This is a genomic window from Salinispora vitiensis (assembly GCF_000378825.1).
In the GTDB taxonomy this organism is placed as follows: Bacteria; Actinomycetota; Actinomycetes; order Mycobacteriales; family Micromonosporaceae; genus Micromonospora; species Micromonospora vitiensis.
This window is the reverse complement of the sequence record NZ_KB900388.1, coordinates 1,202,090-1,258,132: the sequence shown is the minus strand read 5'-3', so window position 1 is coordinate 1,258,132 and position 56,043 is coordinate 1,202,090. Positions and strand designations below refer to the sequence as shown.

At 72.0% G+C, this 56,043-nt stretch carries 53 protein-coding genes, 1 pseudogene and 1 riboswitch (2 of these 55 only partly in view); of the genes and pseudogenes, 42 read left to right on the top strand and 12 right to left on the bottom strand.

Annotation, left to right across the window (positions count from 1 at the left end; genetic code table 11):
• The 4 genes and pseudogenes from SALPAC2_RS0105850 to SALPAC2_RS0105840 all read left to right on the top strand — a co-directional run.
• Positions 1-696, top strand: the 3' portion of a protein-coding gene (locus SALPAC2_RS0105850) for a PucR family transcriptional regulator (protein ID WP_018215710.1). It extends 513 nt beyond the left edge of the window; 696 of the gene's 1,209 nt are visible here — the last part of the coding sequence; its start codon lies off the left edge, out of view; it ends in the stop codon at positions 694-696.
• 145 nt (positions 697-841) lie between these two features.
• Positions 842-1,186 carry a hypothetical protein gene (locus tag SALPAC2_RS0105845; protein ID WP_018215709.1) on the top strand — a complete coding sequence of 115 codons (345 nt, stop codon included), beginning with the start codon at positions 842-844 and terminating at the stop codon, positions 1,184-1,186.
• A 75-nt stretch (positions 1,187-1,261) separates the two neighbouring features.
• Positions 1,262-1,417 (top strand): annotated as a pseudogene (locus SALPAC2_RS26825) (IS110 family transposase); the annotation flags it as partial.
• Positions 1,418-1,439: 22 nt separating this feature from the next.
• On the top strand, positions 1,440-1,919 hold the full coding sequence (locus SALPAC2_RS0105840; RefSeq protein WP_018215708.1) for an HAD domain-containing protein: 480 nt from the start codon (positions 1,440-1,442) through the stop codon (positions 1,917-1,919).
• Positions 1,920-1,987: 68 nt separating this feature from the next.
• Here the strand turns inward: SALPAC2_RS0105840 and SALPAC2_RS0105835 are convergent, their stop codons facing one another.
• Positions 1,988-3,250, bottom strand: coding sequence for an IS256 family transposase (locus SALPAC2_RS0105835; protein WP_018215093.1), 1,263 nt, complete (start codon positions 3,248-3,250; stop codon positions 1,988-1,990).
• A 188-nt stretch (positions 3,251-3,438) separates the two neighbouring features.
• Positions 3,439-3,569: riboswitch (cobalamin riboswitch) on the top strand.
• Positions 3,570-3,912: 343 nt separating this feature from the next.
• On the opposite strand from SALPAC2_RS0105835, the gene cobN reads away from it, so the two are divergent.
• From cobN to cobA, 12 genes are read left to right on the top strand one after another with little or no spacing between them, the layout of a single operon-like run.
• On the top strand, positions 3,913-7,581 hold the full coding sequence (cobN, locus tag SALPAC2_RS0105825) for a cobaltochelatase subunit CobN (protein WP_018215707.1): 3,669 nt from the start codon (positions 3,913-3,915) through the stop codon (positions 7,579-7,581).
• A complete protein-coding gene (locus SALPAC2_RS0105820) occupies positions 7,578-9,830 on the top strand; it encodes a VWA domain-containing protein (protein WP_018215706.1) in 2,253 nt (750 codons plus the stop codon). The genes cobN and SALPAC2_RS0105820 overlap by 4 nt, the downstream gene beginning before the upstream one ends.
• Positions 9,830-10,441 (top strand): cob(I)yrinic acid a,c-diamide adenosyltransferase, encoded by a 612-nt coding sequence (cobO, locus tag SALPAC2_RS0105815; protein WP_026184466.1) that lies wholly within the window; start codon positions 9,830-9,832, stop codon positions 10,439-10,441. Before SALPAC2_RS0105820 ends, cobO begins: the two co-directional genes overlap by 1 nt.
• Positions 10,435-11,793, top strand: a complete 1,359-nt coding sequence (locus tag SALPAC2_RS0105810; protein WP_018215704.1) for a cobyrinate a,c-diamide synthase — start codon at positions 10,435-10,437, stop codon at positions 11,791-11,793. The genes cobO and SALPAC2_RS0105810 overlap by 7 nt, the downstream gene beginning before the upstream one ends.
• The gene (gene cobI, locus SALPAC2_RS0105805) at positions 11,790-12,533 is read left to right on the top strand and encodes a precorrin-2 C(20)-methyltransferase (protein ID WP_018215703.1); all 744 of its coding nucleotides are present in this window, start codon (positions 11,790-11,792) and stop codon (positions 12,531-12,533) included. The genes SALPAC2_RS0105810 and cobI overlap by 4 nt, the downstream gene beginning before the upstream one ends.
• Complete coding sequence (cobM, locus tag SALPAC2_RS0105800) at positions 12,530-13,351, top strand: precorrin-4 C(11)-methyltransferase (protein WP_018215702.1); 822 nt, start codon at positions 12,530-12,532, stop codon at positions 13,349-13,351. Before cobI ends, cobM begins: the two co-directional genes overlap by 4 nt.
• The gene (locus tag SALPAC2_RS0105795) at positions 13,351-14,493 is read left to right on the top strand and encodes a cobalt-precorrin-5B (C(1))-methyltransferase (protein WP_018215701.1); all 1,143 of its coding nucleotides are present in this window, start codon (positions 13,351-13,353) and stop codon (positions 14,491-14,493) included. Before cobM ends, SALPAC2_RS0105795 begins: the two co-directional genes overlap by 1 nt.
• Positions 14,460-15,800: a bifunctional cobalt-precorrin-7 (C(5))-methyltransferase/cobalt-precorrin-6B (C(15))-methyltransferase gene (locus SALPAC2_RS0105790; protein WP_018215700.1), complete on the top strand. Its 1,341-nt coding sequence runs from the start codon at positions 14,460-14,462 to the stop codon at positions 15,798-15,800. The genes SALPAC2_RS0105795 and SALPAC2_RS0105790 overlap by 34 nt, the downstream gene beginning before the upstream one ends.
• Entirely contained in the window at positions 15,797-17,530 is a 1,734-nt protein-coding gene (gene cobJ / locus SALPAC2_RS0105785; protein WP_018215699.1) for a precorrin-3B C(17)-methyltransferase, read from the top strand. The genes SALPAC2_RS0105790 and cobJ overlap by 4 nt, the downstream gene beginning before the upstream one ends.
• Complete coding sequence (locus SALPAC2_RS0105780; protein WP_018215698.1) at positions 17,518-17,772, top strand: DUF362 domain-containing protein; 255 nt, start codon at positions 17,518-17,520, stop codon at positions 17,770-17,772. Before cobJ ends, SALPAC2_RS0105780 begins: the two co-directional genes overlap by 13 nt.
• Positions 17,769-18,359 (top strand): precorrin-8X methylmutase, encoded by a 591-nt coding sequence (locus SALPAC2_RS0105775; RefSeq protein ID WP_018215697.1) that lies wholly within the window; start codon positions 17,769-17,771, stop codon positions 18,357-18,359. Before SALPAC2_RS0105780 ends, SALPAC2_RS0105775 begins: the two co-directional genes overlap by 4 nt.
• Positions 18,356-20,011: a uroporphyrinogen-III C-methyltransferase gene (gene cobA, locus SALPAC2_RS0105770; RefSeq protein ID WP_018215696.1), complete on the top strand. Its 1,656-nt coding sequence runs from the start codon at positions 18,356-18,358 to the stop codon at positions 20,009-20,011. The genes SALPAC2_RS0105775 and cobA overlap by 4 nt, the downstream gene beginning before the upstream one ends.
• A 69-nt stretch (positions 20,012-20,080) precedes the next feature.
• Here the strand turns inward: cobA and crcB are convergent, their stop codons facing one another.
• On the bottom strand, positions 20,081-20,446 hold the full coding sequence (crcB, locus tag SALPAC2_RS0105765; protein ID WP_018215695.1) for a fluoride efflux transporter CrcB: 366 nt from the start codon (positions 20,444-20,446) through the stop codon (positions 20,081-20,083).
• A complete protein-coding gene (locus SALPAC2_RS0105760) occupies positions 20,443-20,946 on the bottom strand; it encodes a fluoride efflux transporter FluC (protein WP_018215694.1) in 504 nt (167 codons plus the stop codon). Before SALPAC2_RS0105760 ends, crcB begins: the two co-directional genes overlap by 4 nt.
• Before the next feature lie 169 nt (positions 20,947-21,115).
• Here SALPAC2_RS0105760 and paaI point away from each other — a divergent pair, with 169 nt between their 5' ends.
• Positions 21,116-21,559, top strand: a complete 444-nt coding sequence (paaI, locus tag SALPAC2_RS0105755) for a hydroxyphenylacetyl-CoA thioesterase PaaI (RefSeq protein ID WP_018215693.1) — start codon at positions 21,116-21,118, stop codon at positions 21,557-21,559.
• Positions 21,560-21,651: 92 nt separating this feature from the next.
• On the opposite strand, the gene SALPAC2_RS0105750 is transcribed toward paaI, so the two are convergent.
• Positions 21,652-23,001, bottom strand: a complete 1,350-nt coding sequence (locus SALPAC2_RS0105750) for a right-handed parallel beta-helix repeat-containing protein (RefSeq protein ID WP_018215692.1) — start codon at positions 22,999-23,001, stop codon at positions 21,652-21,654.
• A gap of 401 nt (positions 23,002-23,402) precedes the next feature.
• Here SALPAC2_RS0105750 and SALPAC2_RS0105745 point away from each other — a divergent pair, with 401 nt between their 5' ends.
• Positions 23,403-24,842, top strand: coding sequence for a right-handed parallel beta-helix repeat-containing protein (locus tag SALPAC2_RS0105745; protein WP_018215691.1), 1,440 nt, complete (start codon positions 23,403-23,405; stop codon positions 24,840-24,842).
• 93 nt (positions 24,843-24,935) lie between these two features.
• On the opposite strand, the gene SALPAC2_RS0105740 is transcribed toward SALPAC2_RS0105745, so the two are convergent.
• The 4 genes from SALPAC2_RS0105740 to SALPAC2_RS0105725 form a co-directional block, all read right to left on the bottom strand.
• Complete coding sequence (locus tag SALPAC2_RS0105740; protein WP_026184464.1) at positions 24,936-25,676, bottom strand: helix-hairpin-helix domain-containing protein; 741 nt, start codon at positions 25,674-25,676, stop codon at positions 24,936-24,938.
• A 209-nt stretch (positions 25,677-25,885) separates the two neighbouring features.
• A complete protein-coding gene (locus SALPAC2_RS0105735; RefSeq protein WP_018215689.1) occupies positions 25,886-27,238 on the bottom strand; it encodes an FAD-dependent oxidoreductase in 1,353 nt (450 codons plus the stop codon).
• Positions 27,239-27,245: 7 nt separating this feature from the next.
• Positions 27,246-27,593: a TcmI family type II polyketide cyclase gene (locus SALPAC2_RS0105730; RefSeq protein WP_018215688.1), complete on the bottom strand. Its 348-nt coding sequence runs from the start codon at positions 27,591-27,593 to the stop codon at positions 27,246-27,248.
• A gap of 78 nt (positions 27,594-27,671) precedes the next feature.
• On the bottom strand, positions 27,672-28,496 hold the full coding sequence (locus SALPAC2_RS0105725; protein WP_018215687.1) for an AfsR/SARP family transcriptional regulator: 825 nt from the start codon (positions 28,494-28,496) through the stop codon (positions 27,672-27,674).
• Between the two features lie 393 nt (positions 28,497-28,889).
• Between SALPAC2_RS0105725 and SALPAC2_RS0105715 the strand changes: the two genes are divergently transcribed.
• Genes SALPAC2_RS0105715 through SALPAC2_RS0105675 form a run of 9 tightly spaced genes read left to right on the top strand, consistent with a single transcriptional unit; the run spans position 28,890 to position 36,903 of the window.
• Positions 28,890-29,222: a TcmI family type II polyketide cyclase gene (locus tag SALPAC2_RS0105715; RefSeq protein ID WP_018215686.1), complete on the top strand. Its 333-nt coding sequence runs from the start codon at positions 28,890-28,892 to the stop codon at positions 29,220-29,222.
• On the top strand, positions 29,219-30,913 hold the full coding sequence (locus SALPAC2_RS0105710; RefSeq protein WP_018215685.1) for an acetyl-CoA carboxylase carboxyltransferase subunit alpha: 1,695 nt from the start codon (positions 29,219-29,221) through the stop codon (positions 30,911-30,913). The genes SALPAC2_RS0105715 and SALPAC2_RS0105710 overlap by 4 nt, the downstream gene beginning before the upstream one ends.
• A complete protein-coding gene (accB, locus tag SALPAC2_RS0105705) occupies positions 30,910-31,485 on the top strand; it encodes an acetyl-CoA carboxylase biotin carboxyl carrier protein (RefSeq protein WP_018215684.1) in 576 nt (191 codons plus the stop codon). Before SALPAC2_RS0105710 ends, accB begins: the two co-directional genes overlap by 4 nt.
• Before the next feature lie 13 nt (positions 31,486-31,498).
• Positions 31,499-32,875: an acetyl-CoA carboxylase biotin carboxylase subunit gene (locus tag SALPAC2_RS0105700; RefSeq protein WP_018215683.1), complete on the top strand. Its 1,377-nt coding sequence runs from the start codon at positions 31,499-31,501 to the stop codon at positions 32,873-32,875.
• Positions 32,872-33,591, top strand: a complete 720-nt coding sequence (locus SALPAC2_RS0105695; RefSeq protein WP_018215682.1) for an SRPBCC family protein — start codon at positions 32,872-32,874, stop codon at positions 33,589-33,591. Before SALPAC2_RS0105700 ends, SALPAC2_RS0105695 begins: the two co-directional genes overlap by 4 nt.
• A 13-nt stretch (positions 33,592-33,604) precedes the next feature.
• Complete coding sequence (locus tag SALPAC2_RS0105690) at positions 33,605-34,009, top strand: cupin domain-containing protein (RefSeq protein ID WP_018215681.1); 405 nt, start codon at positions 33,605-33,607, stop codon at positions 34,007-34,009.
• Positions 34,010-34,031: 22 nt separating this feature from the next.
• Positions 34,032-35,303, top strand: a complete 1,272-nt coding sequence (locus SALPAC2_RS0105685) for a beta-ketoacyl-[acyl-carrier-protein] synthase family protein (protein ID WP_018215680.1) — start codon at positions 34,032-34,034, stop codon at positions 35,301-35,303.
• Positions 35,300-36,547, top strand: a complete 1,248-nt coding sequence (locus tag SALPAC2_RS0105680) for a beta-ketoacyl synthase N-terminal-like domain-containing protein (RefSeq protein ID WP_018215679.1) — start codon at positions 35,300-35,302, stop codon at positions 36,545-36,547. The genes SALPAC2_RS0105685 and SALPAC2_RS0105680 overlap by 4 nt, the downstream gene beginning before the upstream one ends.
• Complete coding sequence (locus SALPAC2_RS0105675) at positions 36,544-36,903, top strand: antibiotic biosynthesis monooxygenase family protein (RefSeq protein ID WP_018215678.1); 360 nt, start codon at positions 36,544-36,546, stop codon at positions 36,901-36,903. Before SALPAC2_RS0105680 ends, SALPAC2_RS0105675 begins: the two co-directional genes overlap by 4 nt.
• A 137-nt stretch (positions 36,904-37,040) precedes the next feature.
• On the opposite strand, the gene SALPAC2_RS0105670 is transcribed toward SALPAC2_RS0105675, so the two are convergent.
• Positions 37,041-37,421, bottom strand: coding sequence for a hypothetical protein (locus SALPAC2_RS0105670; RefSeq protein WP_018215677.1), 381 nt, complete (start codon positions 37,419-37,421; stop codon positions 37,041-37,043).
• Between the two features lie 492 nt (positions 37,422-37,913).
• On the opposite strand from SALPAC2_RS0105670, the gene SALPAC2_RS0105665 reads away from it, so the two are divergent.
• A complete protein-coding gene (locus SALPAC2_RS0105665; protein WP_018215676.1) occupies positions 37,914-39,314 on the top strand; it encodes a class I adenylate-forming enzyme family protein in 1,401 nt (466 codons plus the stop codon).
• Positions 39,315-39,345: 31 nt separating this feature from the next.
• Here SALPAC2_RS0105665 and SALPAC2_RS0105660 read toward each other — a convergent pair whose 3' ends face one another.
• A complete protein-coding gene (locus tag SALPAC2_RS0105660; RefSeq protein ID WP_018215675.1) occupies positions 39,346-39,972 on the bottom strand; it encodes a 4'-phosphopantetheinyl transferase family protein in 627 nt (208 codons plus the stop codon).
• Between the two features lie 15 nt (positions 39,973-39,987).
• Between SALPAC2_RS0105660 and SALPAC2_RS0105655 the strand changes: the two genes are divergently transcribed.
• The 12 genes from SALPAC2_RS0105655 to SALPAC2_RS0105600 all read left to right on the top strand — a co-directional run bounded on the left by SALPAC2_RS0105655 (position 39,988) and on the right by SALPAC2_RS0105600 (position 51,145).
• Entirely contained in the window at positions 39,988-40,254 is a 267-nt protein-coding gene (locus tag SALPAC2_RS0105655) for an acyl carrier protein (RefSeq protein WP_018215674.1), read from the top strand.
• Positions 40,254-40,493, top strand: a complete 240-nt coding sequence (locus SALPAC2_RS0105650) for a hypothetical protein (protein ID WP_018215673.1) — start codon at positions 40,254-40,256, stop codon at positions 40,491-40,493. The genes SALPAC2_RS0105655 and SALPAC2_RS0105650 overlap by 1 nt, the downstream gene beginning before the upstream one ends.
• On the top strand, positions 40,486-41,565 hold the full coding sequence (locus tag SALPAC2_RS0105645; protein WP_018215672.1) for a beta-ketoacyl-[acyl-carrier-protein] synthase family protein: 1,080 nt from the start codon (positions 40,486-40,488) through the stop codon (positions 41,563-41,565). Before SALPAC2_RS0105650 ends, SALPAC2_RS0105645 begins: the two co-directional genes overlap by 8 nt.
• Positions 41,562-42,077, top strand: coding sequence for a beta-ketoacyl synthase chain length factor (locus SALPAC2_RS0105640; RefSeq protein WP_018215671.1), 516 nt, complete (start codon positions 41,562-41,564; stop codon positions 42,075-42,077). The genes SALPAC2_RS0105645 and SALPAC2_RS0105640 overlap by 4 nt, the downstream gene beginning before the upstream one ends.
• Positions 42,074-43,690, top strand: a complete 1,617-nt coding sequence (locus tag SALPAC2_RS0105635) for a class I adenylate-forming enzyme family protein (protein ID WP_018215670.1) — start codon at positions 42,074-42,076, stop codon at positions 43,688-43,690. Before SALPAC2_RS0105640 ends, SALPAC2_RS0105635 begins: the two co-directional genes overlap by 4 nt.
• A complete protein-coding gene (locus SALPAC2_RS0105630; protein WP_018215669.1) occupies positions 43,687-44,925 on the top strand; it encodes a beta-ketoacyl-[acyl-carrier-protein] synthase family protein in 1,239 nt (412 codons plus the stop codon). Before SALPAC2_RS0105635 ends, SALPAC2_RS0105630 begins: the two co-directional genes overlap by 4 nt.
• 66 nt (positions 44,926-44,991) lie before the next feature.
• Positions 44,992-46,095 (top strand): 4-hydroxyphenylpyruvate dioxygenase, encoded by a 1,104-nt coding sequence (gene hppD, locus SALPAC2_RS0105625; RefSeq protein ID WP_018215668.1) that lies wholly within the window; start codon positions 44,992-44,994, stop codon positions 46,093-46,095.
• On the top strand, positions 46,092-47,021 hold the full coding sequence (locus tag SALPAC2_RS0105620) for a phytanoyl-CoA dioxygenase family protein (RefSeq protein ID WP_018215667.1): 930 nt from the start codon (positions 46,092-46,094) through the stop codon (positions 47,019-47,021). Before hppD ends, SALPAC2_RS0105620 begins: the two co-directional genes overlap by 4 nt.
• A 3-nt stretch (positions 47,022-47,024) precedes the next feature.
• On the top strand, positions 47,025-47,837 hold the full coding sequence (locus SALPAC2_RS0105615) for a DUF3050 domain-containing protein (protein ID WP_018215666.1): 813 nt from the start codon (positions 47,025-47,027) through the stop codon (positions 47,835-47,837).
• Positions 47,834-48,805: a thiamine pyrophosphate-dependent dehydrogenase E1 component subunit alpha gene (locus SALPAC2_RS0105610; protein ID WP_018215665.1), complete on the top strand. Its 972-nt coding sequence runs from the start codon at positions 47,834-47,836 to the stop codon at positions 48,803-48,805. The genes SALPAC2_RS0105615 and SALPAC2_RS0105610 overlap by 4 nt, the downstream gene beginning before the upstream one ends.
• Positions 48,806-49,771 (top strand): alpha-ketoacid dehydrogenase subunit beta, encoded by a 966-nt coding sequence (locus SALPAC2_RS0105605; protein WP_018215664.1) that lies wholly within the window; start codon positions 48,806-48,808, stop codon positions 49,769-49,771.
• 3 nt (positions 49,772-49,774) lie between these two features.
• Positions 49,775-51,145, top strand: coding sequence for an ATP-grasp domain-containing protein (locus tag SALPAC2_RS0105600; RefSeq protein ID WP_018215663.1), 1,371 nt, complete (start codon positions 49,775-49,777; stop codon positions 51,143-51,145).
• Here the strand turns inward: SALPAC2_RS0105600 and SALPAC2_RS0105595 are convergent.
• Together SALPAC2_RS0105595 and SALPAC2_RS0105590 are read right to left on the bottom strand one after the other, a co-directional pair.
• A complete protein-coding gene (locus tag SALPAC2_RS0105595; RefSeq protein WP_018215662.1) occupies positions 51,084-52,355 on the bottom strand; it encodes an MFS transporter in 1,272 nt (423 codons plus the stop codon). The genes SALPAC2_RS0105600 and SALPAC2_RS0105595 overlap by 62 nt on opposite strands.
• Positions 52,352-53,917 carry a class I adenylate-forming enzyme family protein gene (locus SALPAC2_RS0105590; protein ID WP_018215661.1) on the bottom strand — a complete coding sequence of 522 codons (1,566 nt, stop codon included), beginning with the start codon at positions 53,915-53,917 and terminating at the stop codon, positions 52,352-52,354. The genes SALPAC2_RS0105595 and SALPAC2_RS0105590 overlap by 4 nt, the downstream gene beginning before the upstream one ends.
• A 304-nt stretch (positions 53,918-54,221) precedes the next feature.
• Between SALPAC2_RS0105590 and SALPAC2_RS0105585 the strand changes: the two genes are divergently transcribed.
• Both SALPAC2_RS0105585 and SALPAC2_RS0105580 read left to right on the top strand, forming a co-directional pair.
• Positions 54,222-55,493 carry an SGNH/GDSL hydrolase family protein gene (locus tag SALPAC2_RS0105585; RefSeq protein ID WP_018215660.1) on the top strand — a complete coding sequence of 424 codons (1,272 nt, stop codon included), beginning with the start codon at positions 54,222-54,224 and terminating at the stop codon, positions 55,491-55,493.
• A gap of 59 nt (positions 55,494-55,552) precedes the next feature.
• A protein-coding gene (locus SALPAC2_RS0105580; protein ID WP_018215659.1) for a cytochrome P450 crosses the window boundary here: on the top strand, positions 55,553-56,043 show its start. It continues 739 nt past the right edge of the window; the window shows 491 of its 1,230 coding nt (coding positions 1-491); it begins with the start codon at positions 55,553-55,555; the stop codon falls past the right edge of the window.

The window sequence follows — 56,043 nt, the reverse complement described above, 5'->3', positions numbered from 1 at the left end:
CCCGGCGCCCTCGCCGACCGTACCGAGCAGCTCAACGTCCGCGTTCCCGCCAGCTTCGGCCTCCTCCTCGCCGTCGGCGACCCGACGAGTCCGGAGACCCACCCGGCCCGGGTGGCCGCCCTCGCCGCGTCGCCGGCCGTCGGCGCGGACCGCGGCCCGGCGGACCTGAGCACCGGTGCGCTGTTGAGCACGGTGCGGGCCGGTGCGGGTGTCCTGCTGCTCCCGGACGGGCCCGAGCAGTCCGAGGTCGTGGCGGCGGTGGCCGCGGGCGGTTGGCGGGCCTGTCTGATCAGCGGCGCCTCCCCGGCGACCCTGCCCCAGGACTACCGGGCTGCGGTAGCCGCGCTCGAGCACGCACCCGTGGCGGCGTTCGCCCGCCGGACCGTGCTCGACCGCGGCGACGCGCTCACCGTCGCGGTACTGCACGGCACGCCTCCCGTTGACCGTGCCGCACTGCACGCCGCGGTTCTCGGGCCGGTGCTCACCCCTGCCAACGCCCACCTGCTCGAAGGGCTCGACGCGTACCTCACCCACGGGTCGGCGATCGAGGCCGCGACCGCGGTCGGACTGCACCCGCAGACCATGCGCCACCGGCTCCGCCGGCTCACCGAGCTCACCGGTCGCAGCCTGACCCACTCCTGGGACCGGCTCGTGCTCGCGGTGACGCACGCCTCACTCCCGCCCCCGGGACGGTGAGCCGAACGATGCCTCCCCCGCGGGCTTGGCGCCCACCCGTCGGCGGGTGGGCGCCTCAGCGCGTCATCAGGGGGCGTACAGGCGGCGCTCAGCCAAGGGTGGTGCACTGGAGGCCGGCGGCACCGAAGATGCGAGGAGGAGCGGCATGGGCTGGTTCAGTCGGAAGCGGTCGCGTACCTGGGAGTCTGACGGGGTGCCGACGAAGCTCGACCGGGAGGGCACCCGCGCGGACCTGGTGGCGCTGGAGCAGTTCGTCGCCAGCCGGACCGGGGTCGAGTTCTACCTGGAGCCGGAGACGACGGCGACGGACACGACGGTGGTGGCGATCGCGCACGACGGTGAGTGGATCCGCCGCCGTACCGGGTCGCCGCGGGTTGCCGCGTCACTCGCCCGCCGGCTGGCCCTGCCGCTGTACGAGGCAGCCAAGATGGGCTATCCGGAGCGGATGCGCGCCTGGAACCGGGCCCACCCGGAGCGGCGCCTCCGGTAGCCGCCGTGACCGTTACCTTTTTGATCGTCCCCACCCGGGGACCCTCGGTCACCCGGCCCGGTATGACGATCCGTCAGCCGCGCCTACTACGACCGCAAACGCGCCGAAGGCAAACGCCACGACGCCGCCCTCATCTGCCTCGCCCGACGCCGCTGCGACGTCCTGTTCGCCATGCTCCGCGACAAGATCCCCTACCAGCCAAGACCAATCGTCGCGGTCACCCCCGGCTGACCACATCAGGCAAAATCCGCAGATGACCCGACCCCTGCTCCTGCTCGACGTCGACGGTGTCCTCAATCCCTACGGAACTGTTCGACCACCGGCCGGCTACACCGAGCACCACCTGTTCCACGGCGAGGAACCCGTCCGTGTCAACTCCGCACATGGCGCCTGGATCACCGAAGCGAGCACCGTCCTGGACGTCGCCTGGGCCACGGCCTGGAACGACGAAGCCAACCAGCTCCTCGCACCGCTACTGCACATCACCTCCCTGCCCGTGATCACCATGCCAGCCGCACCGTTCCACCCCAGCGACAAAATCCCGCTCATCGCCGCCTACGCCCAGCAACGGCCCGCGGCATGGATCGACGACCTCCACACCCCCCAAGCCCACGCCTGGGCCGCGACCCGCACCAGCCCCACCCTGCTGATCACCCCCGACCCAACGATTGGCCTGACCCGTGACGCCATCGACCACATCATCGTCTGGGCCAAAGCCCTCGATGCGCGTTGACAAACCCATTAGGGACACCCGGGAGTGTGGCGTTTTCCGTGTTTGGCCGTTGGGTGTGATCGAGGTTGTTAGATGGTGATCCGGTCGCCGTAGGCGAGGATCAGGGCGTTGAGGGCCTTGGCCCAACCGTAGACCCGGCCGGTGATACTGCCGCCGCCCTTACGTTTCTGCTGGACGACGAGATAGAGCACCTTCATCGCGGCCTGCTCGGTCGGGAAGTGCCCCCGCCGGCGGGCGGCCTGCCGGAACCGGGCGTTCAGGCTCTCGATGATGTTGGTGGTGTAGAGGACCTTGCGGACCTCGTGGTCGTAGTCCAAGAACGGCACGAACTGCGGCCAGGAGGTGCGCCAGAGCCGGATCACGGCCGGGTAGCGGTCGCCGAACTCGACGGCGAACGCCTCGAACCGGGCCTCAGCGGCCGCGACGGTCGGGGCGGTGTAGATCTCCCGCAACGCCGGGGTGATCTTCTGCCAGTCCTTTCGATTCGTGTACCGCAGTGACGCCCGTACGAGGTGCACGACGCATTGCTGGTGCACCGCCTGCGGCCAGACCTGCTCAATGGCGTCGGTCATGCCCTTGAGGCCGTCGGAGCAGACCATGAACACGTCGGCGACACCCCGGTTACGTAGCTCGGTGAGGTAGCCGGCCCACTGCTTGGCGCCCTCACCGCCGGTGCCGGCCCACATACCCAGAACGTCGCGTTCCCCGTCGAGGCTGATTCCGACCACGACGTAGACGGGCCGGTTCGCGACCTGCCCCTGGCGAATCTTCATCACGAGGGCGTCGATGAACACCACCGGATAGACCCGGTCCAGGGGCCGTTGCCGCCACGCTTCCATCTCCTCCAGCACGCTGTCGGTGACCCGGCTGATCAACTCCCGGGACACGTCGGCGTCATACACATCCGCCAGATGCGCGGAGATCTCCCCGGTCGTCAGGCCTTTGGCATACAGCGACAGGATCGCCTCGTTGAACCCGTCCAACCTGCGGACGTGCTTCGGGACGATCCGCGGGGCGAACGACCCCGCCCGGTCCCGAGGGACCTGGATCCGTACCGGCCCGACCTCGGTCCGCACCGTCTTCGCCCCATGCCCGTTACGCACGTTGGCCCGCCGGCCCGACGCCTCGTCGACGCCGACCTCGTCGAGGTGGGCATCCAGTTCGGCGTCGAGCGCTGATTCAAGGACGGTGCGGGTGATCCCCGCGAGGAGCCCACCCGGACCGACCAACGACACTCCATCGGCCTTGGCCCGCTCAACCAGCTGCTGCGCGAACTCCACCTCCGCCGCCGACGGCTGCGGAAGCTGAACAACGCTCTTCTTGTCTGCCATGACGTGGTCCTTCCTGGACAGGATCAACGTCCTGTCCAACGGACCACACCCAGGTCAAACACGGAAATCTACGCAGTCCCGGACACCCCCCCGGGGCGATGGCTCCGGGACTGGTCGACCGCTGGTCTGCCATCGTTTCGTTGACCGGGACGTATTGGTGTGGCAGAGTTCGCGGCCGGACGGCAGTGAAGGAAGCCGGTGTGAATCCGGCGCGGTCCCGCCACTGTCACCGGGGAGTGATCCCCCTTGTGGAGCCACGACCGTGCGTCGCGCGGTTGGAAGGCCGGGGGTGAGCGTCGATCCGGGAGCCAGGATACTTCGGCCGTCGGTGCACCCCAGGGCGTGGATACCCGAGGAGGACCCGATGATGTGTAGCGTCCTATCCATCGACAGTTGTCGCATCAGCCTGGCGGGTGGCGGTATGCCCGCCACCGGTCAGCGGCCCGGCGACGCCGCGATTGGTCCCGCCACCGCGATTGGTTTCGCGGCCGCGACGGGTCCCGCCGTTCTCGGCCCTGCTGCCCGCGGTTGATCGCCGCCTGACGCGCACCCGGTCGGCCCGCCCGCTCGGGTGGCCCGAGACGGCGCCCGCGAAGCCGAATCACTCCCCGTTTCACTGATCGCCCGCCCCGCCGCGCGGGCGTCACTCTCCGGAGCTTGCTGTGCGCATCCTGCTGCTCTCCACCGCCGACACCGACCTGCTCGCCGCGCGGGCCAGCGGGGCCGACTACCGCCTGGCCAACCCGAACCGGGTGGCCGTCGACGAGGTCCCGGCCCTGCTCGACGACGTGGACCTAGCCGTCGTACGCCTGCTCGGCGGTCGAGCCGCCTGGCCCGACGGACTGGCCGCGGTCCTCGCCTCGGACGTGCCGACGGTGGTGCTGGGCGGGGAGAGCGTCCCCGACGCCGAGCTGACCGCCACCTCCACCGTGTCCGCCGGTGTCACCACCCAGGCCCTGTCCTACCTGGTCGAAGGGGGACCGGAGAACCTGGCACAGCTGGCCCGGTTCCTCTCCGACACGGTGCTGCTCACCGGGGAGGGGTTCGCGCCCCCCGCACCGACCCCGGCGTACGGGATGCACGGAGCACGGTCGACCAGCCCGGGCCGGCCGACCGTCGGAATCGTCTTCTACCGGGCGCACGCGCTCGCCGGCAACACCGCCTTCGTGGACACGCTCGCCGACGCCGTGGAGGCCGCGGGAGGCAACGCGGCGCCGATCTTCTGCGGCTCGCTGCGCGGGCTGACCGCTGGCGCGGGCCCGCTGGAACTCTTCGCCCGCTGCGACGCGCTGCTGGTCACCGTACTCGCCGCCGGGGGCACCGTGGCCGCCGACGCGGCCGGCGGTGGCGACGAGGACGCCTGGGACGTGGGCGCGCTCGCCGCCCTCGACGTGCCGGTCATCCAGGCGCTCTGCCTCACCAGCACGCGGGAGCAGTGGGCCGGCAGCGACGCCGGATTGTCCCCGTTGGACGCGGCGATGCAGGTGGCGATCCCGGAGTTCGACGGGCGGATCGTCACCGTGCCGTTCTCGTTCAAACAGCTCGACGCGGACGGGCTGTCGGTCTACGCGCCGGACCCGGAGCGCGCCGCCCGGGTAGCCGGAATCGCCGTCCGGCACGCCCGGCTGTGGCAACTGCCGAACGCCGACAAACGGGTGGCGGTGGTGCTCAGCTCGTACCCGACGAAGCACGCCCGGGTCGGCAACGCCGTCGGCCTGGACACCCCAGCCAGCGCGGTGCGGCTGCTCGCCGCGCTCGCCGCCGCCGGCTACGACCTCGGCGCGGCGCCCCTGCCGGATGACGGGGACGCCCTCATCCACGCGCTCATCGCCGCCGGCGGCCACGACGTCGAGTGGCTCACCCCCGAGCAGCTCGCCACCGCCAGCGCGCGGATACCGCAGGAGACGTACCGGCGGTGGTTCGACCAGGTGCCGGCGCAACTGCGCGCCGACATGGTCCGTCACTGGGGGGAGCCGCCGGGCGAGCTGTACACCGACGGCGGTGACCTCGTCCTGGCCGGCCTGCGGTTCGGCAACGTGGTCCTGCTGATCCAGCCGCCCCGCGGCTTCGGGGAGAACCCGATCGCCATCTACCACGACCCGGACCTGCCCCCGAGTCACCACTACCTGGCCGCGTACCGGTGGCTGGCCGCCCCCGACACGGCGGGCGGCTTCGGCGCGGACGCCGTGGTGCACCTGGGCAAGCACGGCACTCTGGAGTGGCTACCGGGCAAGGGCCTCGGGCTGGCCGCCGACTGCGCCCCGGACGCGGTCCTCGGCGACCTGCCGCTGGTGTACCCGTTCATCGTCAACGATCCGGGGGAGGGGACGCAGGCCAAGCGCCGCGCGCACGCGGTCGTCGTCGACCACCTGGTGCCGCCGATGGCCCGCGCCGAGACCTACGGGGACCTGGCGAAGCTGGAGCAGCTACTCGACGAGTACGCCACCGTGCAGGCGCTCGACCCGGCGAAGGTGCCCGTCGTACGGGGACAGATCTGGGAGCTGGTACGCGCCGCGGAGCTGCACCACGACCTGCACCAGTCGGAGATGCCGACCGCCGACGACTTCGACGACTTCGTGCTGCACCTCGACGGCTACCTCTGCGAGGTCAAGGACGTGCAGATCCGCGACGGCCTGCACGTGCTGGCCGAAGCACCCGCCGGCGAGGCACGGGTCAACCTGGTGCTCGCCGTGCTGCGTGCCCCACAGGTGTGGGGCGGGACCCGGGCCCTGCCCGGCCTGCGGCAGGCCATCGCCGCCAGCTACGGCCTGGACGAGTCCGTACTCCTCGCCGCGCCCGGAGCCCGGGTGCGGGTGCCGGCCGCGTTGACCGACGCGGCCGGTGGGCCGGCCGGCACCGCAGCCGACGCCGTCGACCTGATCGAGGGCCTGGCCCGGCGCCTCGCCCTCGGGATGGAGACGCTCGGCTGGCCCCCCGACCGGGTGGAGGAGGTCGTCGTCGAGGTCACCGGCCGGGCGATTCCGGAGGCCGCCGCGGTGCTGCGCTTCGGCGCCACCGAACTGGTGCCGAGATTGGAGCGCACCACCGACGAGCTGGCGCACACGCTCGCCGCCCTCAACGGGCGGTTCGTGCCGCCCGGCCCGTCCGGATCACCCACCCGGGGCCTGGTCAACGTGCTGCCCACCGGCCGTAACTTCTACTCGGTCGACCCGAAGGCGATCCCCAGCCGCAACGCGTGGGACGTCGGCGTGGCCCTGGCCGACTCGCTGCTGGCCCGGCACCTCGCCGACACCGGGGCGTACCCGCGCTCGGTTGGGCTCACCGTCTGGGGCACCAGCGCCATGCGCACGCAGGGCGACGACATCGCCGAGGTGCTCGCACTACTCGGCTGTCGACCCACCTGGGACGACCGGTCCCGACGGGTGACCGGGGTCGAGGTGGTGCCCCTGGCCGAGTTGGGCCGCCCCCGCATCGATGTGACCGTCCGCATCTCCGGCTTCTTCCGGGACGCCTTTCCGCACGTCGTGGCGCTCATGGACGACGCGGTACGACAGGTGGCCGCGCTGGACGAGTCGACCTCGGACAACCACCTCCGCGCGCACGTGGCCGAGGACCTGGCCGGGCACGGCGACGAGCGCCGGGCCACCGCGCGGATCTTCGGATCGAAGCCGGGCGCCTACGGGGCCGGGCTGCTACCGCTGATCGACGCCCGGAACTGGCGCAGCGACGCCGACCTAGCCGAGGTGTACGCGGTGTGGGGCGGCTACGCGTACGGGCGGGGGCTGGACGGCCGGGAGGCCCGCACCGACATGGAACGCGCCTTCGCGCGGATCGCCGTGGCGGTGAAGAACCAGGACACCCGGGAGCACGACATCGTCGACTCCGACGACTACTTCCAGTACCACGGCGGGATGGTGGCGATGGTCCGGCACCTCACCGGTGCCGCACCGGCCGCGTACGTCGGCGACTCGGCGATGCCGCACGACGTGCGGACCCGCACCCTCAGCGAGGAGACCCGCCGGGTGTTCCGAGCCCGGGTGGTCAACCCGAGGTGGATCGCGGCGATGCGCCGGCACGGCTACAAGGGCGCCTTCGAGCTGGCGGCCACCGTCGACTACCTGTTCGGCTACGACGCCACCGCGGGCGTGGTCGACGACTGGATGTACGAGCGGCTCGCCGAGGCGTACCTGTTTGACGAAGAGACCCGGGAGTTCCTGGAGCGGTCCAACCCGTGGGCGCTGCGCGGCATGACCGAACGGCTGCTGGAGGCCGCCGACCGAGGGCTGTGGGCAAAGCCGGAGCCGAGCACCCTGGACCGGCTCCGGGAGACGTATCTGGCCAGCGAGGGCGATCTGGAGGACCGCGGATGAGCACGACGAGTGAACCGGGCCTGCGGGTTCCACGGCCGCCGCGCCCGGAGGCGCCCGGGGCGAACTACCCGTTCTCGGCCGTACTCGGCATGGCCGACATGCGCCTGGCGCTGCTGCTGAACGCGGTCAACCCGACGATCGGTGGGGTGCTGGTACGGGGCGAGAAGGGTACCGCCAAGTCGACCGCGGTGCGCGCCCTCGCCGCTCTGCTGCCGCCGGTGGTCCGGGTCGCCGGCTGCCGGTTCGCCTGTGATCCGCAGATGCCCGACCCCGGCTGCCCGGACGGGCCCCACCCGGTGGCGCCGGCGACCGAACATCGCCCGGCCGCGTTGGTCGAACTGCCGGTCGGCGCCGCCGAGGACCGGGTGGTCGGCTCGCTCGACCTGGAGCGGGTGCTCGCCGAGGGGGTCCGCGCCTACGAGCCGGGCCTGCTCGCCGCCGCCCACCGGGGTCTGCTCTATGTCGACGAGGTGAACCTGCTCCACGACCATCTGGTCGACCTGCTGTTGGACGCCGCCGCGATGGGGCGCTGCCACGTCGAGCGGGAGGGCGTGTCGGTCCGCCACGCGGCCCGGTTCCTGCTGGTCGGCACGATGAACCCGGAGGAGGGGGAGCTACGTCCACAGTTCCTCGACCGGTTCGGGCTGACCGTGGAGGTGACGGCCAGCCGCGACCCGGCCGTCCGGGTGGAGGTGGTGCGGCGCCGGCTCGACGCCGACGCGGACCCGGCCGGCTTCGCCGCCCGCTGGGCGGGGGAGGACGCGGCGGTCGCCGGGCGGGTGGCCGAGGCCCGCGCCCGGCTGGACCGGGTGGTGTTGACCGACGCGGCCCTGCGGCAGATCGCCGAGGTCTGCGCGGCGTTCGACGTGGACGGAATGCGGGCCGACATCGTCACCGCCCGGACGGCCGTGGCGCACGCCGCCTGGCAGCGCCGGGACCGGGTGAGCGCGGAAGACGTTCGGGTGGCCGCCCGACTCGCCCTGCCGCACCGTCGCCGCCGGGACCCGTTCGACCCGCCGGGACTGGACGAACAACGCCTGGACGAGGCGCTGAACCGGGCACAGGAGTCGCATCCCGACGACCCGGACGACGGTGCCGGTCCCGGCCGCGGTCCGGGGGATGACGCCGGTCCCGACGGCGGCCCCGGGGGTGGCACCACACCCGACGGCGGTCCCCGGGGCGGCACCACACCCGACGGCGGTCCGGGCGGGGAAACCGGTCCCGGTGGTACGGGCGGCCCGGCCGGCGACACCGGGCCCGAGCCGGACCCCGGCTCCACGGCGGACATCCGCCCCGATGGCAGTACCGGCTCCGCGGCTGATCCGTCCGGTCCGGACCGACCGGCGGTCTCCGAGGACGGTTCCCCCCGGTCCGCGCACCCGGGCCGGGACGGGCACCCGAGTGGGGTCCCGCACCCGGTGGCCGCGCCGCAGCTCGGGCTCCGGGCGCGGTTGTTCACCGCGCCGGGCGTCGGCGAGGGGGTGCCGGGCCGGCGGTCGCGGGCACGGACCGGGCGCGGTCGTACCACCGGGGCCCGGGTACCGGCCGGGCGACCCGGCGCGCTGCACCTGCCGGCGACGATCCGGACCGCCGCCGGGCACCAGGTCGCCCGGGGACGGGCCGGTGGACCGCTGCGGATCCGCCCGGCCGACGTACGGGAGGCCGTTCGGGAGGGGCGGGCGGGCAACCTGGTGCTCTTCGTGGTGGACGCCAGCGGCTCGATGGGTGCCCGGCAGCGGATGAGTGCCGTCAAGGGTGCGGTGCTCGCCCTGCTCACCGACGCCTACCAGCGCCGGGACAAGGTGGCGGTGGTCGCCTTCCGCGGTGCTGGCGCGCAGGTCCTGCTGCCCGCCACCGCCTCGGTGCTCGCCGCCTCCACCCGGCTGGCCGAGCTGCCCACCGGTGGGCGTACCCCGCTCGCGGAGGGCCTGCTCGCCGCCGCCGAGCTGCTGCGGGTGGAGCGGCTGCGGGATCCCCGCCGGCAACCGTTGACCCTGGTCCTGACGGACGGTCGGGCCACCGCCGGCGCCGACCCGTTGCCCCGCGCGGCGCGGGCGGCGGCGGTGCTGCGCGCGACCGGCGCCCCCTGCGTCGTCGTGGACTGCGAGTCCGGCCCTGTCCGCCTCGCCCTGGCCCGCCGCCTGGCCACCCAGCTGGCCGCCGCCCACCACCCCCTGCCCACCGTGACGACTGCCCCGTTGGCGGCCCTGGCGACCGCCGGTGTCGCCGCGGAGCGGAGCGTGCGCTGATGCCCCAGGGTAAACCGACTCACGTGCCGGCCGACGGGCTCACGACCCGGCAGCGGCGGAACCGCCCGCTGCTGATCGTCCACACCGGATCGATGAAGGGGAAGTCCACCGCCGCCTTCGGTCTCGCGCTGCGGGCCTGGACCGCGGGGCTGCCGATCGGGGTGTTCCAGTTCGTCAAGAGCGCCAAGTGGCGGGTGGGCGAGGAGAGCGCATTCCGGGCCCTCGGTGAGGTACACGAGCAGACCGGTCAGGGCGCTCCGGTGAGCTGGCACAAGATGGGTGAGGGCTGGTCCTGGATCCAGCGCGACGGTACGGCCGACCACGCCGCCGACGCCCGCGAGGGGTGGCGGCAGATCCAGCGGGACCTGACCGCCCAGCGGTACGGCCTCTACGTGCTCGACGAGTTCACCTACCCGATGAAGTGGGGCTGGGTGGACGTCGCCGAGGTGGTCGACACCCTCACCACCCGACCCGGCTTTCAACACGTCGTCATCACCGGCCGGGACGCCGACCCGCGCCTGGTGGCCGCCGCCGACCTGGTTGCCGAGCTGACCAAGGTGAAGCATCCGATGGACGCCGGCCAAAAGGGCCAGAAGGGCATCGAATGGTGAGCGCCCCCTGGTCCCTGCCGCGGGTCGTGGTCGCCGCACCGGCCAGCGGCCACGGCAAGACCACGATCGCCACCGGGCTGCTCGCCGCGCTGCGCCGCCAGGGCCACCTGGTCAGTCCACACAAGGTCGGCCCGGACTACATCGACCCCGGCTACCACGCCCTCGCCGCCGGCCGGCCCGGCCGAAACCTCGACCCGTGGCTGGTGGGGGAGGAGCGGATCGCCGGTCTGCTGCGGCACGGCGCGGCCGTGCCCCGCCCCGCCGACATCGCGGTGATCGAGGGGGTGATGGGGCTGCACGACGGTGCCGTCGGTCACCGCGGGTACGCCTCCACCGCCCACGTCGCCCGGCTCGTCGCCGCGCCCGTGCTGCTGGTGCTCGACACCACCGCCCAGGGGCGCAGCGCCGCCGCCCTGGCCCTCGGAATGGGCGCCTTCGACCCGGCGGTGCGAATCGGCGGGGTGGTGCTCAACCGGGTCGGCTCGCCCCGGCACGAGTCGTTGCTGCGCGAGGCCCTGGCCGAGGTCGGCGTACCGGTGCTGGGCGCGGTCACCCGGGCCGCCGAGGTCGCCGCCCCCGCCCGCCACCTCGGCCTGGTGCCGGTCGCGGAGCGGGCCGCCGAGTCGACCGCCGTGGTTGACGCGCTGGCCGACCTAGTGGCAGCCACCGTGGACCTCGACGCGGTGTTGGAGTTGGCCCGAAGCGCGCCGCCACTGACCGCGCCGCCCTGGGACCCGGTCGCCGCCGTCGGTGCACCGGCCGGAACCGACCGGCCGGTCGTCGCCGTCGCCGGTGGCCCGGCCTTCACCTTCGGCTACGCCGAGACGACCGAGCTGCTCACCGCCGCCGGTGCGACCGTGGTGCCGTTCGATCCGCTGCGCGATGAGGCGCTGCCCGCCGGTACCCGGGCCGTGGTTCTCGGCGGCGGCTTTCCCGAGGTGTACGTGGAGGCGCTCGCCGCCAACACCGGGCTGCGCGCCGATCTGGCCGCCTTCGACGGACCGGTGATGGCCGAGTGCGCGGGTCTGCTCTACCTGGGACGCGAATTGGACGGGGTACCGATGTGCGGCCGACTCGACCTGACCGCCCGAATGACCGGACGGCTCACCCTCGGCTACCGGGCGGCGGTCGCCGCCGTCGACTCGGTGCCGCACGCCGCCGGTGAGCTGGTCCGCGGGCACGAGTTCCACCGCACCGGCACCGATCCCGGTCACGGTGAGCGGGCGGCGTGGTGCTGGGACGGTGCCGCGCACGGCTTCGTCACCGGCCGGATCCACGCCTCCTACTTGCACACCCACTGGGCGGGCCAGCCCCGAGCAGCGCAGCGGCTGGTAACGGCGGCGAGCCGATGACCGTGACGCTGACCGGGGTCGGGGTGGGCCCCGGCGACCCCGAGCTACTCACCGTCCGCGCGGTACGGGTGCTGCGCGCGGCTGACGTGGTCTTCGTACCCGTGCTGGACCGACCGGCGGGTGCCGCGGCCCCCGGCCGGGCCGAGACCACGATCGCCCCGTACCTCCCGCCGGAGCGGCTGCGCCGGCTGCCGTTCGCCCTGGACGACCGGGGCGGGGTGACCCGACGGCGGGAGAGCGCGTGGAACGCCGCCGCGGAGGCGGTCGCCACCGCGGTTGACGACGGGGCTCGGGATCTGGCCTTCGCCACCATCGGCGACCCCAACGTCTACTCCACCTTCGGCTACCTGGCGCAGACCCTCCGCGAGTTGCGGCCGGCGGTCGCCGTGTACACCGTCCCCGGCATCACGGCTATGCAGGAACTCGCCGCCAGAAGCGGAGTTCCGCTCTGCGAGGGGCGAGAGCCGCTGACCCTGCTGCCGGCAACCGCCGGGCTGGCGCTCTTCGCCGACGCGCTCGCCGGGCCGGGCACGGTCGTCGCCTACAAGGGGTGGCGGCGGCACCCGGAGTTGCTGGCCGAGCTCCGCCGGCAGGGTCGGCTCACCGACGCGGTGCTGGGCAGCGGGTTGGGCCTGGCCGGCGACCACGTCGGTCCGGCTGCCGAGGCCGGCGACGCCCCGCCGTACCTGTCGACACTGCTGGTCCCGGCCCGCCGGGAGCGCCGAGGGGGGAAACTGTGAGCGGCACCGTCTGGTTCGTAGGTGCGGGACCCGGCGCGGCGGATCTGCTGACCCTGCGCGCGGCCCGGGTGATCGCCGCCGCCGACGTGGTGGTCTGGGCGGCCAGTCTGGTCCACGCCGACGTGCTGGCACACGCCCGACCGGACGCCGAGATCGTCGACTCGTCGCGGTTGCCGATGGAGGGGGTGCTGCCCCTGTATCGGCGGGCCGCCGCCGACGGGTTGACCGTGGCCCGGATCCACTCGGGCGATCCGGCGTTGTGGGGCGCGGTGCAGGAGCAGCTCGACCTGTGTCGGGCGCTCGGGCTGACTGTGGAGATCGTGCCGGGGGTCTCCTCGTTTTCCGCGGTCGCCGCCCGGATCGGTCGGGAGCTGACCGTTCCCGAGGTCGCGCAGTCGGTGATCCTCACCCGCCTGGAGGGTGGGAAGACGCCGATGCCGCCGGGGGAGCGGGTCCGCGAGTTCGCCCGGCACGGCACCACCATGGCGTTGTTCCTCTCCGCGGCCCGCTCCGGTCAGGTGCAGACCGAGCTACTCGCCGGGGGTTACCCGGCCGACACCCCGGCGGTCGTGGCGTATCAGGTGACCTGGCCGGACGAACTGGTTGCGCACTGTACCGTCGGCACCCTCGCGGCGACGGTCAAGGAACACCGGCTCTGGAAGCACACCCTCATCCTGGTCGGGCCGGCGCTGGCGGCCGCCGGTACCCGGTCGCATCTTTACCATCCGGGGCACTTCCACGGTCACCGGCGGGCGGAGCCGGCCGCGCGGGCCGCCCTTCGCCGGGAGGTCACCACCCGGGCGGATCGGCCGACCTGATGGCCTACGACCCGCCGCCGTTGCGCGAGCCGGACCTGCCGCGTACCGCGAAGGTCCGGCCCGTGGCGCTGCGCACCGGCTGGACCACCGGCGCCTGCGCGACGGCCGCGACGAAGGCCGCGCTGACCGCCCTGGTCACCGGGACGTCACCGGAGCAGGTCGAGATTGGACTGCCGGCCGGGCGGCGGGTGCGATTCCCGGTGGCTCGCTGCGACCGTACGGCCGGCGGCGCCGAGGCGGTGGTGGTCAAGGACGCCGGCGACGACCCGGACGTCACCCACGGCGCCGAGCTGACCGCCACGGTCGGCTGGCGGCAGATCCCCGGACTGGCCCTAGCGGGTGGGTCCGGGGTGGGCACGGTGACCAAGCCGGGGTTGGGACTGCCGGTCGGCGGGCCGGCGATCAACGACACCCCACGTCAGATGATCGGTGCGGCGGTCGCCGAGCTGGTCGATCTGGCTGTCCTCGGCGTCCGGGTGGTGATCAGCGTCCCACGGGGCGAGATCATGGCCCGGAAGACCACGAACCGCCGGCTCGGCATCCTCGGCGGCATCTCGATCCTCGGTACGACCGGCGTGGTCAGACCCTTCTCCACCGCGTCCTGGCGGGCCAGCGTCGTGCAGGCCGTACAGGTGGCGGCCGCGCAGGGAGAGTCGACGGTGGTGCTGTGTACGGGTGGGCGGACCGAGCGGGCCGCCCGGGAGCTGCTGCCGGAGCTGCCCGAGGTCTGCTTCGTGGAGGTGGGTGACTTCACCGGCGCGGCGGTCACCGCCGCCGTCACCCACGGTCTGTCCGGGGTGGCCTTCGTCGGCATGGCCGGGAAGCTGGCCAAGCTCGCCGCCGGGGTGCTGATGACCCACTACACCCGCTCCAAGGTGGATCTGTCGCTCCTCGGCGCGGTGACCGTCGAGGCGGGCGGCACCGCCGAGCTGGCCGCCGCCGTCACCGCCGCCAACACCGGTCGGCACGCGTACGAGTTGTGGGAGGCCGCCGGCCTGCTCGGTCCCGCCGGTGACCTGCTCTGCGGTCGGGTCCGCGCGGTGCTGCGCCGCTTCGCCGGGGACGCCGTCGCCGTCGACGTGGCGATGGTGGACTTCACCGGCCGGCGATGCGTGGCCGCCAGTGGGCGGTGGGCCCGGTGACCGGTACGCCGGGGGTGGATCGGCGGGTCGCCGGTGACTCCGTCATCAATGGAGCCGGAGCCGGAGCCGGAGCCGGAGCCGGAGTTGGAGCCGGAGCCGGAGCGACCGTGGTGACGGTGGCCGGTGTGGATGCCGCCGGCAACCCGGCGCACCCCGCCCTCGCCGCCGAGCTGGTGCGGGCGGGGCTCGTGGTCGGTGCGGCCCGGCACTTGGCGGCCGCGGCGGTGCCGGCCGGCGTGGAGACGGTCGTGCTCGGTCCGTTGCCGCCGGCCCTGGAACGGCTCACCGCCGCGGTTGCCACGGGCACCCCGGCCGTCGTCCTCGCCAGCGGTGATCCGGGTTGCTTCGGGATCGTGCGGCGGCTGCGGGCTGCCGGGCTGCCGGTGCGGGTGTTACCGGCGGTGTCCAGCGTCGCCGCCGCGTTCGCCCGGGCCGGGCTCTCCTGGGACGGCGCGGCCGTGGTCAGCGCCCACGGCCGGGACGCCCGGGAGGCGCTCAACGCCTGCCGGGCGCTGCCCCGGGTCGCGGTGCTCACCGCGCCGGGTGCGGGGGCCGCGGAGCTCGGCGCCGGCTTGGCGGGTTGGTCCCGTCGGCTGGTGGTGGCCGAGCACCTCGGTACCGACGCCGAACGGATCACCTGGACGACCCCGGCGGAGGCGGCGGCTGGTAGCTGGACCGATCCGCATGTGCTGCTGAGCCTCGGTCCTGGCCCGGGCGGGGCGGCCCGGGTGGACAACCAACCGGCCGCCGCCCCGGCCGCCGGGTGGGCGCTGCCCGAGGGGGCGTACCGGCACCGCGATTCGATGATCACCAAGGCGGAGGTACGGGCGCTGGTCGTGGCCGGGCTGCGGCCCCGGCTCGGCCGGCTGGTGTGGGACGTGGGTGCCGGCAGCGGTTCGGTGGGCATCGAGTGTGCCCTGCTCGGCGCGGCGGTCGTCGCGGTGGAGCGGGACCCGGCCGCCGTGGGCCTGGTGCACGACAACGCCGCTCGGCACGGCGTGGACGTACGGGTGGTTCCCGGTGCCGCCCCGGCCGCCCTGGCCGGGCTCCCCGACGCCGACGCGGTCTTCGTCGGCGGGGGCGGCACCGGGGTGCTCGCCGCGGTGGCGGCCCGCCGACCGGCGCGGGTACTCGTCGCGCTCGCCGCGCTGGACCGGGTCGCCCCGGCCCGGGACGTGCTGCGCGCCGCCGGCTACACCGTCAACGGTGTCCAACTCTCCGCCGCCCGCCTCGCCGACCTGCCCGGCGGGTCGATCCGTCTCGCGGCCACCAATCCGGTGGTCGTCCTCACCGGGGAGCTCCTGTGAAGCACGTCGAATGCACCGAGGCGCGGTCGGGCCGGATCGGGCTGGTCGCGGTCACCGCGGCGGGACGCCGGCACGCCCGGGTCCTCGCCGAGGCCTGGCCGCAGGCCCGGCTGCTGGAGGCGGAGAGCGCCGCCGCCGGACTCCGTGCCGCCTGGTCGGAATGCGACCAGATCGTGGCGTTCCTGGCCACCGGCGCGGTGGTCCGCCTCCTGGCGCCGCTGCTCGACGACAAGCGCAGCGATCCGGCGGTGGTGACAGTGGACGAGGCGGCCCGGCACGCGGTGGCCCTGCTCGGTGGGCACGTCGGCGGTGCCAACGCCCTCGCGGCCGAGGTCGGGGCGCTACTCGACGCCGCACCGGTGGTCACCACCGCCACCGACGCGGTCGACCTGCCCGGCCTGGATACCCTGGGCTGGCCGGTCGAGGGGGCGGTCGCCGCGGTGAGCCGGGCGATCCTGGACGGCGAGCCGGTCACGGTGGTCGCCGACGCGCCCTGGCCACTGCCGGCACTGCCAACCAACGTCCAGTTCGCCCCGGCCGGTCCCGCCGGTGCTCCCGGGGTGGGCTTTCGGGTGCTGGTCACCGACCGGATCGTGCCCGTGGACGGGCGGACCGCCGTGCTCCGGCCCCCCTCCCTGGTCGCCGGGGTCGGGGCGAGCCGCGGCGTGCCGGCCGCGGAGGTACGTGCCCTGCTGTACCGGGTGCTCGCCACCGCGGGCCTCAGCGCGGCGAGCCTGCGCTGTCTGGCCAGCGCCGACATCAAGGCCGATGAGGACGGTATCCGCAGCACCGCCGAGGCGCTGCGGATACCCCTGACAACGTGGTCCGCCGCGGAGTTGGCGGCGGTTGCGGTGCCCAACCCCAGCGAGGTGGTTCGCGCCGCGGTCGGCACGCCGAGCGTCGCGGAGGCCGCGGCGCTGCTCGGCGGGGACGCCGAACTGCTGGTGCCCAAGACCGCGACCGCGATGGCGACCGTCGCGGTCGCCCGGCATGCGCCGCGCGGCCGGCTCGCCCTGGTCGGCCTCGGTCCCGGTGCGGCCGAACTGCGTACCCCGCGGGCGGTGACCGAGTTACGGCGGGCCGCCGTCGTGGTCGGTTTGGACCAGTACCTGGACCAGGTCCGTGACCTGTTGCGCCCGGGGACCCGGGTGCTCGCCAGCGGGCTCGGCGCCGAGGAGGAGCGGGCCCGCTCCGCCGTCGCCGCGGCCACCGCCGGCCAGGCCGTCGCCCTGGTCGGATCCGGCGACGCCGGGGTGTACGCGATGGCGAGCCCTGCCCTGGAGTACGCCGACGAGCGGGTCGATGTGGTCGGCGTGCCCGGGGTGACCGCCGCCCTCGCGGCGGCGGCCCTGCTCGGGGCGCCGCTGGGGCACGACCACGCCTACCTGAGCCTCTCCGACCTGCACACCCCGTGGGAGGTCATCGCCCGTCGGGTTACCGCCGCGGCGCAGGGGGACTTCGTCACGGTGCTCTACAACCCGCGTAGCCGGAACCGGGACTGGCAGTTGCCGGCGGCGCTGCGGCTCCTCGCGGCGCACCGACCGCCGGATACACCCGCCGGTGTGGTCCGCAACGCCAGCCGAGCCGGGCAGCGGGTGCACCTGGCCACCCTGGCGACGCTCGACCCGGCGATTGTCGACATGTACAGCGTCGTGGTCGTGGGCAGTAGCCAGACGCGCCGGGTCGCGGGCCGGATGGTCACCCCGCGTGGCTACCGGTGGCGGACGTGACCGGCCCCGCTCCGGTGCGGGTTGACGCCTGCCAGGGCTGCGGGGCCTGCCTGCTGACCTGCCCCACGCACGCCATCCGGCCGGTGCCCGGCGGCCTCGTCATCCGGGCCGACCGCTGCACCGGTTGCCTGGAGTGTCTGGAGATCTGCCCGGTCGGTGCCATCCGCACCACCGGCCTGCGACAGGAGGAGCCGATGTTCATCACCCCGGACGACGCCGCAGCGGTGCGGGAGGACGGGTGAGCCGGCCGGTGCATCCGATCGAGGTCGAGTCGTACCGGATTCTGCGGGAGCGGGTGGACCTTCGGCACCTGTCGCCGCTGACCCGCGCGGTTACCGAGCGGGTGGTACACGCGAGCGCGGACCTGAGCTACGCGACGGATCTGGTCTGTGCCGAGACCGCGCTGGCCGGTGGGCTGGCCGCGCTCCGGTCCGGTGCGCCGGTCGTGGCCGATGTGGCGATGGTCGCCGCCGGGATCACCGGCCGGGAAACGGTCTGCCCGGTCGCCGAGGCGGGCACCGCCGCGCTGGCCCGACAGGCCGGAATCACCCGCTCGGCCGCCGCGGTGCGGATCGCCCTGGACCGGGTGGGGCCCGGTGCGGTGTGGGTGGTCGGCTGCGCGCCCACCGCGCTGACCGAACTGCTCGCCCTGGACGCCCGGCCGGCCCTGGTAGTCGGCCTGCCGGTGGGCTTCGTCGGCGCCGCGGAGTCGAAGGCCGCGCTCCGGGTCAGCGGTCTGCCGGGAATCTCGAACCGGGGCGAGAAGGGCGGGTCGGCGGTGGCCGCCGCCGCCCTCAACGCCCTGCTCTATGTGGAGGGGGAAGAGTGACCGCATTGGTCATCGTCGGGCACGGTACCCGCAGCGCAGAGGGGGTGGCGCAGTTCGCAGCGCTGGTCGAGCGGGTCCGTACCCGGGCCGGCGGTACGGTCGGCGACGTCGAGGGCGGCTTCATCGAGTTGTCCCGTCCGCCCCTGGCCGATGCGGTCGGCGCGCTCGCCGGCCGGGGGCACCGGGCGCTGGTGGCGCTGCCGCTGGTGTTGACCGCGGCCGGGCACGGCAAGGGCGACATCCCGGCGGCGCTGGCCCGGGAACAACAGCGCCACCCCGGCCTGTCCTACGCCTACGGCCGACCGCTTGGCCCGCACCCGTTGCTGCACACGGCTCTCCAGGAGCGGATTGACGCCGCGCTGGCCGGCGCCGAGCGGGCCGACACGTGGGTGGCGTTGATCGGGCGTGGCTCCACCGACCCGGACGCGAACGCCGAGGTTGCCAAGGTGGCCCGGTTGTTGTGGGAGGGCCGGGGCTACGCGGGTGTTGAGCCGGGCTTCATCTCGCTCGCCGAGCCGTCCGTGCCGGCGGTCCTGGACCGGCTGCGCCGGTTGGGGGCGCGGCGGATCGTCGTCGCCCCGTACTTCCTGTTCGCCGGGGTGCTACCGGATCGCATTCGGGCCCAGACCCAGGAGTACGCCGCCGCGCATCCCGGGCTGGACCTGCGGGTGGCGGACCTGATCGGTGACTGCGACGCCCTCGCCGACCTGGTGCTGGAACGCCACGCCGAGGCGTTGCGGGGCGACATCCGGATGAACTGCGACACCTGTGCGTACCGGGTGTCGATGCCGGGCTTCGTCGACAAGGTGGGTCGGCCGCAGACCCCGCACGACCACCCGGACGACCCGGTGGGCGGGCACGGTCACCAGCACCAGCACCAGCACCCCGAGCCCGTGCTGCGGCCGGGTGCGGTGGCGATCGTCGGCGGCGGACCGGGCCCGGCAGACCTGATCACAGTCCGGGGTCGGGCGTTGCTGGCAGTCGCCGACGTGGTGGTGGTGGACCGGCTCGCCCCGCAGGAACTGCTCGCCGGACTCCGCCCGGGGGTGCAGGTGGTGGACGCGGCGAAGTCACCCCGAGGGCCGTCCGTCGGGCAGGACGCCATCAACACCGCACTGGTCCGGCACGCCCGCGCCGGGCGGCGGGTGGTCCGGCTCAAGGGCGGTGACCCGTACGTCTTCGGACGCGGGCACGAGGAGGTGTTGGCCTGCGCGGCGGCCGGAGTCCCGGTGACCGTGGTGCCGGGGGTGACCAGCGCGGTGGCCGCGGCGGCCCTGGCCGGGGTGCCGGTCACCCACCGCGGGGCGGCGCACGAGTTCACCGTCGTCTCCGGGCACCTGCCGCCGGGGCATCCGGACTCGCTGGTCGACTGGGTGGCGCTGGGCCGGACCCGGGGCACCCTGGTGGTGTTGATGGGGGTCGAGACGATCGGTGCTGTCGCCGCGAAGCTGATCGCGCACGGGCGTGCCCCGGACACCCCCGCCCTCGTGGTACAGGACGCCGGCCACCCGGGGCAGCGTTCGTTGCCGGCGCGCCTGGACGAGATCGCTGCGGTGGCGGCTCGGGCGGGCGTGTGTCCCCCGGCGGTCTTCGTGGTCGGCCCGGTCGCGGCGTTCGCCGCGGAGCCCGCTCTCGCCACGTCGGGCCAGTGAGCTGACTCCCGGATGTCGTCCGCCGCGCAGGTGATCCACTCCGGTGGTGGGGAGCGCGGCGGGCCCGGCTCACGGCCAGGGTAGGGCGGTCGCCGCGAGGTGGCCGAGCGCCGCCGCGGCCACCGCGGCGGCGACGCTGAGTACCGCGTTGGCCACCGCCGGACGAAACCGACCGGCGGTGGCCAGGCGCAGGGTCTCGTAGCTGGCCGTCGAGTATGTGGTGAGGGCGCCGCAGAGCCCGGTGCCGAGCAACACGCCGGCCGCCGGCGGGAGCGGGAGTCCCAGCAGGAACCCGAGCAGCAGCGAGCCGGCCACGTTGACGGTCATCGTGCCCCAGGGGAAGCGGGCACCGAAGCGGTCCTGTACCGCGCGGTCGGCGAGGTAGCGCAGCGGCGCCCCGACGGCCGCGCCGAGCGCGACGAGCAGCGCGGTCATCCGCGTACCGCCCGCTGTCCCGCCCCGGTCCCGCCGGCCGACGGTGTGAGCCGGTCGGTGGCCGCGTAGCCGACCCAGACGGCGAGCAGTGCGCCAACCAGGGTCGCCACGAGGTAGGTCAGGGCGGTGGCCGCCGCGCCGTCGGCGGCCAGCTGCCGTGCCTCCACGGCGTGGGTGGCGAAGGTGGTGTAGCCACCGAGCACCCCGACCCCGAGAAACGGCCGGGCCAGCACCGGTGGGTTGGCCCGCTTGGCGAGCACCGCCATCAGCACGCCGATCAGCAGACAGCCGCTCAGGTTGACCGCGAACGTCGGCCACGGGAAGCCCGCGGGATCGTGCGGCAGTGCGGCCGAGAGGCCGGCGCGGGCCAGCGCGCCCAGCGCACCGCCGGCGGAGACGGCGGCGAGCACCGCGGCCGGATGGGCGGGCAGCTCGGCTCGATCGGCGGGCACGGCAAGATCGACGTCGGGGTCAACGCGTCGCTGCTCCGCTCCGGACACCCGTCCCCCCCATCCATCCCGCCGTTGACCGAGCCCACCCTAACGGCGGGGCAGCATGGCCACGCGGTAGCGGGGTGTGCTCGGGTGGCGGGTGGAGCCGGACCCGCGGCGGTGGCGTACGGTGGCAAGATCGACGAACTGTCCGTCCGGCGCAGTGAGGAGAGCGGCGATGTCGGATCGTCCGCCCGACCCGGATCATCCGGACCCGGACCTGCAGCAGCGCAACGCCGCGTACGACATGTTCGCTGCCGACGTCGCCTCGCGTGCGCTCGGTATCGAGCTGGTGGAGGCGGCGGCGGGGGCGGCGGTGGCCCGGATGCGGGTGACCGGGGCGATGGTCAACGGTCACGGCATCGCCCACGGCGGCTATCTGTTCCTGCTCGCCGACACCGCGTTCGCGTTGGCCGGTAACAGCCACGGACCGGTGACGGTGGCGGCCGGCGGTGACATCATCTTCGTCCGGCCGGCGCGCGAGGGGGATCTGCTGCTCGCCCACGCCGCCGAACGCCTCCGCTACGGCCGCAGCGGGATTTACGACGTCACGGTCACCCGAGCCGACGGTGTGGTGATCGCCGAGTTCCGTGGTCGTAGCCGAGTCCTGAACGGGGACTGAGCGGCACGGGGCGGCGGCGCGGCTGAGGGGTTCCGCTCCCACCGACAGCCGGCGGGAACGAAACCCCTCGAGTCCGAGGTGTTCGGATGCTGTTAGCCGGCGCAGTCAGGCACGTCGCCGGAGCAGTTGTTCGGCCGGTTCTTGGCCACCACCGTGCCGGTGGCGGTGTTGAGGTTCACCGTGCCGCCGGCTTCGTTGAAGATCCCGCCACCGTCCTCGGCGGAGATGTTCTTGATGACCTTGGTGGTGAACAGGCTGATGGTGCCGTCGCTGTCGTTGAAGATTCCGCCCCCCGCCTCGTCCGCAAGATTGCTGACGATTTCGTTCTTGCGCAGCACGACCTGGCCGTCGTTGTAAATTCCGCCACCCTCCCCAAGGGAGATGTTGTTCTTGATCAGAGTCTTTTCGGCCACCAGCGTGGAATCGGAGAAGATGGCTACTCCCGCGCCCTCGAAGGAGGTGTTCTTCACGATCTTCACCTGCTGGAGCGTGGCTTGCGCCTCGCCGAGGACGATTCCGCCACCGTCATCGGCGCCGGAGTTGCCGACGACCTCCGAGTGGGTGAGCTGGAGGATCCCGGAATCGATGTTCAGCCCGCCGGCCACTTCCGCCGTGTTGTCGTTCACCATGCTCTTGTGTATCAGTACGGTGCCATCCTCGCCTACGTCAATGCCGCCACCGATATCACCGGCAGCGTTGAGGTTGATCTCTGTTTCGATCACACTGAGGTGGCCGTTGCTCTGGATGCCACCACCCACCTGGGCTCGATTGAGGGTGAGAGTGGAGCTCTTGACCCTGGTGGTGCCGTTGTTGGCGATGCCGCCGCCGTTGTCCTCGGCGATGTTGCGGGTGATGGTGCTGTGTTTGACGGTCAACTCTCCGCCCTGGTTGACGAGGATGCCCCCGCCGTCCTCCTCGGCGACACCGCCAGTGATCTTCAGTTTGTTGAGGGTGAGGTTGCCGCCGGTGTCGACGCTGAGGATTCTGAATGGATCGGCGGCGGTGGAGCGTTCGATGGTGGTGTGCTTGCTGCCGTTGAGGGTGATTGGGGTGGTGATCGCGGGAAGGCCGCTGCCTTCGATGTCGGTGGTGAGCAGGTAGGTGCAGTCCTTGGCGAGGTCGAGGATGCCGCCGCCGCGGGCGTTGGCGAGGGTGATCGCGGCGATGAGTTTGTCCGCGCTGCAGGGCACGGGGGTGCCCTTGGCTTTGTCCTCCTTGCCTGTCTTGCCGTCGCCCTTACCCGCCTCGCGATGCCCGTCGGCGGAGGACCGGTCGTCGGCGGTGAGAGGGCGCCCGACGGCGTCGGCGGCCGGGGTGGTGGCGGCGGCGGTCAGGGCCAGGCCCGCTACCCCGGCGAGCCCGAGGGTCCACCATCGTCCCCTCGTCCGGCCTCCACCTGGCTGGTTCGGTTCGTGGTCGTGGTCGTGGTGCGAATCGTTCATCGTGGTCTCGGTGTCCTTCCCGTCGCGGACGAGCGGCAGGTCACCCGGGTGGTAGGGCCGGGTGCTGTTCCTCGACTACCAGGTAGGCGGTAGCAATCCCCTCGAGCTAAACCGACATAATTCTCAAACGGGTATGAATACGAGAAGATCTCCCTAAACGGGGTAGCAGTGCCTGCCGTCCTAGCTGCCGTTGAGTCATTGGGGCGGCGAGGTGCGAACGCCCGGCAGCGTCATCGGCGCTGTTTTCCAGAATGTGAGGTAAAGAGGTGATTTATTCACGTTGACGCGCCTGCCCTCTCTTGGGTCCGTAGCGTGACGTTCGGTGACGGCCACGTGGTCGGTGCCCTACCGTCCGGAATCGTCCGGTCGGCTCAGGTGTGAGGGGAAGGCAGGAGAGCACGATGTCCACGTATCACGACAGCCAGCGACCGCCGCGGGGCCGGCGCCGGCCCCGACGGCTGCTCGCCGGCGGGCTGGTGGCCAGCGGCCTGGTCGTCGGAGCGGCGGGGTTGGCCGGCACGGCCGCGGCTCATGAGCGACCGCACGGCAGCGAGAACGCCTCCGTGACCCAAGGTGACTCCGCCGGTGAGGTCGGCGGAGAGTTCCTCGGGACGCCGGTGCCCTGTGACAGCGCCCAGCTGGTCGCCGCGTTGGTCCGGGTCAACGCCGAGGGCGGCGGGGTGCTGCGGCTCGCCCCGAGATGCACCTACACGCTCACCGACGCCTTCCAGCAGCCCGACCTGTACGACGGCGGGATCCGGGACGCGCGGGAGGCGGCGGACGCGGCCGAGAACCCCGGTGCGGCCGAGAAGCCGCCGCGTGACCCGGCCGATGACAAGGCGGGACTGCCGGTCATCTACCACCCGGTCACCATCGAAGGTGAGCAGGCCACGATCGAGCGTGCGCAGGATGCCGAAGTGTTCCGCTTCTTCACTGTCCGTGACGCCGGTGAGCTAACTCTGCGTAACGTCCGGCTCGTCGGCGGTCACTCCGACGCCGAGGGGGGCGCCGTTCACGTGGTGCATGGCGCATCGGCGTTGATCGAGCAGGTGACGGCGATGAACAACACCTCGTCCTCGGCGGAAGGCGGTGGGGGAGCCCTGTTCAACGACGGCAACATGGTCGTTCGGGACAGCACGCTCATCAACAACCACGCCCTCGGAGCGGCGGGCAAGGGCGGGGGCCTGCTCAACAACGGGGTGTTGGCCCTGCACTCGTCGACCTTCACGGGTAACAGCGCCACCGCCTACGGCGGCGGGCTGGGCAACTACCAGGCCGCGGCGGAGGTGCACACGAGCACCTTCGAGCAGAACTCGGCGGCGCAGGGTGGAGGGCTGGCCAGCTTCTCGGCCCGTACCCGCGTCTCCGACTCGACCGTCGTCGGCAACCAGGCGGGAACCGGGGGCGGGATCGCGAACTCGGACGCGCTGATCTTCCTGCGCGGAATGGAGATTCGGGACAACGTCGCCACCGGCAACGGCGGCGGCCTCTCCACCTCCCAGGGCCTCGTGCCGCTGGACGACAGCGTGGTGGCGGGCAACACGGCACACGGCTCGGGCGGTGGCATTCACGCAGCCAAGTCGAACCTGTTGGTCCGGGGCAGTACGGTCCAGGGCAACCGCGCCGTCGAAGCGAAGTCCACCGGCGGCGGGATCACGGTCAGCATGGGCCGGGTCGCGCTTTACCGCAGCCAGGTAACCGGGAATCAGTCCACGCTGCCGGCCGGTGGCCTGCTGGTGGACAGGGCACAGGCGACGCTGGACTCGCAGACTGTGGTCGGGGAGAACCAGCAGACCAACTGTCTGGGTAGCACCGGCCCGGTGCTGAACTGCTTCCGGTAACACCACTCGCGACCAGGTGGGTATCCGACCGCACCGGGGACGGCGCTGCCGTCCCCGGTGCGGTCGGATACCCGTCTGCCGCGACCCGCGACGTCAGGTGCCCGAGCCGCTCTCGGTCGGCAGCACACCCGCTGGCTCGGGCGCCTTTGCCAGCGCCATCGCCTGCTGTGGCCAGGTCGGCAGGCTCGCCGTGCCACGCAGGCCGGCGGCGCGAATCATCTCCCGCAGCGCCGGCTCGTCCAACTCGGCGAGTTGCCGGTAGGTGCGGATGCCGGCGGCGTGGAGCGCCGCGGCCATTTTCGGCCCGACCCCCTGGATTCGCCGGAAGTCGTCCTCGGCCTCCGGCTCCGGTCCGGACTCGGCGGCAACCGGGGCCTGGTCCACCGGATCGGCTTCGGGCGCCGCCGGGTGTGGGACGACCGCCGGGGGCGCCGTCGGATCGGCGTCGGCTGGCTCCTCGGCCTGGCTGCTGTCGGCTGCCGGGGCGTGCTCCCGGGTCGCTGGTGCCGGGTCGACCTGCTCCGATACCGAGGCCGGCCTCGGCTCCGGCACCGAGGCCGGCTCTGGCGCTGACGTTGACGCGGGCTCCGACGTGGGCTCGGAGGCCGCAGGATCCGAGGTCGGAGCCGGTTCGGTCGCGCTGGGAGTGTTGGGGTCGCGGTCGGTGGAGGTGGGGGCGGGCACTCCTCCGCTGGTCCTCGTCGTGGGTGCCGGCGTACCATCCCCAGTGGTGCCACCACCCCGCGCGGCTCTACGCCGGCCACGGACCGCCCAGCCGGCGGCGGCGCCCACTAGCAGGGCCACGACAATCAACGGCCAGTCCGACCACGCCACGGCAGACCTCCCCTTTTCGATTAGCGAGTTAGTCGAGAAAGCTCGCCGCAGCTTGCCACACTCCCGGTGCGGTAGGACAGCATGGCCTGGTAACACAGCTCGCAGCCGGACCGGATCGCACCCACGGTGCTCGTGGCGCGACTCAACGTCGCCGGAAGGGTCGGTGGGGGGTGTGGCCGGACCCCGGGGTTGAGGTCCGGCCGTTGTGGTCAGTCCTCCTCCTCGCCCCGATAGCTGTAGAAGTCATCGACAAACCGACGGGCGAGGCGCGGCACCCGGCTGGTGATGCCGAAGTAGCCACGGGCTCCGAGCAGGGCGAGCCGCCCGACGACCGGCTTGTACATGGGGTCGTCGCCGCTGGTGCCGCTGCGGTTCAACGAGTCCGCCACCCGCGCGAAGCCGTACGGCAGCATGGCCGCCTCGTAGTCGGCTACCGCCTGCAACAGCGTCTTCTCCCCGGCGGCGCTGTGGCACAACTGCCGGGTCAGTAGGGCAGCATCCCGCAGGGCGGTGTTCGCGCCCACCCCGCGCCCCGGCGTCATCGTGTGAATGGCGTCGCCGAGCAGGGTGACGGTGCTGCTCTTCCAGGGTGGAACCGGCTCGCTGGTGGAGACCTTGACCGGCAGGGCACTGGCCGGGTCGGCGAGGTCCAGCAGCTGGCGCAGATGCGGGTGCCAGTTGCGGGTCAGGCCGAGCGCGGTCCGGATTAGCTCCTCGTCGCGTTGGCGCATGATGTCCGGCGGGAACCGCCGGGCGGTACTCCAGACCACCAGGTTCACGTTGTCGCGGGTGGTGTCGTGCGCCCGGCCGGGCCAGCGGTTCAACAGCGCCACGTCGGCCGGATCGAGGCCGTCCTTGAGGGCGCCCGAGCGGTCCCACGGAAACTCCATGACGTGCAGGACCCCCATCACCCCACCGTTGCCGAAGATGAGCGAGATGCCCTTCTCGATCCGCTCCGGCAGCAGTGCCCGTACCTCCTCGGTGAACGGGATCCGGGTGGCGATGTTGATGGTGCCCGCATTTCGGGTGACGGCGTGCGGCAGATATTGGCGCCGGACCGCCGAGTGGGTGCCGTCGGCGCCCACCAACAGGTCGCCGGTGGCGCTGTCCCCGTCCGCGAAGTACGCGGTGACGCTGCCGTCATCGCGCTGCTCGAAGTGGGTGAGGGCCTTGTCGAAGTGGACCACGTCCTCCAGCCCGGTGAGCAGGACCTGGCGCAGGGTCATCCGGGCGACGGATCGCTCGGTGTTCACCACGTCGGTCTCCGGTCGTAGCGGAAAGGACGCGGTCTGCCGGAGTCGTTGGGTGATGACGTTGAAGTAGCGGGGGGACTTGGCGCAGGTGGCCAGGTAGGTGCGGAAAAGTTCGGACGGCAGGCACTCGCGCAGTGCCCGGCTGCCGGTTGGTCCGATGCCGACCCGGTAGCCGAGTAGGCCATCGCCTCGGGTGCGGTACCGCTCATAGACGCTCACGGCGATTCCGGCCTGGCGCAGTCCCTGCGCCAGGCAGAGCCCACCGGTCCCCGCCCCGATGATCAGAACGTGCGGTTGGTCGCGGGACACGTGTGCGTCAGCCCGCCACGTGGGGCGCGGCGGCAGCCGTGGAGTCCCAACGGTAAAAGCAGCCGGCGATGGCGTCGCGCGGTGAGCGCCAGGTCGGCAGGTACGGGGAGGTGTGCGCGGAGAGTCGCTCGTTGACCTGTCGGTAGAGCGGATGGTTCCGGGCACCGGCCAGGGTGTCCGGGTCTACGTCGGCGGTCTCCATCAGGTGGATGCACAGGTCGTGCAGGCAGTACAGGGAGCGGTGCCGGACGCCGGTGAGGCTGGGTAGTTCGGTGGCGTCGGACTCGGCGAAGATCTGGGCCACCCGTCCCTCCGCGCCGGGGGCGATCCTGCTGACGATCAGTAGTCGGCTCATTTTGGGATTCCTTCCGCCATGGTGCCCCGTGCGGCCGGTCCGGGGCGCGTGCCGTTCTCCACGCTGCCGAGCCCCCTGTCACCTGCCCGTCACATCCATGTCCGTTCTGGTGACGCGGGGGGTCGGCGGCTGCCGGCGTCCGTGGGGGTCACGGCTGGCCTGCCGGATCGGCCGGAGCGTCTCGTCGAGTAGGGCGGTCATCGCGGCGGACGGCTCCAGCCGTAGCTCCCGACGCAGCAGGTCGCGGTAGACGTAGAACGCGTGTACCGCCTCGAATGCGTTGCCCTCGGCGAGGTGGATGCGGACCACCAGGCGGTGGGGTGTTTCGCGGAGCGGCTCGGCGGCCAGCGCTTCCAACGCCGCTTCGAGCGCCTCACCGTGCCGGCCCGCTGTCAGATAGTGGTCGGCCAGCTCCTCGAGCATGTGTAGCCGCAGCTGGCGTAGCCGCTCCCGTTCGGCCAACACCCAGTCGTCGTACCAGCCGGGCAGCAGGTCGTGGCGGCCCTTCGCGAGTACGGCCGCGGCGGTGTTCGGGTCGTCCCCGTCCCGGACCCGGGCGGCCATCCCGACCAGGGCATCCACGTCAACCTGGACGGTGGGCCCCAGCCGGAGGGTGTCCCCACTGGTGCGCAGCGGGCAGTAAGGGTCCTGCCGTAGCCGCCACAGGGCGGTGCGGAGTGAGGAGAGGGCACGCTCCTCCGGGGTGTCTGGCCAGAGCAGCCCGGCGAGGTGGCTGCGGGTGGTGCCGGGGCGCAGGCCGACCAGCGCGAGTACGCGTTGGAGCCCGCGCGGTACGACCACCGGGGCGTTGCTGTGCAACAGCCGGAACCCGCCCAGCAGGTGCAGCCGGATCGGTGTACCCGGGCGGTCCCCGGCGGTCGGCATGGACGGACCAGCGGCCATGGCGGACCCCCTGCGGAATGTTCCTCGGTTGTGTCCCCCGGCGCGGCTTCCCGTGACCACACGGGTCGGGTAGCTGGTCCCGCGGCACGGCGTCGGGTCACGGCCCACCGGGTTCACCGTGACGGAGATTATCAATCTAGTCACGCACCGTCAACATTCCGATCGGTGTGTAACTGCTATGAAACCCGCTCTGAACTGGGGATAGGCAACTATGTGCAGGTTGCATGTCACAGCTCCTACACAGTCAGCGTCAACGCACCGTCACCAAAGTCTGGGCCGGGGACGGCTCCGGTGACGCCCCGGTGACGGTGGTGCGGCCATGGTGCGCATAGTCATCCGGCTTTTCGGCGTACGGCGCCGCCGGCGTCCGCAGCCGTTAGGGGAGGTTCATCGATGGAGCGTTCGTTGATCGTCGCGAAGGTCGACCCGGGCGCGGAGGAGCGGATCGCCGAGATCTTCGCCGAGTCCGACGCGACCGAGTTGCCTCGCCTGGCCGGGGTCCAGCACCGGTCGCTGTACCGGCTACAAGACCTGTACCTGCACCTCCTGGAGACGGAGTTGCCGGGGGAGGACGCGGTCGCCGGGGCCCGGCAGCACCCGGAGTTCGTCCGGGTCAGTGAGCGGCTGCGTCCGTACGTCTCGCCGTACCTGCCGACCTGGCGGGAACCGCGAGACGCGATGGCCCGGTGCGTGTACCGGTTCGACGCTCCCGGAGACCGGCCGTGAACCCGACCACGCCCCGGGGCGGGCAGCTCTGGTCCCGCTGCGGCGGCTGCGCCAGCCTGCTGTATCGCAAGCGGCTCCGGCGGAACCTGGACGTGTGCCCGGAGTGCGGCGCGCACTCCCGGCTCGACGCGTCGGCCCGCCTGGCGCAGCTGGTGGACCCCGGGTCGTTTACCGCGCTCGCCGACCAGGCGCCGGAGGTGGATCCGATCGGCTTCGTCGACGTGCTCCCCTACCCCCATCGGCTCACCGCCGCGCGCAGTGGCACCGGGCTGGCCGAGGCGGTTGTCTGCGGCACCGCCACGGTGGCCGGGAGCCGTTGTGTGATCGCTGTGATGGACTTCCGCTTCCTCGGTGGCAGCCTCGGGTGCGCGGTCGGGGAGCTGATCACCCGGGCCGCCGAGCGCGCCCTCGCCGACCGGGTACCGCTGGTGGTGGTAACCGCCTCCGGCGGAGCGCGGATGCAGGAAGGGGTGCTGTCGCTGATGCAGATGGCGACGGTCAGCCAGGCCGTCGCCGCGTTGCGTGAGTCCGGGGTGCCGAGCGTCAGCATCCTCACCGACCCCACGTACGGCGGGGTGGCCGCCTCGTTCGCCACCAACACCGACGTGGTGGTCGCCGAGAGTGGTGCCCGGATGGGCTTCGCCGGTCCTCGGGTGATTCGCCAGGTGACCGGCCGGGAGTTGCCCGAAGGGTTCCAGACCGCCGAGTTTCTGCTGCGGCACGGCCAGGTTGATCTGGTGGTGCCCCGGCACGCCCTGCGCGGTTGCCTCGCCACGCTGCTCGCTGCCGCATCCGGCGGGCGCGAACCGGTGGGTGTCGGATTCGAACCGGAGGGCCCAGGCAGGAGCAGCCCGCCGGCGCAGGGTGCGGACGAGCGGGACGCCTGGGCGACGGTCCGGCTGGCCCGGCACCCGGGCCGGCCGACCACCCTGGACTATCTGGAGACGGCCTTCGACAGCTTCGTCGAGCTGCACGGTGACCGGCTGGGTGCGGACTGCCCGGCGGTCGTCGGCGGGCTGGCCGAGCTGGCTGGCCGGCCGGTCTTGGTGGTCGGCCACCAGAAGGGCCACACGACCGCCGACCTGATGTCCCGCAACTTCGGAATGGCGAGCCCCGCCGGGCACCGGAAGGCGCTTCGGCTGGTCCGGCTGGCCGCGCGGTGGGGGCTGCCCGTCGTCACCCTCGTGGACACCCCGGGCGCTGACCCGGGAGTGGGCGCGGAGGAGCAGGGCCAGGCTGCCGCGATCGCGGAGAACATCCTGACCCTGACGATGTTGCCGACGCCGGTCGTCGCGGTGATCACCGGCGAGGGTGGCAGCGGCGGTGCGCTGGCGCTCGCGGTCGCCGACCGGGTGCTGATGCTGGAACACGCCGTCTATTCGGTAATCAGCCCGGAGGGGTGCGCCGCGATTCTCTGGCCCGACCGGTCCGCTGCTCCGCAGGCGGCCCGCGCGCTGCGGCTGACCAGCGCCGACCTCTGTCGGCTCGGGGTGGTGGACGCGGTGGTACCGGAACCGGCGCCGGCCGCGCATCACGACCCACCGGCCGCCATGCAGGCGGTGCGGGAGGCGGTGCTGGCGCACCTGGTGCCGTTGCTCGACGTGCCCACCGCGACCCTGGTTCGCCGCCGAAGGCGGCGGTTCCGTCGGTTCGGTGCCGCCGGCCTCGGAGCCAAGGCGGGTGCCCGATGAGCGCCGAACTGGCGCCGACCGGCGTCACGACGCTCAACGGTGACGCGACGGCGGAACCGGAACCACGGTCTGGCGGGGCCTTCGACGCGACTGCGGCCGGGGTAGCCAACGTTCCGGCGGACCTCGCGCTGACCGACCTGCGCCGTCAGGCCCGGGAACTCCTCGCCGAGCTGGCCGGGCCGATCCGGCGGATCCGGCTGGGCAGCGGCGACGCGGTCCTGGAGGTGGAGTGGCACGCGGAGGTTGACGCCGGACAACCGCCCGCGCAACCGGTACTCGCCGCGCAACCGGTCGTCCCCGCGCAACCAGCAGCCGTGCCCGCCGCCGCCGCTCGGCACGCGGTGCGGTCACCGATCGTCGGCACCTTCTACCGGGCGCCGGAGCCCGGCGCGGCGCCGTTCGTCGCCGTCGGCGACCGGGTCCACCCCGGCCAGGTCGTCGGCATCGTCGAGGCGATGAAGCTGATGAATGAGGTGACCGCCGACCGGGCCGGGCGGATCGCCGAGGTCCTCGCCGATGACGGCCAACCGGTGGAGTACGACCAGCCGCTGCTCGCGGTGGATCCGATCTGAGGCGGGTGGGCTGATGTTCGGCAAGGTACTCATCGCCAACCGGGGCGAGATCGCGCTGCGGGTGCTGCGCGCCTGCCGCGAATTGGGCATCCGTACCGCGGTGGTCTACTCCACGGCGGACGCCGACTCGACCGCGGTGCGGCTCGCCGACGAAGCGGTCCTGATCGGACCGGCGGCGAGTCGCCGCAGTTACCTGAACCCCGCGGCCATCGTCGAGGCCGCCCGCCTGGTGGGGGCGCAGGCGGTGCACCCCGGCTACGGCTTCCTCTCCGAGGATGCCGACTTCGCCGAGATCTGCGCCGACAACGGTCTCGCCTTCGTGGGTCCGCCGCCGCAGGTGATGGCCGCGCTGGCCGACAAGTCGTCCGCGCGGGCGCTGATGAGCCGCGCCGGCCTACCGCTGCCACCGGGCAGCATCGCACCGGTGCCGACCGCCGCCGACGCCGCCCGGGTCGCCGCCGAGGTGGGTTATCCGGTGATCGTGAAAGCCGCCGCCGGGGGTGGTGGCCGGGGGATGACCGTCGTCTCCACGCCGGCCGAGCTGCCGCGGGCGTACGCCCGAACCCGGGCCGCCGCCCAGGTGGCCTTCGGCGACGACCGGGTGTACGTCGAGCGGTACCTCGGCAACGCCCGGCACGTGGAGGTGCAGGTGCTCTGCGACACCCACGGCAACGGAGTGCACCTGGGGACCCGGGACTGCTCGGTGCAGCGCCGACACCAGAAACTCGTCGAGGAGGCCCCCGCCCCCGCCCTGTCCACGACCGCCCTGGACGCGATCGCCGACAGCGCGCTACGCGGCGCGCTGGAGGTCGGCTTCACCGGTGCCGGGACGGTGGAGTTCCTGGTCGACCCGGCGGAACAGTTCCACTTCCTGGAGATCAATTGTCGGATCCAGGTGGAGCACCCGGTCACCGAGATGGTCACCGGAATCGACCTGGTGCACGAGCAGCTGCACTTGGCCGCCGGCGGAACGCTGCGGTGGCGGCAGGAGGAGATCGTGACGCACGGGGTGGCGGTCGAGTGCCGGGTCAACGTCGAGGACCCCGACCGGGACTTCGTACCGACCCCCGGCCGGCTGGAGCGGTTCGTCCCGCCGGGAGGCCCCTTCACCCGGGTCGACACCCACGGGTATCCCGGCTACGTCGTCGGCCCCCACTACGACTCGCTCCTGGCCAAGGTGGCGGTCTGGGCTCCGGACCGGGAGCTGGCCCTGAACCGGCTGGAACGTGCGCTCGGCGAATTCGACATCGCCGGCCCCGGCGTCCACACCACCATCCCGTTCGTCCGGCGGGTGCTCGACGACGCCGGCTTCCGCAAGGGCCGCCACTGCACCGGTCTGGTCGAGACGCTACTCGCTGACCTGCCCACCCAATCGAGGAGGAACGCATGACCGTCACCGACGGCCGCCCACTGGCCGCCGACATCACCGACATCCTGGTAGCCCACTGCGGGCTCAACCCCGACGACGCCGCCCGCACCCCGGCCGCCTCGCTGGAGGAGCTGGGCATGGACTCGCTCGCCCTGCTCGAGCTCTCCGCCGTGGTCGCCGACCGTTGGCAGGTGCGCATCCCCGAGGAGACCGGGCAGCTCAGCATCGCGGGCGTCGCGGATCTGGTCGCCCGCCGCGTCGAGCCGGCCGGGCACACCGAGAACGAGATCCTGATCGCCGCCCCCCTACCGCTGGTCTGGAAGGTCACCAACGACGTCGCCGGCTGGCCCGACCTGTTCACCGAGTACGCGGTGGCCGAGATCCTGCGGCAGGAGGGGAACACCGTCCGGTTCCGGCTCACCATGCACCCCGACGAGAACGGGATCGCCTGGAGTTGGGTCAGCGAGCGCACGGCCGACCCGGAGGGGCGGGAGGTCCACGCGCAGCGGGTGGAGCCGGGGCCATTCGAGTACATGCGGATCCACTGGCGTTACGTCGAGGAGCCCGGCGGTACCCGGATGATCTGGACGCAGGACTTCGCCATGAAGCCCACCGCCCCGTTGAACAACGCCGAGATGACCGACCGGATCAACACCAACAGCGCGGTGCAGCTCGCGGTGATCAAGGAAAAGGTCGAGCGGCGGGCCGCGCAGGAGACGGGAGCCGGGCATGAGTGAGCGGGAGCCGGGGATGAGTGAGCGGGAGCCCGGGGTGGTGGCCGCGGCGGACGTGGCCGCCGACACCCGCCGCGGCGGCGAGCTGCGGGTACTGCTCGGTCCGCGTACCGTCGGCAGCACCTCGGGGTTCATGGGCGTGGCGACGCTGCGACCGGGGGAGCGCATCGCCGAGCACTACCACCCCTACAGCGAGGAGTTCCTCTACGTTGCCCGGGGTGCGATCACCGTGGACCTGGACGACGCGCCGGTCTCGGTAACAACCGGCGAGGCGCTCTTCGTCCCGATCAATGTCCGGCATCGGCTGCGCAACACCGGCACCGTGGACGCCGAGGTCGTGTTCCACCTCGGTCCGCTCGCCCCGCGCCCCGAACTGGGCCACGTCGACACCGAACTCGTCGCGCAACGAGGTGGGTCATGAGCGTGAAGATCGGAGTGGCACCGTGACCGGGCGCCGCTCGGTGGTGACCGGCGTCGGGGTGGTCGCGCCGGGTGGCGCCACTCGGGACAGGTTCTGGAAGACGATCACCGAGGGGCGGACGGCGACCCGGCGGATCTCCTTCTTCGATCCGTCGCCGTTCCGGTCGCGAATCGCCGCCGAGTGCGACTTCGAGCCGGTTGCCGCCGGCCTCAGCATTCCCGAACAGCGGCGTGCTGACCGGTACGTGCAGTTCGCGCTCGCCTGCGCGGCCGAGGCCGTCGTTGACGCCGGCCTGGAATTCACCGATGCGCTCCGGGAACACACCGGCGTGGTCCTAGGCACCGCCGTCGGCGGGACGATGGCGCTGGAACAGGAGTACGTCACGGTCAGCGACGGCGGCCGGAACTGGCTGGTTGACGCCGCCCTCGGCGGCCCGTACCTGTATCAGGCGTTGGTGCCGAGCAGCCTCGCCGCCGACGTGGCCTGCCGGTACGGGCTGCACGGCCCGGTGCAGGTGGTCTCCACCGGCTGTACGTCCGGCATCGACGCGATCGGCTACGCCCATCAGCTCATCGTTGACGGCGAGGCCGACGTGGTGCTCACCGGTGCCGCCGACTCGCCGATCTCCCCGGTCACCGTCGCCTCGTTCGACGCGATCCAGGCGACCAGCCCCGACAACGATGATCCGGCGCACGCCTCCCGCCCGTTCGACGCCGACCGGCACGGCTTCGTCCTCGCCGAGGGCGCCGCGGTGCTGGTGCTGGAGGAGGAGGAGCGGGCCCGGCGGCGGGGCGCGCACATCTACTGCGAGGTCGCCGGGTACGCCAGCCGCAGCAACGGCTACCACATGACCGGGCTCCGTCCGGATGGGCTGGAGATGGGGCTCGCCATCACCGACGCGCTGGGCCAGGGGCGGATCCGGGCCGACCAGGTCTCCTACATCAGCGCGCACGGCTCCGGAACCCGGCAGAACGACCGGCATGAGACCGCCGCGTTCAAACGGGCGCTCGGCGAGGTCGCGTACCGGGTGCCGATCAGTTCGATCAAGTCGATGGTGGGGCACTCGCTCGGTGCGATCGGCTCGATCGAGATGGCCGCCTGCGCGCTGGCCATCGAGTTCGGGGTGGTACCGCCGACGGCCAACTGGGCGACTCGCGACCCGGAGTGCGACCTGGACTACGTGCCGAACGAGGCGCGGGAACTGCCGGTGGACGTGGCCTTGTCGGTCGGCAGTGGATTCGGCGGATTCCAGTCGGCGATGGTGTTTCGGCGGTTGTCGGCGGTGACGTCGTGACCGCGCGGGCGGTGGTGACCGGGATCGGGGTGGTCGCGCCGAGCGGTGTCGGCGCGGACGCACACTGGCAGACGGTCCTCACCGGAACCCGCCGCACCGGGCCGATCACCCTTTTCGACCCATCCAGCTACCCGACCCGTTTCGGCGGTGAGGTGTCGGGGTTCGACGCCGGCGCCTACGCCGACAACCGCCGGTTGGTGCAGACCGACCGGTGGACGCACCTCGGGTTCGCCGCCACCCGGCTGGCCCTGGCCGACGCGGGCCTACCGCTGCGCGCTCCGGACCCGTACGGCTACGCGGTCGCCCTGGCCAGTTCGTCCGGGGGGAACCTGTTCGGGCAGCGGGAGCTGCAACGGCTGTGGGGCGGGTCCACCCGGACGGTCGGGGCGTACCAGTCGATCGCCTGGTTCTACGCCGCCAGCGTCGGTCAGCTCTCGATCCACCACCAGTTCAAGGGGCCGTGCGGGGTGTTGGTGTCCGAGACCGCCGGTGGGCTGGACAGCCTGGCGCACGCCGCCCGGGCCGTCCGTCGGGGGACCCCGGTGGTGATTGCGGGGGCGACCGAGTGCCCGTTGAGCCCGTACGCGCTCGCCTGTCAGCTCGCTTCCGGGATGCTCAGCGAGGGGGCGGATCCGGAGCGGGCGTACCGGCCCTTCGACGCGGCGGCGAGTGGCTACCTGCCGGCCGAGGGGGGTGCGGTCTTCGTGGTGGAGGAGTTGGGCCATGCTCTGGCCCGCGGGGCCCGGATCTACGGTGAGGTGATGGGGTGGGGCGCCACCCACGACGGCGCCCACACCACCGCGGACACAGCGGGCGACCCGGTGCAGTACGCCCGGGCGATGCGGCTGGCGCTGGACCGGGCCGGGGTCGGCGCGGATGCGGTCGACGTGGTGGTACCCGACGCGTTGGGGGTACCGCGTTACGACCGCAGCGAGGCGATCGCGTTGCGTGCTGTCTTCGGCGACCGGCTACCCCCGGTCACCACGCAGAAGTCGCTGACTGGGCGGGCCCACCAGGGGGGAGCCGCTCTGGACGTGGCGACCGCGTTGCTCGCCTTCGCCCATGACACGCTGCCGGCGTCCGCGGGACCGGAGGAGGTCGCGCCGGGGTGCGAGTTGGATTTCCTGCGGGAGCAGCGACAGCCGGTGAACCGGTTGTCGCTGGTCTGCGCCCGCGGTTTCGACGGGTTCAACAGCGCGTTGGTCCTGCTGGGGGCGGCGCCGAGCGACGGTGGTGAGCAGTGACCGAACTGGACGCACGGAATGCGGCGGCCCGGCCTGGCGCCGGTATGGCCGGGGGACGGGTGGTGTTTCTGGTGCGGGTGCCAACGGAACGGACGGAGGCGTTCCTGGCCGCGTACGAGGCGGTACGGCACCTCGTCGCGGACGGGGTGCCGGGACACCGGGTTGATCAGGTGTGCCGGTCGGCGGTGGACCCGGAGCAGTGGTTGATCACCAGCGAGTGGGCGAGTCTGGCGGATTTCGAGGCGTGGGAACGGAGCCCGGAGCACCGTGATCTGGTCCGCCCGATGCGGGAGTGCTTCACCGATGCCCGCTCCCTGCGCTTCCACATTCATGCCCAGACTCCGACCCTGCCCTGACGACACCGGGCATCCCGCACCCCGGCTGGTGCGGGGTGCCTGGCCGGTATCGGCAACGTGGCACCCCGGCCGTTGGCGGTGCGGTACTACTCGCTCCCACACACCAGGTACGCCGGCTGGAGTCCACGTCTAAGCCGTTAGCCCTCGGCTTGCGCCTGCCGGCTCTCGTCGACCGGCGTGGCCGAAATCGCTGCCGGCTCGGCGTGCCGCGCTGCCCGCTCCGCGAGCAGCTGCCCGAACAGCCCGTCGGGTCGTCCACAGTCCCGACACAGGAAGTTGTCGTCAAGCCGCGGGCTACCACAATGGCCGCAGCGACCCCGATCCCGCGGGTCGTGGTATCCCCGCAACGCCTCCACCAATGCCCAGGCGACCGGGGCGCGCAGCGCCAGCCGCGACTCCCGCCCGCCCAGGCATATCGTCAAGTCCCCCAGAGGCGGCGCGCCCGGATCCAGCGCGTCGATCCGAGCCACGAAGTCTTGCACCGCGGCCAGGACATCATCGGGTACGGGCAGCGACATGGCCCCGACCCTACGGCAACCCATCTGGCGGTCGTTGCTCATGCGGGAACAGCAAGCAGCCGCCCCGCAACTACGCACCAGCATGCCTACCCACAAGGGTATTCCGACAGCAAGGTCGCGAAGTGCGGCTGCCCTATTACCCGGCGTATTTGGGCAATAGGTGTGAAAGAATGAATGTCATATTTGGGATGGGATGCCCCGCACACGGATGCGATCGGCGGGGAAGGCGGTCGTGGGGGCAGGCGCATCATGCGTTCGGGTATTGAAGGTCCTCCTAACGCATTCAGGCTCACCCGTTGGTTTTGGTGCGGGTGCACGCGCGCGATCCTGCACGGCGAAGTGGTTACCGGCAATCCGGCCAGCCGCCTTTTTTGATCTATCCTTTCGCACCTGTTAGCGGATCTGGAGCCTGCCGTAGGGTCGGCCGCAGCATCTCGGTGGAACCCCCTCAAGGGCAGGAATGCCCTTATTTGTGCTGGGCGGTGAACGGCAGTGAATGGGAACCCCTCGTCCCGCGATTCCGATGCGACCGATCCCGACTGGGTAGACGATTTTCTGTTTACCGGCAAACCGGCCGACGTCTGCCTCCGACTCCCCGACCCGGTTGACCGGGGCACGTTACACCGGCTGGTCACCGCGGCACAGACCCGCCTCGACGCCGCTGGACTGCGGCCCGGGGGGGCCGTCGCGCTACGGCTGCCGCCGTCCCTGGCGTACGTGGTGAACCTGCTCGCCACCTGGCGGAGCGGTGCCCAGGCCATCCTGCTGGACCATCGGCTCACCGACCACGAGGTCGACCGTGCACTGCGGCGGCTAACCCCGCAGGTGGTCGTGGCACCGGTCCGTACCGGTGGCGGCGCACTACGAGTCTTCGTCGAGGTCACCGAGGGGGTTACCCGGTACGGCGACCGCCCGGCCCCCACCGACCACGCGGTGATCCAACTCAGCTCCGGCTCCACCGGACCCGCCAAAGTCATTGGTCGGAACGCCGCTGACCTGGTCGCTGAGGTACGTCGCTACACCCAGCTCGACGGCGTGGCCCTACCCGGCGAACGACTCATCCTGCTTCCGTCCATGGTGCACGTGCTCGGCCTCGTCGGTGGCCTGCTCTACGGGCTGCACGCCGGCGTCGAACTGGTCCCACCGGAACGACTCAGCGGCGGGGCGGTGCTCGATGCGATCGGCGCCGCCGACAGCCCGGCCACCGTCCTCGGCGTGCCATTCCATATCGGGCTCCTGGCCGCGACCCAGTCAGACCGGCCACTACCGATGTTCACCCGGATGATCACCGGTGGGGAACTGGTTTCGGCCACCACGGTCCGCTCCTTCACCGAGCGGTTCGGCGTACCACTGGGCAACATGTATGGGATGACCGAGGTGGGGGTCATCGGCACCGACCTGCACGGACAACACCGGCCCGGGATCCTCCCCGTGCCCGGCATCGACGTTCGCGAGGTCGCCGGCGAGCTGTGGGTGAGCTGCCCCGACTCCCCGTACCTCGGCCACACCGACCCGTCCCGGTGGTCCGAGGGTTGGCTACACACCCGGGACGCGGGCACCGTGGACCCGGACAGCGGCCTGGTGACCATCCACGGCCGGCTCGACTCTCAGGTCTCGGTCGGCGGGATGAAGGTCGACCTGACCGAGGTGGAGAAGACAGTCGCCGAGCTACCGGGGGTCGCCGCCGCGGTGGTGGTCTGGGATGACGGCATCACCGCGTACGTGCAGCCGGTGGGCACTCTCGCCGAGGAGACCCTGGACCAGCAGCTCGCCGAGCGGCTGGCCAGCTACAAGCGGCCCCGCACCCTGCGGCTGCTCGACCAGCTGCCCCGCACGACCACCGGCAAGCTGGTCCGCTCGGTGGAGACGCTGCGGACAGCGGGGACATCGTGACCGGGCCAGCGACTCCGCCCCGGCGAGGGGGCTACCGCCGTCGCTCCGCCTCCCCGACGACCACCATCTCAGCTTCGCCGCCGACCACCGCCACCGCTAGGAGCAGCGCCCCGGGGCGGTGGGGATGGCCGACCCAGACATCGGCGACAGCTGGCACCGGGCGCATCCGTCCCGGGCCGGGGACCGGCATCCGCCGACGCAGACCGCCGGCGCGCAGACCGAGGCCGAGCGCCTTGCCGACGGCCTCCTTCGCGGTCCACAACCGCAGGAAGTCCCGACTTCGGACCGCTTCGGGGCGGGCGGCGAGCCAGGCCACCTCGGCCGGGCTGTACCAGCGGCGGGCCAGGCCCAGCGCGGGCAACTGGCGGCACCGCTCGACGTCCACCCCCACCGGCCCGCCGCTTCGGACGGCGACCACCGTCACGCCACCGCCGCGGCTCACACTCGCCGGCACGGCGACCTGGCCCCGGCCGGTGTCCCGGGTGACCAGCGCAGCCGCGCCGGGCCGATGGGTCACCACGAGGTCCGCCTCCGGGCAGCCCAGCACCCCGGCAGCCGCCTGTCGCAGCAGCAGCTCGGCTGAGGCCGGCTGACCGCCGGCACCCCGACCGATCCAGACGTAAACGGTGTCCCGACCCGACACCGGTGACAGGTTCACGGAGAGAGGTTAGCCATGAGAGCCGAGGTCCGCGCCTTCGTCATCGAGCAACTTTCCGACATGAACTACGACGTGGATGGGATCGACGACGATGCCACTCTCGGGCCCGCCGGGGTGGACCTGGAGTCCCTAGCCCTCGCCGACCTGGCGGTCCGGGTTGAGGACCAGTACGGACTGACGTTCGCCGAGGAGGAGTCGGAGCAACTGGCTCTGATGACGGTGGGCGAGTTCACCACGATGGTCGCCAACCGGGTCGCCCGGACGCGGAACGACCGATCCTGATGGCCGGTCAGCCCGACCTGGCGCGAGTCGACCTGGTGGCCATGCTCGCCCAGCTCACCGACCGACCGACCGAGCAGCCCGAGCGGATCGGCTCGATGGAGCTGGCCTGGCTTGTGCACCTGGTCGAGCAGCGCTATGACCGGCGACTCGACTTCACCGACGACCAACTCGCCGGGATTCGCACCATTGACGACGCACTGGTGGTATTCCAGACCGCCCTGGCCGTCGCCAATGGCTGAGCCGGCCGATGTTCTCCTCACTGGTGTCCACGCGACCAGTGCCCTCGGTCGGGGTGCCGAGGCGCAGTTGACCGGGGTACTTGCCGGAGTCCCGGCGTTCCGGCCGGTCGGCCGGTTCCACACCGGCCCCCGGCGGGTCAACGCGGCGGCCACCCTGCCGGACGCCGGCCCCCTCGCCGACGAACTGACCGAGGCGGTGACCGCGGCGTGCCGGTCGGCAGGGCTCACCGCATTGCACCGGGCTGAGGCGGCACTGCTGCTCGCGGTGCACGGCGGGAGGTCCGTACCGGCCTTGGGCGCCGAGCTCGCCGCGGCCACGGGCTTCCCCGCCGTACGCACGTACACCACGGCGTGTGTCTCGGGAACCAACGCGGTCGCCGACGCGGCGGTGTTGCTGCGTCGCGGCGAGGTCAACCGGGCCGTGGTCGCCGCCGGCTACCTGGTCGAGCCCGACCAGTACGCCCTCTTCGACGTCGGCCGGGCGCTCGCCACCGATGCGGCGGTGCGCCCGTTCAGCGCCGGTCGGACCGGCCTGCTGCTCGGCGACGGAGTGGCGGCGGTGGTGTTGGAACGTGCCGACACCGCCCGGCAACCGATCGCCGGCCTGCTCGGCTGGGGGCGGGCCGGTGACGCCTTCCACCCCTGCCAGCCAGAGCCGAAGGGTCGCGGCCTGGCCCGGGCGATCACCGCCGCGCTGGCCCGCGCTGGTCGTGATCCAGTGGAGATTGGCTACGTCAACGCCAATGCCACCGGGTCCGGGCCGGGCGACGCGGCCGAGACGGCGGCGCTGCGGACCGCCCTGGGCCCGCTGGCCGAGCGGGTACCGGTGAGCTCCACCAAGGCTCTGCACGGGCATGCCCTGGAGGCGTCCGGCCTGCTGGAACTGGTGGTGACGGTGCTCGCGCTGCGGCGCGGCAGGCTGCCGGCGAACGCCGGCTGGCTCGGGCCGGACCCGGACTGCCCGCTCGATGTCATCCGGGACGTGCCCCGACCGGCGGTCACCGGCTACGCACTCACCCTCAACGCCGCCTTCGGGGGCGCGAGCACCGCCCTGTTGCTGGGTGTGACGTGACCGGCCCGGGTGGACCGACCGTTCGGGCCCGGGCGGCCTGGCCGGAACCGGGTGACCACGCGTTGCCGCCGCTACCAGGATTCGTCCACTCGGCGTTCAACCCGCTGGTGGCGGCGGTAGCGAATCGGTGCCTGCGCCGGGCGTACCGGGCGGCACCGGCCGTCGACGGGGAGCGCACCGCGATCGTGCTGGTCAGCCCGACCGGTGACGAGGCCAGTGCGGCGTACGTGCGGGCCGCGGTGGCCGCTGACCGTCGACCGGGACCGCTGTTCTTCTTCCAGTCGGTGCCGAACAGCGTGGCCGGCCACGTAGCCGCCCGCTGGGGGCTGGGTGGACCGGTGGTCTGCCTCGCGCCGACCGGCGACCCGCGGGCGGCCGGGTTCGCCGAGGCCGACCTGTTGCTGTACGACGGCGACGCCGACGCGGTGTTGCTGATCCTGATCGACACGGCACCGGACGACGGTGATGCGGAGTCGGCCGTCGCCGTGCTGCTGGAGGAGGAGCGACCATGAAACCCAGGGGAATCCGGGGGCTGCTCGCCGCCGACAACCACATTGGCGCCGGGAATGTGCTCGAGCGGGTGCTGGCGCACGGTGCCGACCCGGACACGCCCTGCCTGACGTTCGACACACCGGTGGACGGGCACCCCGCCGAGACGGCGCTCACGCTGGGACAGCTCGACCGCCGGGTGGCAGCCCGGGCCGGCTGGCTGCACGAACGGGGCATCGGCCCCCGTGACCCGGTGGCGGTCTGGGCCACCCCGGTCGCGGACATGGTGCTGAGCTACCTCGCGCTGACCCGGCTCGGTGCGATCCCGGCGCTGATGAACGGGCAGCTGCCGCCGACCGTCGCCGCCGAGTACATCCGGCGGTTGCGGGGCGTCGCGGTGCTCGCCGACGAGGCACACCGCATGCTGCTCGCCGAACACGACCTCGGGGTCCCGGTGCTGGGCACCCCGGCCGAGGCCGGCAGCGGTGACCCGGAGGCGGCGCCCGCCCACTACCGGCACCACCCGGACGACCCGATCGTGATCACCCACACCTCCGGCACCACCGGAGTGCCGAAGGCGGTGCTGCACTCGCACGCCAGCCTCTTCGCGGCGACCCGGCACCTGCTGAGCATGCCGCAGGCGCAGGGCACCAGCCGGATCCTGAGCGCCCTGCCCGCCCCGCACACCGCCACCGTGCTCATGGTCAACCAGGTGCTGGGTAACCGTTCCGAGATGCTCCTCCTCTCCGAGCAGGGGGGAGAGCGGGTTCTCGACGCCATCCAGCGTTGGCGCCCGGACGGGGTGTTCGGCTTCTCGGTCACCTGGGCCGAGCTGGCCCGGTGCGACCTGGCCGGGTACGACCTGGACTCGGTACGGCTGTGGTTCAACACCGGCGACTCGTCGCACGAGCCACACATCCGGCATCTGGTGGCGGTCGGCTCCCGGGACGTGATGACCCGCACGGGCGTCAGCCGGGTACCGGGATCGGTGTTCATCGACGGTCTCGGCTCCTCCGAGATGGGACACTCCATGTTCCACATCACCCACACCCGGGAGACCGACCGGTACGGACGGTGCATCGGCCGGCCGTACCAGTTCACGAAGGTCGCCGTGCTGGACGCGGCGGGCGAGCCGGTGCCCACGGGCGAGGCCGGCTGGCTGGGCATCGACTCGCCGTCGCTGTTCCGCGGCTACTGGAACGACTCGGTCACCACCCACCGCTACCGTCAGCGCGGCTGGTACCTGACCGGGGACTTGGTGTACGCCGACGCCGACGGCTGGTACTACCACCTGGACCGCGCGGTCGACTCGGTCGACTCGGTCGGCGGAAAGCGCTTCTACACCGCGCTCTCCGAGGAGCGGATCCTCGCCGCCTGCCCCGACGTCACCGACTGCACGGTGGTCATGGTGCGCCAGCCGGCCGGTGTCGTCACCGACGTGCTGCTGGAACTGGCCACCGGCGCGGACGAGACCACGGACCGCACCGCGGCGGTTCGGGAGGCGCTGGGCGGGGAGGTCGGGGCGACCCTACGGCGGGTGGTTCCGGTCCGTTCCGCCGACCTCCCGGTCACGGTGACGGGGAAGGTCCGCAAGGTTGCGCTGCGGGAACGCTACCTGAGCGAGGCGTCCCGATGACCGCGGTCATCACCGGGATGGGTTTGTACACCCCGGTGGGCCGGGGGGTGGAGGCCACCTTCGCGGCGCTCTGCACCGGCCGCTCCGGGCTGGCCCGCCCGCCGGCCGAACATCCCGCCGCCGGCAGTCTGGAGGTGGCCGGGCTGCTGCCGGCGATCGACCCGCGGTCGGTCTCGTCCGGTCCGGACACCAGGGTGTTGGACCGGATCGTGCTGCTCGCCCTCCTCACCGCCGCGGATGCCCTCGCCGACGCCGGTCTCGAGGTGGGCCGGGACGTTGCCGCGGAGCGGGCGGCGGTCATCGTCGGCGGGGTCGGCGGGCTGGCCACCCTGGAGACGCAGGTGCTCACCCGGGCGGCCCGCGGGCGAGCCGGAGTCAGCCCGTACCTGCTCACCGGGGTACTGCCGAACATGCCGTCGGCCCGGATCGCGATCCGGCACGGCATCCGGGGTTACAGCTCCTCGGTCGGCACCGCCTGCGCCTCCGGTGTCCAGGCGGTCGCCGACGCCGTTCGGTTGCTCCAGACCGGTGAGGCCGACGTGGTGCTCTGCGGGGCCAGCGAGGCGCCGCTCTTTCCCACCTTCGCCGACACCTTCGGCAACGCCCGGGCCCTCGCCCGTGGGTGGGCCGACCCGGCGGCGGCCAGCCGACCGTTCGACCTTCGCCGCAACGGTTTCGTACTCGCCGAAGGAGCGGCGCTGTTGGTGCTGGAGAACGCCGCGCACGCCGTGGCCCGGGGCGCTACCGGGTACGCGGAGATAGCCGGGTACGGCGTGACGACCGACGCCTACCATCCGACGGCGCCCCGGCCGGACGGCACCGGCGCGGCGGAGTCCATCCGGCGGGCGCTCGCCGGTGGCCGAGTGCCGGCGGCCGAAGTCGGCTACGTCAACGCACACGGCACCGGGACCACCCTCGGCGACATCGCCGAGACCACGGCACTCACCGAGGTCTTCGGCGCGAACGGGGTTCCGGTCAGCTCCACCAAGGCGCTCACCGGCCACCTACTCGGGGCCTCCGGGGTGCTGGAGACGGCGGCGACCGCCCTGGCACTCGGGCGGGGCCTGCTTCCGCCGACGTGGAACCTCGACGACCCGGACCCGGCGTGCCCGGCTGATCACATCCGTAAGGAACCCCGGGCGTCCGAGACCGGCTATGCGCTGACCAACTCCTTCGGTTTCGGGGGGCAGAACGTGAGCCTGCTGCTCGGCCGGGCCACCCGGCCGAGGACCTGACGGTACGACCTTCGCGGGCAGAGCGCCCGCACGACCAGCGCGGGGGATCTGTGGGAAGGCTGAGACATGGACATCCGTGGAATAGACCACATCGAACTCTACGTAGGTGACACCCGCGAGTCCGCCGCGTATTTCGGGAACGCGGTGGGGTTGTGGCCACGCGGCCAGGGCGGCCCGGAGACCGGGCTTACCGGGCAGCGGTCGCTGCTGCTCCGGCACGCCGACATCCGGCTCCTGCTCACCTCCGGGCTGACCGCTGATCATCCGGCGGCGACGTATGTGCGGCGGCACGGCGACGGCATCGCCGTGGTCGCCCTCGCCGTTGCCGACGCCGCCGGGGCGTACGCCGAACTGCTGGCCCGGGGAGCGGTCGCTGAGCTGCCGCCGACCACCATCACCAGCGCGGACGCCGAGGTCGTCATCGCCGAGGTGGCGGGTTTCGCCGATGTACGGCACCGGTTGGTCGAGCGCCGTCGCGGCGGTGGTGACTTCCTGCCGGGCCTGGTGGAGCTGCCGCCGGTAGCCGCGTCTGCCAAGAACCTGCTCGCCGAGATCGACCATCTGGCGGTCTGCGTGCCGCCCGGCCAGCTCGCCGAGACGGTTCGCGGCTACCGAGAGGTTTTTGGCTTCGACGAGATCTTCCACGAGTACGTGGAGGTTGATGGCCAGGCGATGAACTCCACCGTGGTGCAGAGCCGGTCCGGGCGGGTGACGTTGGTGCTGCTCGAACCGGATACTCGCCGACGGGCCGGGCAGATCGATGCTTTTCTCGCCCAGCACTCCGGCGCGGGCGTGCAGCACCTCGGGCTGCGGACCGACGACATCATCGGGGCGATCGGTGCGCTGCGCCAGCGTGGGGTGCGATTCGCGCGCACCCCGGCGGCCTACTACGACGACCTGGAGACCCGGGTCGGCCAGATCGACGGGTCCGTGGCGCAGTTGCGGGAATTCGGGGTGCTGGTTGACCGGGACCACGACGGCCAACTGCTGCAGATCTTCACGGAGTCGATGCACGTGCGTCGCACGCTCTTCCTGGAGCTGATCGAGCGGCGCGGGGCGCGGACCTTCGGCAGCGGCAACATCAGGGCGCTCTACGAGGCCAAGGAGCGGGAATTGGCGGTGGCGGCCGCCGCCAGAGGGCTGGCCGCCACCCAGGAGGTGACCGGATGACCCTTACTGATTTCGATCCATGTCTGACCGATGAGGAGAAGGCGCTGCTTCCGTCCGACGAGGACGTGGCGTTCTACGCCGAGCACGGCTGGTATCTGTCGAAGAAGCTGCTCACCGACGACGAGGTGGACGCCCTCGCCGCGGCTACCGACCGGTACTACGCCGGGGAACGGCACCGTCGGCTACCGGTACGGCCCCCGAAGCTCGCCTACTGGGAACCGGCCAGGGGTGCGGTGCAGCGGCACAACGACTACGTCCACCACGAGCACGACGGGCTCGGGGCGATCCTGCGTAAGCGGCTGATCGGGGCGGTCGCCGCCCGGCTGGCGCAGGCCGACGAGATCCGGATCTTCCAGTCCACGCTGATCCTCAAGCCCCCGATCGACGGGGAGCCGTCGAACATCGTGCCCTGGCACTTCGACAAGCACTACTGGGCGTCCTCGTCGTCGGAGCGGATGCTGACCGCCTTCATTCCGTTCCACGACTGCGGGGAGGAACTGGGCACCATCGTCATGGTCGACGGCTCACACCGGTGGGCCGAGGTCGGCGCCGACGACACCGTGGTGCGGCACTTCGCCGACCGCGACCGCGACCAACTCGACGACATGCTGGCCCGCAACGCGGGACACAACGACGCCGAGGTCCGGAAGATCCCGATGGTGATCCCGAAGGGGCACATGAGCTTCCACCACTGCCGGACCTACCACGGCAGCGGTGCGAACGTCAGCGGACGGCCCCGCCAGGCGATCTCACTGCACCTGCAGGACGGCGACAACCGGTGGCGGGCGTATCCGCTCTCCACCGGCGAGAACGCCGCGTACAACCACGACGTGCTGGTTCGCCGTACCCACGACGGGCGGCCGGACTACGCGGACCCCGAATACTGCCCGGTCATCTGGCGTCACCACGCCAAGCAGGGAGGCTGAGTCATGTCACGGTACGACTGGGGAGACACACACCCGGGGATCGAACGGTTGGAAAAGGCGGTCAAAGACCGTCGGGACCGGGTGGTCCAGCACCCGCTGTACGCCAGCCTGGACAACCATTCGGCGCTGGTCACCTTCATGGAGCACCACGTCTTCGCGGTCTGGGACTTCATGTCCCTGCTCAAGTCGCTGCAACGGCAGCTCACCTGCGTGACGGTGCCCTGGATCCCGACCGGCCCGACCGGCAGCCGCCGCCTGATCAACGACATCGTGATGGTGGAGGAGAGTGACGAGCTGGGTGCGGGCTACCTCAGCCACTTCGAGTTGTACGTGCAGGGCATGACCGAGGCCGGCGCCGACACCAAGCCGGTGGAGAAGTTGATCGAATTGCTGCGGGCCGGCGGTCCGGTAGCCGAGTCGCTGGCCACGGCCGGGGTGCCCGCCCCGTCTGTGGCGTTCGCCAGCACCACCTGGCGGATCATCGAAACCACCCCGGTGCACTGCCAGGCCGCCGCGTTCGCGTTCGGTCGGGAAGATCTGATCCCGGAGATGTTCACCCAGGTGGTCGCGGTCAACCACCAGTCCGGTCGACTGACCCGGTTCGTTGACTACCTGGAGCGACACATCGAGGTCGACGGCGAGCAGCACACCCCGATGGCCATGCAGATGCTCGCCGACCTCTGTGGCGACGACGACACCCGGTGGCAGGAGTGCGCGGACACGGTCAACACCGCGCTCACCGCCCGCGCCCAGTTGTGGGACGACATCCACGCCGCGGTCCAGGGGGCCCCGGCAGCGGCATCGGGGCGCGGGTGAGCGGAGCCGACCCGACCCGGCTCTACCGTACGGTGCGGCTGATCCGCCGGTTCGAGGAGCGGGCGATCGGACTCGTCCGCTCCGGCCACATCGTCGGCGGCATCCATCCGTACCTGGGCCAGGAGGGGGTCGCGGCCGGGGTGTGCGCGGCGCTGCGCCCCGGCGACGTGGTCGCCGGCACCCATCGGGGGCACGGGCACGTCCTCGCGAAGGGCGCTGACCCGGCCCGGATGATGGCGGAGCTGTGTGGTCGGGTGACGGGCCTGAACCGAGGCCGGGGTGGGTCGATGCACGCCGCTGACTTCGCCGTCGGGGTTCTCGGTGCCAACGCCATCGTCGGTGCGGGCGGTGCGATCGTGACCGGCGCTGTCTGGGCTCGACGTCGGCGCGGCGAGGACCTGGTGGGGGTCAGCTTCCTCGGCGACGGCGCGGTCAACGAGGGGATGCTGCTGGAGGCGTTCAACCTGGCCGCACTCTGGCGGGTGCCGGTGCTCTTCGTCTGCGAGAACAACGGCTACGCCACCACGATGCCGGTGGCGGACGCGGTGGCGGGCAGCATCCCGGCGCGAGCAGAGGCGTTCGGTATCCGGGCGAGCACGGTGGACGGGCAGGACCCGGCCGCCGTGCACGCCGGCACCGCTGCCGCCCTCGCCCGGATGCGGTCGGACGGTGCTCCCGAGTTCCTGGAGGCCCGCACGTTCCGGTTTGACGTCCACCACACCTTCGAACACGCGGTCCGCCTCGACTATCGCTCGCCGGCGGAGGTCACTCGGGGGCGGTCCCGGGACCCGGTGCGGATCGCCGGCTCCCGGCTGTCGGCCGCCGAGCGGGCGGCGGTCGACGCCGATGTGGAGGCGGTGCTCGAGACGGCGGTGGCGCAGGCGCTCGCCGCCGCCGAGCCCGACCCCGCCACCGCGCTGGAGTACCTGTACGCCAGTGGGCTGACCGCCCGCACCGGAGGTGGATAGATGCCGCGGCTGTCCTACCGCAAGGCGCTCAACCGGGCGCTCGCCGACGAGTTGGCCCGGGACGAGGAGGTGTTCCTGCTCGGGGAGGACATCCGGGTCGCCGCGTCGGCGGTCACCGCCGGGCTACTGAAGCGGTTCGGCCCCGAGCGGGTCCGCGACACCCCGCTCTCGGAGCAGGCGTTCACCAGCTTCGCCACCGGTGCGGCGTTGGTCGGGGCGCGGCCGGTGGTGGAGTTCCAGATCCCGGCACTGCTGTTTCTGGTCTTCGAACAGATCGTCAACCACGCGCACAAGTTTCCGTTGATGACCGGTGGCCAGTGCGCGGTGCCGGTCACCTACCTGGTGCCCGGGTCCGGGTCGCGTACCGGGTGGGCGGGGCAGCACTCCGACCATCCGTACAGCCTCTTCGCCCACGCTGGGGTGACCACCGTGGTGCCGGCCACCCCGGCGGACGCGTACGGACTGCTGGTGTCGGCGATCCGCTGCGACGACCCGGTGGTGGTGTTCGCCCCGGCCGCGGCGATGGAGCTTCGTGCCGAGGTCGGTGACCCGGTGCCGGTGCCGTTGGGGCGGGGGCGGGTGCATCGAACCGGGGACGATGTGACGGTGGTCGCGGTCGGGCATCTGGTGCACGATGCGCTCGCCGTCGCCGACGAGCTAGCCGGCGAGGTCTCGGTGGAGGTGTTCGACCCACGCACCCTGTACCCGTTCGACTGGGACGGGCTGCTCGGCTCGGTCGCCCGGACCGGGCGGCTGGTGGTGGTGGACGACTCCAACCGTTCCTGCGGCATCGCCGGCGAGGTCATCGCCACCGTGGTCGAACAGGTACGACTGCAGGCGCTGCCGCGTCGGGTCACCCGTCCGGACGGCGCGGTGTTGCCGTTCGCCCCGGCCCTGGACCGAGCCGTACAACCGGGCCGTGAGCTGCTGCGGCAGGCCATCACCCACGTCAGCAAGGATGGATGACACATGACCGACGTTGACTACCACTGGCCGTCCGCCGCGCAGGCCTGGCTGGACCTGCCCGCTGACCTTCGCGCCGACCTGGTCGCTGCCGGGGTGGAGTCTTGGCGCGAGATCTTCGACGGCCGGGCTTCGTACAATCAGCAGTGGCGGTTGGCCCGACCACCGGTGATGGATCGGATCTCGCTGCGGGTGCTCAACTCCGTCTGTGACCGGCTCGCCCAGCTGATCTTCGAGTCGTGTCGACGGCGGGCCAGGACCGCGGGGGAACTGCGCCACCTGCTCGGGATGCCGGCGGGGCAGAACCGGTTGCTCGACGAGGCCGAGCCGCTCACGGAGGCGTTGCTCGCCGGGTTCCGCCCGGACGTGCTGTTGAGCGACGGGGTGCCACGGGTGGTGGAGTACAACATCGACAGTAGCCTCGGTGGGGCGCTCGACGCGGACACGACGGTGCGCCGTTTCGCTGAGCTCTACCGGCGGCGGGGCCTCGACCGGGGGGTCCGGATGGAACCGGCGCCCTCCGCGGTGGACCTGCGGTTTGCGGCGATTCGAGACGGTCTTGGGTTGGCGGTCGGGGCTCGGCTCGCACTGTTGATCGACTTTGACGCCGAGTACCCGGGGCTGGAGGACCCGGAGGTCTTCTACCGGAAGCTGGCACCGGTGGTCGACCGCGCCGCCGTCGCCGGCCTGGATCTGATCGTCGCGCCGATTACCGAGGCCACCCAGGACACCGAGGGGCGGCTTGTCATCCGCGGTGGCCCCGTTGACGGGTTGTTCCGGCTCTTCGTGCCGAACCGGGTCACGCCCAGCGCCGGGGTGGAGGCACTGGAAGCGGCGGTACGGGCCGGATCCGTCCCGATGTGGGTGTCGGCGGCAGCGTGGCTGCTCGGAAACAAGCAGGTGCTCGCCTGGCTCTGGGCGGACGCTGATGCGTTACCGACCGCCGACCGGGATCTGATTCACCGATACGTGCCGCAGACCTGGCTGTTCACTCCGGACCTGGTCGAGCAGGCGGTGGCGGACCGGCGCGACCTGGTGGTCAAGCCGTCCGGTGGGTCCGCCGGGGTGGACGTGCTGATCGGCCGGGAAACCGACGCGGACGTCTGGCGGGAGGCGGTGGGCCGGTTCGCCCGGCAGGGCGGCTTCATCCTGCAACGCTATGTGCGCGCCGACGACGTACCGGTGGAGTTCGTGCAGATGGCGACCGGGGAACTGGTCACCGCGGAGGTGCCGTACAGCGTCGCCCCGTATCTCTTCGGCCGGCAGCCGGCGGGTGCCTGCGTCCGCATCGGCTTTCCCGGTAGCGAGGGAGTGCTCAACCTGGCCCGCGGGGTGCTGATCTCCGGCCTGCTGGTGACGGATCCACCGTCGTCCTGACCACGGGGTCGGGCGGTTCGGCCCGCATCCGGCGGAGGACGGCGGCGAGGGGAACAGCGGTGGCGGTGAAGATGAACAGGGCCGCGGTCAGCAGCGCGGACTCGAGGCCGAGGGTGGTGGCGGAGGCGCCACCGAGCAGCGCACCCAGGGGTAGGCCGGCGAAGGCGAGCGCACCGGCCAGCCCGATCACCCGGGCCTGGAGCTCGGCCGGGGGACGTTCGTACAGCGCGACCCCGAGCAGCGGATTGACCACGGCGATGCCGATTCCAGAAACGAAGGTCACCACGACCACCACGGTGATGTTGTCGCTGAGGGCCAGGACCAGCAGCCGGGGTGGGCCGCTGACCGCGGCGCCGATCGCGAAGGTCAGGTCCCGACGTAGCCGGGAGCCGAAACTGGTGAACAGCACGTTGCCCAGCAGGGATCCGGCCGTGAAAGCACCGAGCACCAGCCCCAGCCCGGCCGGGTTACCCCACACCTCGGCCACCCAGAGCGGGATGTAGACCGCGACACTCGCGTTCACCACCATGTTCAGTGCGGAGATCACCAGCAGCATGGTGAGCACCGCCCGGTCCTGCCGGAGATACCGGAGGCCGTCGGCGAGTGCCCGCGAATAGCGCTCCGGCGTTGAACTGGCCGGCCTACCGGTGCTGCGACGCACCAGGGTGGAGATCAGGAGCGCGCAGACCGCGAAGGTCACCGCGTCGACGAGAATCGCCAGGGTGGCTCCGAGCCACCAGATGAGCAGGCCGCCGACGCTCGCCCCGAGTAAGGTCGTCAGCCGGGACAGCCCGTCGTAGACCGAGGTGAGCCGGATCAACCGGACCCCGGCAGCCTCCGCGGCCGGGCGGAACATCACGTGCTTGACCCGGTCGCCGACTCCGCGCAGCGTGCCCACCAGGGCCACCAGGATCAGCAGCGCGCCGAAGCCGAGCCACGGGGTGAGGGCCACCGCCACCATCAGTGCGGCGCTACCCAGGTCGGCGAGGATCGAGGTGCGGCGCAGACCGATCCGGTCGGCCAGCGGGGGACCGAGGCCGCTGGAGAGTAGGTAGGGCAGGGTCTCGGCGGCGGCGACCAGCCCCATCTTCGCCGGGCTACCGGTTGTCTCCAGCACCAGCCAGGGAATGGCGAGGATCGAGATTCGGCTACCGAGGTTGGAGAGCAGGTCGGCGCCGACGAGCGCGACCAGCTCGCGCCGTGGGGTCACGCGCGACGGCCGATCGATGCCTCCGGGTGCTCGACGGCCGACGGGTGGCTGGCCGCGTACCGCGCCCGCAGGGCCCGTTTGTCGATCTTGTTGGCGCGGTTCAGGGGCAGTGCGGCGACGAACTCCACCCCGCCGGGCGCCCAGGTGTCGCTGAGTTCGGCGGTCACCACGTCGATCAGTTCCCCACCGGTCACCGCCGCACCGGGCTGCGACACCACGTAGGCGTACGGCAGTTCGCCGGCTACCTCGTCGGGCACGCCGATTACCGCCGCCGCCCGGACCTCCGGATGCCCCGCCAGCGCGTCCTCGATCGGTCGGGAGTAGATCGGCCAGCTCCGCCGGCGGGTGAGGATCCGGTCCTGCAACCGGTCGACCAGGTACAGGTAGCCATCCGCGTCGAGGTGGCCGATATCCCGGGTGCGGACCCAACCGTCCACCAGGGTGTCCGCGGTCAGGTCCGGGTCGCCGTGGTAGCCGGCGAAGCGCAGCGCCGTCCGTACCCACACCTCACCGTCCACATCAGGTGGAAGGACGGCGCCGTCCGGGCCGCGGATCTCGATTCGCACGTCGCCGTACGGTTCCCCGCAGGAGCGCAGTCGCTCCGGGTGTGCCGGGTCCTCGGTCAGGCCCGGTTGCGCGGTGACCACCACCGCCTCGCTGAGCCCGTACACGATGCGCAGCACCGGGCCGAACCGGGCGATCGCCTGGCGCAGTCGGGCGGGCGCGGCGGGGCCGGCGCCCACGTTGAACATGAACATCGAGGAGAAGTCGGCCCCGGGTAGGGCGGGGTGATCGAGTACCTCGTAGAGCATCGGCGGGGTCAGGAAGGTGGAGGTGATCCGCTCGGCCGGCACGGTCCGGGTGAACTCCGCCGCGTCCCAGCCCTCCCGGGGAAACAGCACGCCGCCGGTGAAGAGATTGAACAGGGTGGTGATCTGGCCGCTGGCCAGCCACATGGGGGAGTAGGACAGGTGCCGCAGCCGCGGCATCCCGGCGGTGCGGAAGCCGGCAGCCAGGGCGAGGATCTGGGCGTAGAAGCTCTCCTCGTGCCGCACCAGCTTCGGGTTGCCGGTGGTGCCGGAGGTCTGCAGGAGAGACTCCGCTGCCGATACCTGGGTGGGCAGGTCGGCGGCGGCCGGTACGGCGACCAGGTCCACGCCGAGGCGGAGCACCGGCCGGTCGCTCAGGCCGGCGGCCAGCTCTGCCCCGATGTTGGCCGGATCGCGGGTGTCGTACAGCAGGGCGTCGGGCCGGGCGAGTTCGACGAATTCCTTGATCTCCCGACGGGAGGTCACCGGAGCGATCCACATCGTACGGCAGCCAAGTAGGTGTAACGCGAGCTGTAGCAGCGGCCCTTCCAGCGGATTCCCGAGCGACACCAGCACCGCCGCGCCGGGTCGGATTCCGCGGCGGAGTAGTGCGGTGGCGAATCCGTAAACCTGGGCGTGTACGTCGGCATAGGTCAGCCGGCGTGCGCCGGCAACGATTGCGTCGCGTTCACCGAATTCGGCGAAAAGTGCCAATGCCTGGTGTACGTAGCCCGGCTGCGGTCGGTTGGCCATCCGGACGCTCCCATCTATGGCAGCGATGTGCCCAGGGTGGGTGCCCGGGGCATCGGTGCGGGCCGCGGGTGACCGCGCCACCACCTGCGAGCCTAGGGCAGACAACGGAACTGAACACGAGCCGAAGGGGGCCTTCGGCCAGTCCAGCAGGACACGCGATCACGTCGATCAGGTTGATTGACGCCTCCGCGCGGTGCCGGATACGTTCCGCAGCATGCCCAGTTGAGCGCCGGCAGTGGCCGGGATGGACGCTGGGTTTGCCAACAATGGAGGTTCAATGTCGACTCCGAAGAAATGGCATTTCGTGGCGGCCGCCGCCGCACTGCTGATGGTGGCCACCCCCGGCCTGGTGGCGAACGCGGATTCGTCGGTCGAGGTGGCGAAGCAGGGCAAGAAAACCTGGGCCGCGAGTTGGGCGACCGCGGTGGCCCGGGGCAATTCGGGCGGCCTGACCAACCGGGGCCTTGAGGACCAGACCATCCGGAACATCGTGCACACCACGGTGGGTGGGTCGGTGCTGCGGGTCCGGCTCAGCAATATGTACGGCGAGCAGCCCGTCCAGGTCGGTCGGGCAACGATTGCCCGACCGGACCAGACGACTCCCGATGATCTGTCCGACATCGATCCGAATTCGGTCCGAGAATTGACGTTCGGTGGGTCAACCTCGGCGACGATGAACCAGGGTGCCGAGCTGATCAGTGATCCGATCGCCTTCCCGATCGGCGACCAGCAGGACCTAGTGGTCACGGTCTACTACCCGGTCCTGACCGGCCCGGTGACCTTCCACGGCACGTCCCGCCAGACGAGCTTCATCGGCGATGATGATCTAACCTCGGATGTCGGCGCCGGTTTGTCGAGGCTTGCGGACTGCTGCTGGTTCTTTCTGTCCGGCGTCGATGTGCAGCGTCGCAAGAGTCCCGGTTCAGTGGTGGTTTTCGGTGACTCGATCGCCGACGGCAACGGCAGCACGCTCAACGCCAACAAGCGCTGGCCGGACCTGCTGGCCGATCGGTTTATCGATGCCCGTCCGGATTCCCGGACCCCGGCCGTGCTCAACATGAGTCTCGCCGGGAACCGGCTCAACCACGAGGGTGCGGAGCCGGGAGCGGGCGGCTTCCCCGGCTACAACGAGCTGGGGCCGAATGCGCTCGCCCGGCTCGACGAGGACATCTTCGCTCAGAACGGTGCGCAGGCCGTGATCACCCACCTGGGCATCAACGACATCTGGATGTCCGATGACTCCGCCGAGGCGATTATTGCCGCACTCCGACAGATCAACCAGCAGGTCAAGGCACGTGGCCTGCGGAGCCTGGTCGGCACGTTGACGCCGTACGAGGGGCACGGCGAGCCAGGTGTGTGGACGCCGGAGAAGGAGGCGACCCGGCAGGCGGTGAACGAGTACCTGCGCAGCAGTAAGGAGTTCGACGGGGTTATTGACTTCGATCGGGTGCTGCGCGACCCGGAGCAGCCCGGCCGACTGTTGCCGGCGTACGACTCGGGGGACCACATTCACCCGAACGACGCCGGTAACCAGGCGATGGCCGGCGCCGTGTCGCTGCGCCTGCTCGGTCTGTGACCTCGGTTCGGGCGGCGGATAATTCCGCCGCCCGGACCGCCGTATCGTGGGGAGGCGCCGTGCCGGACATCGAGGGGCTACTAACCCGTCTCTACAGCGCACCGGGCCGGCAGGATCCCTACCCCGTCTACGCCGACCTCCACGCGCAGGCAGCGATCGCCGCTCTGGCGCCGCGGCCGGAGCGGCAGCGGGTCGCCGCGGTGGCGGTCGGCTACGACCTGGTCGCTGCGGTGCTGCGGGATCCGGAGTGGGGCAAGCAGCCGCCGCCGGGCTGGACGGACCAGGAGATCCTCCGGACTCTCCAGTCCTCCATGATGTTCATCAATCCACCCGATCACGGCCGGATGCGGCACGTGTTCGCCGGCACCTTCACCCCGCGTCGGCTCGGCGCCCTGGCACCGGTGATCAACCGGGTGACCGACGAACTGCTGGACCGGATGGCCGACGCCGGGCCGGGCGAGGTGGACTTCGTCACCGAGTTCGCGTATCCACTGCCCGCTCGGGTGATGGCCGAGTTCATCGGTATTCCCGCGACGGAGCTGACCTGGTA

Bases quoted from the DNA above. Each gene is read 5' to 3' on its own strand.
- SALPAC2_RS0105670 (WP_018215677.1), bottom strand. From the start codon at position 37,421: ATGTCGCTGCCCGTACCCGATGATGTCCTGGCCGCGGTGCAAGACTTC.
- SALPAC2_RS0105695 (WP_018215682.1), top strand. From the start codon at position 32,872: ATGACCGTCACCGACGGCCGCCCACTGGCCGCCGACATCACCGACATC.
- SALPAC2_RS0105590 (WP_018215661.1), bottom strand. From the start codon at position 53,917: ATGGCCAACCGACCGCAGCCGGGCTACGTACACCAGGCATTGGCACTT.
- SALPAC2_RS0105845 (WP_018215709.1), top strand. From the start codon at position 842: ATGGGCTGGTTCAGTCGGAAGCGGTCGCGTACCTGGGAGTCTGACGGG.
- SALPAC2_RS0105650 (WP_018215673.1), top strand. From the start codon at position 40,254: ATGGCCGGTCAGCCCGACCTGGCGCGAGTCGACCTGGTGGCCATGCTC.
- SALPAC2_RS0105745 (WP_018215691.1), top strand. From the start codon at position 23,403: ATGTCCACGTATCACGACAGCCAGCGACCGCCGCGGGGCCGGCGCCGG.
- SALPAC2_RS0105790 (WP_018215700.1), top strand. From the start codon at position 14,460: ATGCGTGGCCGCCAGTGGGCGGTGGGCCCGGTGACCGGTACGCCGGGG.
- SALPAC2_RS0105600 (WP_018215663.1), top strand. From the start codon at position 49,775: ATGACCGACGTTGACTACCACTGGCCGTCCGCCGCGCAGGCCTGGCTG.
- SALPAC2_RS0105725 (WP_018215687.1), bottom strand. From the start codon at position 28,496: ATGGCCGCTGGTCCGTCCATGCCGACCGCCGGGGACCGCCCGGGTACA.
- SALPAC2_RS0105620 (WP_018215667.1), top strand. From the start codon at position 46,092: ATGACCCTTACTGATTTCGATCCATGTCTGACCGATGAGGAGAAGGCG.
- SALPAC2_RS0105810 (WP_018215704.1), top strand. From the start codon at position 10,435: ATGGTGAGCGCCCCCTGGTCCCTGCCGCGGGTCGTGGTCGCCGCACCG.
- SALPAC2_RS0105645 (WP_018215672.1), top strand. From the start codon at position 40,486: ATGGCTGAGCCGGCCGATGTTCTCCTCACTGGTGTCCACGCGACCAGT.
- SALPAC2_RS0105840 (WP_018215708.1), top strand. From the start codon at position 1,440: ATGACCCGACCCCTGCTCCTGCTCGACGTCGACGGTGTCCTCAATCCC.
- crcB (WP_018215695.1), bottom strand. From the start codon at position 20,446: ATGACCGCGCTGCTCGTCGCGCTCGGCGCGGCCGTCGGGGCGCCGCTG.
- SALPAC2_RS0105615 (WP_018215666.1), top strand. From the start codon at position 47,025: ATGTCACGGTACGACTGGGGAGACACACACCCGGGGATCGAACGGTTG.
- SALPAC2_RS0105730 (WP_018215688.1), bottom strand. From the start codon at position 27,593: ATGAGCCGACTACTGATCGTCAGCAGGATCGCCCCCGGCGCGGAGGGA.
- SALPAC2_RS0105795 (WP_018215701.1), top strand. From the start codon at position 13,351: ATGGCCTACGACCCGCCGCCGTTGCGCGAGCCGGACCTGCCGCGTACC.
- cobI (WP_018215703.1), top strand. From the start codon at position 11,790: ATGACCGTGACGCTGACCGGGGTCGGGGTGGGCCCCGGCGACCCCGAG.
- SALPAC2_RS0105700 (WP_018215683.1), top strand. From the start codon at position 31,499: ATGTTCGGCAAGGTACTCATCGCCAACCGGGGCGAGATCGCGCTGCGG.
- SALPAC2_RS0105820 (WP_018215706.1), top strand. From the start codon at position 7,578: ATGAGCACGACGAGTGAACCGGGCCTGCGGGTTCCACGGCCGCCGCGC.
- SALPAC2_RS0105750 (WP_018215692.1), bottom strand. From the start codon at position 23,001: ATGAACGATTCGCACCACGACCACGACCACGAACCGAACCAGCCAGGT.
- SALPAC2_RS0105630 (WP_018215669.1), top strand. From the start codon at position 43,687: ATGACCGCGGTCATCACCGGGATGGGTTTGTACACCCCGGTGGGCCGG.
- SALPAC2_RS0105635 (WP_018215670.1), top strand. From the start codon at position 42,074: ATGAAACCCAGGGGAATCCGGGGGCTGCTCGCCGCCGACAACCACATT.
- SALPAC2_RS0105690 (WP_018215681.1), top strand. From the start codon at position 33,605: ATGAGTGAGCGGGAGCCCGGGGTGGTGGCCGCGGCGGACGTGGCCGCC.
- SALPAC2_RS0105715 (WP_018215686.1), top strand. From the start codon at position 28,890: ATGGAGCGTTCGTTGATCGTCGCGAAGGTCGACCCGGGCGCGGAGGAG.
- SALPAC2_RS0105655 (WP_018215674.1), top strand. From the start codon at position 39,988: ATGAGAGCCGAGGTCCGCGCCTTCGTCATCGAGCAACTTTCCGACATG.
- cobO (WP_026184466.1), top strand. From the start codon at position 9,830: ATGCCCCAGGGTAAACCGACTCACGTGCCGGCCGACGGGCTCACGACC.
- SALPAC2_RS0105835 (WP_018215093.1), bottom strand. From the start codon at position 3,250: ATGGCAGACAAGAAGAGCGTTGTTCAGCTTCCGCAGCCGTCGGCGGCG.
- hppD (WP_018215668.1), top strand. From the start codon at position 44,992: ATGGACATCCGTGGAATAGACCACATCGAACTCTACGTAGGTGACACC.
- paaI (WP_018215693.1), top strand. From the start codon at position 21,116: ATGTCGGATCGTCCGCCCGACCCGGATCATCCGGACCCGGACCTGCAG.
- accB (WP_018215684.1), top strand. From the start codon at position 30,910: ATGAGCGCCGAACTGGCGCCGACCGGCGTCACGACGCTCAACGGTGAC.
- SALPAC2_RS0105605 (WP_018215664.1), top strand. From the start codon at position 48,806: ATGCCGCGGCTGTCCTACCGCAAGGCGCTCAACCGGGCGCTCGCCGAC.